This window comes from Planobispora rosea, from assembly GCF_014648175.1.
Lineage (GTDB): Bacteria > Actinomycetota > Actinomycetes > Streptosporangiales > Streptosporangiaceae > Planobispora > Planobispora rosea.
Window position 1 is genome coordinate 1 of record NZ_BMQP01000033.1, and the last position, 56197, is coordinate 56197.

General features: G+C 71.3%; 50 protein-coding genes and 1 tRNA gene (1 of these 51 cut by a window edge). 23 read left to right on the forward strand and 28 right to left on the reverse strand.

Annotated features, from left to right (window positions below; all coding sequences use genetic code 11):
- The first annotated feature begins 757 nt into the window (after nt 1-757).
- A complete protein-coding gene (locus IEZ08_RS27520) occupies nt 758-1177 on the forward strand; it encodes an SgcJ/EcaC family oxidoreductase (protein ID WP_189243283.1) in 420 nt (139 codons plus the stop codon).
- Nucleotides 1178-1450: 273 nt separating this feature from the next.
- On the opposite strand, the gene IEZ08_RS27525 is transcribed toward IEZ08_RS27520, so the two are convergent.
- Together IEZ08_RS27525 and IEZ08_RS27530 are read right to left on the reverse strand one after the other, a co-directional pair.
- Entirely contained in the window at nt 1451-3625 is a 2175-nt protein-coding gene (locus IEZ08_RS27525; RefSeq protein WP_068927217.1) for a transglycosylase domain-containing protein, read from the reverse strand.
- Between the two features lie 105 nt (nt 3626-3730).
- Nucleotides 3731-4210 carry an Lrp/AsnC family transcriptional regulator gene (locus tag IEZ08_RS27530; RefSeq protein ID WP_189243284.1) on the reverse strand — a complete coding sequence of 160 codons (480 nt, stop codon included), beginning with the start codon at nt 4208-4210 and terminating at the stop codon, nt 3731-3733.
- A 102-nt stretch (nt 4211-4312) separates the two neighbouring features.
- On the opposite strand from IEZ08_RS27530, the gene hppD reads away from it, so the two are divergent.
- Nucleotides 4313-5422 (forward strand): 4-hydroxyphenylpyruvate dioxygenase, encoded by a 1110-nt coding sequence (gene hppD / locus IEZ08_RS27535; protein ID WP_068927221.1) that lies wholly within the window; start codon nt 4313-4315, stop codon nt 5420-5422.
- A 152-nt stretch (nt 5423-5574) separates the two neighbouring features.
- Complete coding sequence (locus IEZ08_RS27540; RefSeq protein WP_068927223.1) at nt 5575-7080, forward strand: M1 family metallopeptidase; 1506 nt, start codon at nt 5575-5577, stop codon at nt 7078-7080.
- Nucleotides 7081-7128: 48 nt separating this feature from the next.
- Here the strand turns inward: IEZ08_RS27540 and IEZ08_RS27545 are convergent, their stop codons facing one another.
- Nucleotides 7129-8238, reverse strand: a complete 1110-nt coding sequence (locus IEZ08_RS27545) for an ROK family protein (protein WP_189243285.1) — start codon at nt 8236-8238, stop codon at nt 7129-7131.
- Nucleotides 8239-9438 carry an FIST signal transduction protein gene (locus IEZ08_RS27550; RefSeq protein WP_229803552.1) on the reverse strand — a complete coding sequence of 400 codons (1200 nt, stop codon included), beginning with the start codon at nt 9436-9438 and terminating at the stop codon, nt 8239-8241.
- A gap of 204 nt (nt 9439-9642) precedes the next feature.
- Here IEZ08_RS27550 and IEZ08_RS27555 point away from each other — a divergent pair, with 204 nt between their 5' ends.
- The 3 genes from IEZ08_RS27555 to IEZ08_RS27565 all read left to right on the forward strand — a co-directional run bounded on the left by IEZ08_RS27555 (nt 9643) and on the right by IEZ08_RS27565 (nt 14849).
- Nucleotides 9643-11049 carry a sigma 54-interacting transcriptional regulator gene (locus IEZ08_RS27555; protein ID WP_068929194.1) on the forward strand — a complete coding sequence of 469 codons (1407 nt, stop codon included), beginning with the start codon at nt 9643-9645 and terminating at the stop codon, nt 11047-11049.
- Between the two features lie 100 nt (nt 11050-11149).
- Nucleotides 11150-13099, forward strand: coding sequence for a vWA domain-containing protein (locus IEZ08_RS27560; RefSeq protein WP_068927227.1), 1950 nt, complete (start codon nt 11150-11152; stop codon nt 13097-13099).
- Nucleotides 13100-13433: 334 nt separating this feature from the next.
- The gene (locus IEZ08_RS27565) at nt 13434-14849 is read left to right on the forward strand and encodes a serine hydrolase domain-containing protein (RefSeq protein ID WP_189243286.1); all 1416 of its coding nucleotides are present in this window, start codon (nt 13434-13436) and stop codon (nt 14847-14849) included.
- A gap of 147 nt (nt 14850-14996) precedes the next feature.
- On the opposite strand, the gene IEZ08_RS27570 is transcribed toward IEZ08_RS27565, so the two are convergent.
- Nucleotides 14997-15413, reverse strand: a complete 417-nt coding sequence (locus tag IEZ08_RS27570; RefSeq protein ID WP_189243287.1) for a DUF6292 family protein — start codon at nt 15411-15413, stop codon at nt 14997-14999.
- Nucleotides 15414-15707: 294 nt separating this feature from the next.
- Here IEZ08_RS27570 and IEZ08_RS40355 point away from each other — a divergent pair, with 294 nt between their 5' ends.
- Genes IEZ08_RS40355 through IEZ08_RS27580 form a run of 3 tightly spaced genes read left to right on the forward strand, consistent with a single transcriptional unit; the run spans nt 15708 to nt 16639 of the window.
- Nucleotides 15708-15836: a hypothetical protein gene (locus IEZ08_RS40355; protein WP_268249368.1), complete on the forward strand. Its 129-nt coding sequence runs from the start codon at nt 15708-15710 to the stop codon at nt 15834-15836.
- Between the two features lie 52 nt (nt 15837-15888).
- Entirely contained in the window at nt 15889-16194 is a 306-nt protein-coding gene (locus IEZ08_RS27575) for a hypothetical protein (RefSeq protein ID WP_068927231.1), read from the forward strand.
- 10 nt (nt 16195-16204) lie between these two features.
- Complete coding sequence (locus IEZ08_RS27580; protein ID WP_068927233.1) at nt 16205-16639, forward strand: hypothetical protein; 435 nt, start codon at nt 16205-16207, stop codon at nt 16637-16639.
- 259 nt (nt 16640-16898) lie between these two features.
- On the opposite strand, the gene IEZ08_RS27585 is transcribed toward IEZ08_RS27580, so the two are convergent.
- Together IEZ08_RS27585 and IEZ08_RS27590 are read right to left on the reverse strand one after the other, a co-directional pair.
- The gene (locus IEZ08_RS27585) at nt 16899-18038 is read right to left on the reverse strand and encodes a cystathionine gamma-synthase (RefSeq protein WP_068927235.1); all 1140 of its coding nucleotides are present in this window, start codon (nt 18036-18038) and stop codon (nt 16899-16901) included.
- 136 nt (nt 18039-18174) lie between these two features.
- Nucleotides 18175-18390 carry a hypothetical protein gene (locus IEZ08_RS27590; protein ID WP_068927237.1) on the reverse strand — a complete coding sequence of 72 codons (216 nt, stop codon included), beginning with the start codon at nt 18388-18390 and terminating at the stop codon, nt 18175-18177.
- A 138-nt stretch (nt 18391-18528) separates the two neighbouring features.
- Here IEZ08_RS27590 and IEZ08_RS27595 point away from each other — a divergent pair, with 138 nt between their 5' ends.
- A complete protein-coding gene (locus tag IEZ08_RS27595) occupies nt 18529-19704 on the forward strand; it encodes a sensor histidine kinase (RefSeq protein ID WP_068927238.1) in 1176 nt (391 codons plus the stop codon).
- A 111-nt stretch (nt 19705-19815) separates the two neighbouring features.
- On the opposite strand, the gene IEZ08_RS27600 is transcribed toward IEZ08_RS27595, so the two are convergent.
- Nucleotides 19816-21186, reverse strand: a complete 1371-nt coding sequence (locus IEZ08_RS27600) for a cystathionine beta-synthase (protein WP_068927240.1) — start codon at nt 21184-21186, stop codon at nt 19816-19818.
- Nucleotides 21187-21373: 187 nt separating this feature from the next.
- Here IEZ08_RS27600 and IEZ08_RS27605 point away from each other — a divergent pair, with 187 nt between their 5' ends.
- From IEZ08_RS27605 to IEZ08_RS27615, 3 genes are all read left to right on the forward strand, one after another.
- Nucleotides 21374-22348 (forward strand): SGNH/GDSL hydrolase family protein, encoded by a 975-nt coding sequence (locus tag IEZ08_RS27605; protein WP_068927242.1) that lies wholly within the window; start codon nt 21374-21376, stop codon nt 22346-22348.
- Between the two features lie 85 nt (nt 22349-22433).
- The gene (locus tag IEZ08_RS27610) at nt 22434-23750 is read left to right on the forward strand and encodes a PQQ-binding-like beta-propeller repeat protein (RefSeq protein WP_229803554.1); all 1317 of its coding nucleotides are present in this window, start codon (nt 22434-22436) and stop codon (nt 23748-23750) included.
- Between the two features lie 290 nt (nt 23751-24040).
- Nucleotides 24041-25258, forward strand: coding sequence for an acetyl-CoA C-acetyltransferase (locus tag IEZ08_RS27615; RefSeq protein ID WP_068927245.1), 1218 nt, complete (start codon nt 24041-24043; stop codon nt 25256-25258).
- A gap of 4 nt (nt 25259-25262) precedes the next feature.
- On the opposite strand, the gene IEZ08_RS27620 is transcribed toward IEZ08_RS27615, so the two are convergent.
- From IEZ08_RS27620 to IEZ08_RS27630, 3 genes are all read right to left on the reverse strand, one after another.
- Nucleotides 25263-25673 carry a PPOX class F420-dependent oxidoreductase gene (locus tag IEZ08_RS27620; RefSeq protein ID WP_068929196.1) on the reverse strand — a complete coding sequence of 137 codons (411 nt, stop codon included), beginning with the start codon at nt 25671-25673 and terminating at the stop codon, nt 25263-25265.
- Between the two features lie 219 nt (nt 25674-25892).
- Nucleotides 25893-26117, reverse strand: coding sequence for a DUF4287 domain-containing protein (locus IEZ08_RS27625; protein WP_068929197.1), 225 nt, complete (start codon nt 26115-26117; stop codon nt 25893-25895).
- A gap of 232 nt (nt 26118-26349) precedes the next feature.
- A complete protein-coding gene (locus IEZ08_RS27630) occupies nt 26350-27132 on the reverse strand; it encodes a Bax inhibitor-1/YccA family protein (RefSeq protein WP_189243288.1) in 783 nt (260 codons plus the stop codon).
- 289 nt (nt 27133-27421) lie between these two features.
- On the opposite strand from IEZ08_RS27630, the gene IEZ08_RS27635 reads away from it, so the two are divergent.
- On the forward strand, nt 27422-28093 hold the full coding sequence (locus tag IEZ08_RS27635) for a protein kinase domain-containing protein (RefSeq protein ID WP_189243289.1): 672 nt from the start codon (nt 27422-27424) through the stop codon (nt 28091-28093).
- Nucleotides 28094-28244: 151 nt separating this feature from the next.
- On the opposite strand, the gene IEZ08_RS27640 is transcribed toward IEZ08_RS27635, so the two are convergent.
- The 13 genes from IEZ08_RS27640 to mfd all read right to left on the reverse strand — a co-directional run bounded on the left by IEZ08_RS27640 (nt 28245) and on the right by mfd (nt 42091).
- Nucleotides 28245-28317, reverse strand: a tRNA-Leu gene (locus tag IEZ08_RS27640).
- Between the two features lie 39 nt (nt 28318-28356).
- Entirely contained in the window at nt 28357-28908 is a 552-nt protein-coding gene (def, locus tag IEZ08_RS27645) for a peptide deformylase (protein WP_068927250.1), read from the reverse strand.
- Entirely contained in the window at nt 28908-29402 is a 495-nt protein-coding gene (locus tag IEZ08_RS27650; protein ID WP_068927252.1) for a glycine cleavage system transcriptional repressor, read from the reverse strand. The genes def and IEZ08_RS27650 overlap by 1 nt, the downstream gene beginning before the upstream one ends.
- 91 nt (nt 29403-29493) lie before the next feature.
- Nucleotides 29494-30810 carry an NAD(P)/FAD-dependent oxidoreductase gene (locus IEZ08_RS27655; protein ID WP_068927254.1) on the reverse strand — a complete coding sequence of 439 codons (1317 nt, stop codon included), beginning with the start codon at nt 30808-30810 and terminating at the stop codon, nt 29494-29496.
- Between the two features lie 171 nt (nt 30811-30981).
- Nucleotides 30982-31788, reverse strand: coding sequence for a uracil-DNA glycosylase (locus tag IEZ08_RS27660; RefSeq protein WP_189243290.1), 807 nt, complete (start codon nt 31786-31788; stop codon nt 30982-30984).
- 162 nt (nt 31789-31950) lie between these two features.
- Entirely contained in the window at nt 31951-33300 is a 1350-nt protein-coding gene (locus IEZ08_RS27665) for a hypothetical protein (RefSeq protein ID WP_189243291.1), read from the reverse strand.
- Nucleotides 33301-33521: 221 nt separating this feature from the next.
- Nucleotides 33522-34481, reverse strand: coding sequence for a Ppx/GppA phosphatase family protein (locus IEZ08_RS27670; protein ID WP_068927260.1), 960 nt, complete (start codon nt 34479-34481; stop codon nt 33522-33524).
- Nucleotides 34478-34999, reverse strand: coding sequence for a DUF501 domain-containing protein (locus tag IEZ08_RS27675; protein ID WP_084780710.1), 522 nt, complete (start codon nt 34997-34999; stop codon nt 34478-34480). Before IEZ08_RS27675 ends, IEZ08_RS27670 begins: the two co-directional genes overlap by 4 nt.
- A gap of 39 nt (nt 35000-35038) precedes the next feature.
- Nucleotides 35039-35470 carry a septum formation initiator family protein gene (locus IEZ08_RS27680; RefSeq protein WP_176728612.1) on the reverse strand — a complete coding sequence of 144 codons (432 nt, stop codon included), beginning with the start codon at nt 35468-35470 and terminating at the stop codon, nt 35039-35041.
- A gap of 74 nt (nt 35471-35544) precedes the next feature.
- Nucleotides 35545-36822: a phosphopyruvate hydratase gene (eno, locus tag IEZ08_RS27685; protein ID WP_068927266.1), complete on the reverse strand. Its 1278-nt coding sequence runs from the start codon at nt 36820-36822 to the stop codon at nt 35545-35547.
- Nucleotides 36823-36888: 66 nt separating this feature from the next.
- Nucleotides 36889-37863, reverse strand: coding sequence for a nucleoside triphosphate pyrophosphohydrolase (locus tag IEZ08_RS27690; RefSeq protein ID WP_068927267.1), 975 nt, complete (start codon nt 37861-37863; stop codon nt 36889-36891).
- 54 nt (nt 37864-37917) lie between these two features.
- Nucleotides 37918-38529, reverse strand: coding sequence for a SurA N-terminal domain-containing protein (locus IEZ08_RS27695; protein ID WP_176728613.1), 612 nt, complete (start codon nt 38527-38529; stop codon nt 37918-37920).
- A 28-nt stretch (nt 38530-38557) separates the two neighbouring features.
- Nucleotides 38558-42091 carry a transcription-repair coupling factor gene (gene mfd / locus IEZ08_RS27700; protein ID WP_068927271.1) on the reverse strand — a complete coding sequence of 1178 codons (3534 nt, stop codon included), beginning with the start codon at nt 42089-42091 and terminating at the stop codon, nt 38558-38560.
- 154 nt (nt 42092-42245) lie between these two features.
- Between mfd and IEZ08_RS27705 the strand changes: the two genes are divergently transcribed.
- The 3 genes from IEZ08_RS27705 to IEZ08_RS27715 all read left to right on the forward strand — a co-directional run bounded on the left by IEZ08_RS27705 (nt 42246) and on the right by IEZ08_RS27715 (nt 45267).
- Complete coding sequence (locus tag IEZ08_RS27705) at nt 42246-42965, forward strand: class I SAM-dependent methyltransferase (RefSeq protein WP_068927273.1); 720 nt, start codon at nt 42246-42248, stop codon at nt 42963-42965.
- 78 nt (nt 42966-43043) lie between these two features.
- Complete coding sequence (gene cysC, locus IEZ08_RS27710) at nt 43044-44273, forward strand: adenylyl-sulfate kinase (protein WP_068927274.1); 1230 nt, start codon at nt 43044-43046, stop codon at nt 44271-44273.
- Nucleotides 44274-44313: 40 nt separating this feature from the next.
- Nucleotides 44314-45267 carry a sulfite exporter TauE/SafE family protein gene (locus tag IEZ08_RS27715; RefSeq protein ID WP_084780711.1) on the forward strand — a complete coding sequence of 318 codons (954 nt, stop codon included), beginning with the start codon at nt 44314-44316 and terminating at the stop codon, nt 45265-45267.
- Here IEZ08_RS27715 and IEZ08_RS27720 read toward each other — a convergent pair.
- A complete protein-coding gene (locus IEZ08_RS27720) occupies nt 45151-46089 on the reverse strand; it encodes a glycoside hydrolase family 26 protein (protein ID WP_229803556.1) in 939 nt (312 codons plus the stop codon). The genes IEZ08_RS27715 and IEZ08_RS27720 overlap by 117 nt on opposite strands.
- A 468-nt stretch (nt 46090-46557) precedes the next feature.
- Here IEZ08_RS27720 and IEZ08_RS27725 point away from each other — a divergent pair, with 468 nt between their 5' ends.
- Genes IEZ08_RS27725 through IEZ08_RS27750 form a run of 6 tightly spaced genes read left to right on the forward strand, consistent with a single transcriptional unit; the run spans nt 46558 to nt 53569 of the window.
- Nucleotides 46558-48228, forward strand: a complete 1671-nt coding sequence (locus IEZ08_RS27725; protein WP_189243292.1) for a YveK family protein — start codon at nt 46558-46560, stop codon at nt 48226-48228.
- Entirely contained in the window at nt 48225-49517 is a 1293-nt protein-coding gene (locus tag IEZ08_RS27730) for an O-antigen ligase family protein (RefSeq protein ID WP_068927278.1), read from the forward strand. The genes IEZ08_RS27725 and IEZ08_RS27730 overlap by 4 nt, the downstream gene beginning before the upstream one ends.
- On the forward strand, nt 49514-50434 hold the full coding sequence (locus IEZ08_RS27735; protein ID WP_189243293.1) for a protein kinase family protein: 921 nt from the start codon (nt 49514-49516) through the stop codon (nt 50432-50434). The genes IEZ08_RS27730 and IEZ08_RS27735 overlap by 4 nt, the downstream gene beginning before the upstream one ends.
- Nucleotides 50434-51288 (forward strand): sulfotransferase domain-containing protein, encoded by an 855-nt coding sequence (locus IEZ08_RS27740; RefSeq protein ID WP_068927282.1) that lies wholly within the window; start codon nt 50434-50436, stop codon nt 51286-51288. Before IEZ08_RS27735 ends, IEZ08_RS27740 begins: the two co-directional genes overlap by 1 nt.
- Nucleotides 51276-52670 (forward strand): lipopolysaccharide biosynthesis protein, encoded by a 1395-nt coding sequence (locus IEZ08_RS27745; RefSeq protein WP_229803558.1) that lies wholly within the window; start codon nt 51276-51278, stop codon nt 52668-52670. The genes IEZ08_RS27740 and IEZ08_RS27745 overlap by 13 nt, the downstream gene beginning before the upstream one ends.
- Complete coding sequence (locus IEZ08_RS27750; protein ID WP_068927285.1) at nt 52667-53569, forward strand: sulfotransferase; 903 nt, start codon at nt 52667-52669, stop codon at nt 53567-53569. Before IEZ08_RS27745 ends, IEZ08_RS27750 begins: the two co-directional genes overlap by 4 nt.
- Nucleotides 53570-53592: 23 nt before the next feature.
- Here the strand turns inward: IEZ08_RS27750 and IEZ08_RS27755 are convergent, their stop codons facing one another.
- The 3 genes in view from IEZ08_RS27755 to IEZ08_RS27765 are tightly spaced (each overlapping or abutting the next) and all read right to left on the reverse strand, a layout consistent with a single transcriptional unit that may run on beyond the window.
- Nucleotides 53593-54447 carry a WecB/TagA/CpsF family glycosyltransferase gene (locus tag IEZ08_RS27755; RefSeq protein WP_084780713.1) on the reverse strand — a complete coding sequence of 285 codons (855 nt, stop codon included), beginning with the start codon at nt 54445-54447 and terminating at the stop codon, nt 53593-53595.
- On the reverse strand, nt 54444-55385 hold the full coding sequence (locus IEZ08_RS27760) for a glycosyltransferase family 2 protein (protein ID WP_068927287.1): 942 nt from the start codon (nt 55383-55385) through the stop codon (nt 54444-54446). The genes IEZ08_RS27755 and IEZ08_RS27760 overlap by 4 nt, the downstream gene beginning before the upstream one ends.
- Nucleotides 55382-56197, reverse strand: partial view of a sulfotransferase family protein gene (locus IEZ08_RS27765; protein ID WP_189243294.1) — the 3' portion only. 153 nt of this gene lie beyond the right edge of the window; the window shows 816 of its 969 coding nt (coding positions 154-969); its start codon lies off the right edge, out of view; it ends in the stop codon at nt 55382-55384. The genes IEZ08_RS27760 and IEZ08_RS27765 overlap by 4 nt, the downstream gene beginning before the upstream one ends.

A 56197-nucleotide genomic window follows, 5' to 3' on the forward strand; every position in this document is an offset into this window, starting at 1 on the left:
GGCGGCTTGCTGAAGACGAGCGCCGCGATACCGCCTGACCGGTTTCGCAACAGTCACTTACACGGTACGGCGTGGGTTGCGCGGGTACGGCGTGGGTTGCGCGGGTGCGGCGTGGGTTGCGCCGGTACGGCGTGTACCCAAGCCGAGGAGTCGGCGCCGGTACGGCGAGGGGCGGCACGGTGGTGGCCGGCGCCGCCGTACGGCGCGCAACCCGGGTCCCGGGAGGTGGAATGCCGAGTCCCGTGCTGCGGTGGGGCCGTCTGTGGACGGACATGGTCGTGCTGTGCGGGCGGGTTGTCCGGCCGGCCGTCGGGGCCGGGCTCTGGTGGGTCCAGGCCTTCGGCCTGCGCGGGCGCGCGGGGTTGCTGGCACGGTCTTTACGCCGGCCGGACAACCCGCCCGCGCCGCACTCCTCGTGATATCGCCGTCGCGGGTGCGGACCGCAGGTGAGTGGCTCTCCGGCCGCCAGTGATCTCGCCGCCGCTGAAGCGAAGACGCGGGGCCGTTCAGGGCCGGGCGCCGTCGCCTGCGGCCATCGGTGGCGGGAAGGAGCTCAGGGCCGGGCACCGCAGCTGCGCCCCGGCTTGAGGCGGGCAGGGCGGAACTCAAGCTCAGGGCGCTGCGTCGGTGGCGAACGGAGCAGGCCCCGAGCGCTGAAGTCGGTACCGGCGCGCCATTCGGAGGAGGCGGAAACCCGGTGGCGGCGATCTCGCGCACACTTGACCTCAATCATGCTTGAGGTAACAGGCTGAGCAGCATGAGTACGACAGCGATCGATGAGCAGACCCGTACGGCCGAGATTGAGGCGATCAAGCAGGTGGTCGCCACGGTTGAGCACTCTCAGCAGAACGAACTGCCCGACGAGTTCGTCAGCCTGTTCCGATCCGATGCCATCTGGACCACCGGCCATGGCAAGCGCCTGATCGGCCGGGAGGAGATCGCGGCCTTCACACACCGGGTTCTTCCTGGCGCGATGCAGGATGCGACGGCCTCCTATGAGGTGGAGCATGTGCTTTTCATCCGTCCCGACGTCGCCGCCGTCAAAGTCCGTCAGCGGTATCTGACGCTTGGTGGCCAGACGATCGGCAATGAGGGGAGTCCTCTTTATGTGATGGCCAAAGAGGGCGGCCACTGGCGCCTGGTCGCCTGCCAGAACACCGAGGTGCTCGACCTCTGACCATCGAGTATCACGCGCCCTGTGGAGACGGCCGTACAACCCGCCCGCACAGCACGACCATGACCGTCCGCAGACGGCCCCACCGCAGCACGGGCTCCGGCATCCCGCCCGTGCCGGGCCCCGGGTGGCGCACCGTACGGCGGCGCCGACCACCACCGTGCCGCCCCTCGCCGTACCGGCGCCTCGCTTTGGGTGCGCGCCATATCGGCACAACCCACACCGTACCCGCGCAACCCACGCCGGACCGGCGTGAGCCCGTGATTGCCCGGTTTCTCAGCCGGCGACCCGGAACTCGGCCGCCCGGCCCGTGCGGTCGGCGGGGATGTCGGTGTCGACGTTACCGCCGTTGCCACCGCCTCCGCCGTTGCCGCCGTCGTCGACCTCGATGTCTCCGTCACCCGGGTCGTCGGGAGTGGGAATGACCGTCACGTCCGGGGTGGGGACGACGGTTACCTCGGGGACCGGCTCCTCTGTCGCCTCCGGGGAGGGGACGGGCGTCGGCTCCGGGTCCGGGGTCGGTGCGATGTACTCGTCGCCGCCGTAGTCGCCGTTCTGGTCGGGGAAGGGGTCGTACCCGTGGGGGGGTGGCGAGTAGCCGCGGGTGGAGGGCTCGGGGAACTGCTCGACGGGCTTGCCCGCCATCGCCTCGGCCATGAAAGCGCGCCAGATCTGGGCGGGGTACTGCCCGCCGTACTGGACGCTGCCGCCGACCACCACCGGCTTGTTGTCGTCGCGGAACATGTTCACCGCGACGGAGAGCTGCGGGGTGTACCCGGTGAACCAGGCGGCGGCCGACTTGTCGGTGGTGCCGGTCTTGCCGGCCGCCGGGCGGTCGTAGAGGCGGGCGGCGGTACCGGTGCCACCGTTGACGACCTTGGTCAGCGTGTAGGTGACGTCGGCGGCGGTCTGCTTGGAGAAGGCCTGGACTCCCTTGTCGGTCATCTTGTCGGTGCCGTCGGCGTCCTTGACCGAGCGGATCACGTGCGGCTTGCGGTAGACGCCCTCCGCGGCGAAGGTGGCGTAGCCGGAGGCGTTCTGCACGGCGCTCACCGAGGCCACGCCCAGGGGCAGGGTGGCCGCTCCCTGGTGCGGCGTGAGCTGGGCGGCCGGGATGCCCGCGGACTCGGCGGCCCTGGCGACCCTGTCGAGGCCGACCTGCTGGCCGAGGTCCACGAACGCGGTGTTCACCGAGTGCCGCATGGCCTTGATCAGATTGACCTGGCCGTAGGACACCCCGCCGGAGTTGGGGATGCCCTTCGGGGCGGAGGCGACCCGCATGGGCGAGTTGCCCTCGACCCGCGTGTCGAGGGTGAAGCGGCCGTCCTCCAGGGCCGCCGCCAGGGCGTACGCCTTGAAGGTGGAGCCCGCCTGGACCTTGGCGGAGAAGGCGTTGTCGTATTTGTTGGCGGCGTAGCTCCGCCCGCCGTAGAAGGCCAGGACCTCGCCGGTGTCGGGGGCGACCGCGGCCAGGCCGGTACGGACCTTCTTGGGGGCGTCCTCCGGCAGGACCGAGTCGACGGCCTGCTCGGCCGCCGCCATGAGCTTCCGGTCGAAGGTCGTGACGATCTTCAGGCCGCCCTGGTTGACGATCTCGCGGGTGTATCCCATCTGGGCCAGCTCGGTCATGACCTGGTCGAGCATGTAGCCTTCCTGCCCCTTGGGCGTGAAGACCTCCCTGGGTTCCTTCAGCTTCGGGAACCGTACCTCGGCGGCCTCGTCCGCCGACAGCGCGCCGGTCTGCACCATGCCGTCGATCACCCACTGCCAGCGGGCCCTGACCGCGTCCAGGTCGGCGCCCTTCGGCTCGGCGAACCGGGTCGGCTGCTGGATCACCGAGGCGAGGTAGGCGCTCTCGGCGAGGGTCAGTTTGGAGACGTCCTTGCGGAAGTAGGCGTCGGCGGCGGCCTGGACGCCGTGGGCCCCCCGGCCGAAGTAGATCGTGTTGAGGTACTGCTCCAGGACCCAGTCCTTGGACTGGGACCGGTCGACCTTCAGGGAGATCATGATCTCCTTGAGCTTGCGTACGGCCGACCGCTCCTGGCTGAGGCCGCTGTAGTAGTTGCGGACCATCTGCTGGGTGATCGTGGAGCCGCCCTGGAGCTGCTTGCCGGTGACGGTGGACCACACGGCCCGCGCGGTCCCTCGGAGGGACACGCCGCTGTCGGTGTAGAACGAGCGGTTCTCGGCGGCGATGACCGCGTTCCGCAGGCTTTCGGGGACCTTCTCCAGGCTCACGGTCCTGCGGTTGACCCCCTGCTTGGCGAGGACGGTCTTGCCGTCGCGGTAGTAGATCACCGATCCCTGCGCGGTCGCGCCGTCCTGCGTGCTGTCCGGGATCGGAGTCATCGCCCAGGCCATCGCGAACAGACCCAGAGCCGCGACGAAACCGACGCCGAGGACGACGAGCCCGGCCCGCAGCAGCCTTTTCCCGCGACTGCCCTTCCCCACCTGTTCAACACCCCCCGTTCGAGGCCGCGCCGCCCCCCTCAGCTGCGCGAACCGTTAAGGGTAAACGATGGATAACGAGATCTGATTCCTTCTCGGATGGTACGGCTATCGGTTCCCCCGGTGAGGGACATCATTCACCAAAGGCAGGATCCGGTATGGCACGGGTGTGTCGAGGGCGATCACCGAAGAGGTCCTGACCACCCCGCGGACATCGACGATCAGGTCGATGACCCGTTGCAGGTCGGCGTTGCTGCGTGCCACCACCCGGCAGTGCATGTCGTCCCCGCCGGTGATCGTGTGGACCTCCAGCACCTCCGGGATCTCCGCGAGCTGGTCGGCGACCGGATCGTGCCCGCTCACCTGACGGATCTGCAGGGTGACGAAGGCGGTCACGTCGTAGCCGAGCGCGGCGGGGGCGATGTCGGGGCCGAACCCGGTGATCACCCCCCGCTCGGCCAGCCGGTCGAGGCGGGCCTGTACGGTCCCCCGCGCCACTCCGAGCCGCCGGGAGCACTCCAGCACGCCCAGCTTCGGTTCCTCGGTCAGCAGGGAGATGAGCCGGGCGTCGAGCCGATCAATCGTCATGGTGTACAGAACCTCCGCGCTGACTGGTCAGTAGCTATACAAATTGTCCACCCAAACAAGTAACTGTTGCACAACCAGCCCAGCGAAACAGACAGTGGGGACATGAGTGACGCCTTTCCCGTGAACGGTATGGACGCCGTGGTCTTCGCCGTGGGCAACGCCAAGCAGGCCGCCCACTACTACTCCACCGCGTTCGGCATGCGGCTCGTGGCCTACAAGGGCCCGGAGACCGGCAGCCGCGACGAGGTCGCCTATGTCCTCACCTCCGGCAGCGCCCGGTTCGAGCTGCGCGGCTCGCTGCGCCCGGGCACCGACCTCGCCCGGCACGTGGCCGAGCACAGCGACGGCGTGATCGACCTGGCCATCGAGGTTCCGGACGTGGAGGCCGCCTACACCCACGCCCTGGCCCAGGGGGCCAAGGGCCTGGTGGAGCCGTACACCCTGGAGGACGACCACGGCAAGGTCGTCCTCGCCGCGATCGCCACCTACGGCGAGACCCGGCACACGCTGGTCGACCGCTCCAACTACAGCGGGCCGTACCTGCCCGGCTACGTCGCCGCCGAGCCGATGGTCGCCCCGCCGGACGTGAAGAACAACCGGGTGTTCCAGGCCGTCGACCACTGCGTCGGCAATGTGGAGCTCGGCAAGATGGACGAGTGGGTGGAGTTCTACAAGCGGGTCATGGGCTTCACCAACATGGCGGAGTTCATCGGCGACGACATCGCCACCGAGTACTCCGCGCTGATGTCCAAGGTCGTCGCGGACGGCACCCGGAAGGTGAAGTTCCCGCTCAACGAGCCGGCGATCGCCAAGAAGAGGTCGCAGATCGACGAGTACCTGGACTTCTACGGCGGTCCGGGCGTGCAGCACATCGCGCTGGCCACCAACGACATCCTGACCGCCGTCGACCACATGCGCGCGGCCGGGGTGCAGTTCCTGGACACGCCCGACTCCTACTACGACGATCCCGAGCTGCGCGCCCGCATCGGCGAGGTCCGCGCCCCGATCGAGGAGCTGAAGAAGCGCAAGATCCTGGTCGACCGCGACGAGGACGGCTACCTGCTGCAGATCTTCACCAAGCCGGTCCAGGACCGGCCGACGGTGTTCTTCGAGCTCATCGAGCGGCACGGCTCGCTCGGCTTCGGCAAGGGCAACTTCAAGGCCCTGTTCGAGGCCATCGAGCGCGAGCAGGAGCGCCGCGGCAACCTGTGACCCCCTGTGACCCGCACGCCGCCGTGCGCCGGCACGGCGGCCCGGCCACACTTTCCAGCCCGTCACGCTAAGTGAGTGCCCGGAAACGCGAGCTCGCGTAGGCTTGCGAGCCTGCACCCGGCAGCGTCCGGGCTGGAAAGGGGACTCTCGACATGAGGTCGGGCCGGCCGGTCGTCGCGGCAACCACCGTCCTGCTGTCCGTACTGGCCTGTTCCGGGCCCGGCGGGAGCGCCCCCGCCCCCGTCACGGGAGGGGCCACCGCGGGAGACGGCACAGCCCCGACAGCCGTCACGCCACCGGGCGTGGCCCCGTACGTGACCGCGTCACCGGCCGCCGGAGACACAGGCGCGCCCGGGATCGGCGACCCCGACTTCCCCACCGACGGCAACGGCGGCTACGACGTCGAGCACTACAGATTGAAGATCGACTACAACCCGGAGACCAGGCACCTGTCCGGCGTGGCCACGATCACGGCGAGGGCGCTCCAGGAGCTGTCCCGCTTCAACCTCGACCTGTCCGGGCTCACGGTGAAGCGGGTCTCCGTGGACGACGGCATCACCACATTCGAAGAGGTCACCACGGCCGAGCACGCCGGGGACGAGCTGACCGTGACCACCGGTGATCCGATCCCCGCGGGGAAGGCCTTCACCGTCGAGGTCGCCTACGCGGGAGAGCCCAAGCCGGTACGGAACTCCTCCAACCTCGGCACCTACGGGTTCATCCCGACCCGCGACGGGGCCTTCGTCACCTGCGAGCCGAACGGCGCCAAGACCTGGTTCCCGGGCAACGACCACCCGGCCGACAAGGCCCTGTTCGACTTCGAGATCACCGTCCCCGCCGGGCTGACCGCGCTGGCCAACGGCGAGTTGGACGGCGAGCCGGTGACCCGCGAGGGCAGGACGACCTACGTCTGGCGGGAGAGGCACCCGATGGTGACCTACCTGGCCACCATGACGCTGGGGCGGTTCGAGCTGCGCCAGGGCCGCACGGCCGCGGGCATCAAGAACCTGGCCGCCGTGGACCCGCGCTACCGCGACTCACTGGACGACCTCTACACGCTCTCGGGGAAGATCACCGACCACTGGGCCACGGTGTTCGGCCCCTACCCGTTCTCCTCGACCGGCGGCGTGGTGGACGACTTCTCCGCGGGTTACGCCCTGGAGAACCAGACCAAGCCCATGTACGGCGGGTTCGACCCCGGCGAGGACATCATCGCCCACGAGCTGGCCCACCAGTGGTTCGGCAACAGCCTGAGCATCACCCGGTGGAAGGACCTGTGGCTCAACGAGGGCTTCGCCACCTACGCCGAGTGGATCTGGTCGGAGCACCGGGGCGACTCCACCGCCGAGCAGATCTTCCGGCGGCACTACTCGGCCGACGACGACGCGATGTGGGCGTACGCGCCGGGTCGCGCCAGGCCCGACGACCTGTTCAACAACTCGGTCTACATCCGCGGCGGGATGACCCTGCACGCCCTCCGGCAGCGCGTCGGCGACCGGGTCTTCTTCGAGCTGCTGAAGACGTGGGCCGCCGAGCACAAGTACGGATACGTCACCACCGAGGGGTTCGTCGCCCTGGCCGAACGGCTCTCCGGCAAGCAGCTCGACGCCCTCTTCGACGCCTGGCTTTTCCAGGAGCGCAAGCCCGCCACCTGGTGAGCCGCCCCGTGGAGCGGACCGCTCCACGGGGCGCGGAGCGCGGCGCCCTCAGTCTCCGGGAGACCAGTAGCGGTCGGCGGCCAGGATGAGGGCGGCGGCGCCGACGAGGCCGGCGTCCTGGCCGAGGGAGGCCGGAACCACGCGGACGCGCCGGGCGAAGTCCAGCCGGGCGTGAGCGCGGAGGGTCTCCTCCAGCGGGTCGAACAGCAGGGAACCGGCCTGGGAGAGGCCCCCGCCGATGGTGACCACGTCGAGGTCGCACAGGTGGGTGGCGGAGGCGATGGCCAGGCCGAGCGCCCGCCCGGCCCGGTTCATGGCGGACAGGGCGATCGTGTCCCCGGCGGCGGCGTCCAGCGCGAGCTGCCGCCCGGTGGCGGTCGCCGCCTCGACGTAGGACGGCGCGTGAGCCTCCGCGGTAGGTGCCCCCGCGGTAGGTGCCCCCGCGGTAGGTGCCCCCGAGGTAGGTGACGCCGTGATGGGCGGCCCGGCGGCCGGTGACGCCGCGGTGGACGGCCCGGCGGGTACGGCGGCCGTCGCGGGCCCCGCACCCCCGGCCCGGCCCGGAGTCCAGCCCTGCCCGACCGCCCAGGCCGCCAGGCCGGGGCCGCGGGCGACGGCCTCCAGGCAGCCGCGGCCGCCGCACTCGCAGACGGGGCCGTCCGGGTCGACCACGACGTGCCCGATGTGGCCGGCGTTGCCGCTGCCGCCGTCGATCAGCCGGCCGCCGAGGATCAGCCCGCCGCCCACGCCCGTGGACACGACCATCCCGAGCATGTTGGCGCTGCCCCGCCCGGCGCCCCGCCAGTGCTCGGCGGCGGCCACGCAGACGGCGTCGTTGTGGATGCGGACCGGCACGCCGGGAAAGCGCGCGGCCAGCCGGTCCCGGAGCGGGAAGGCCCGCCAGCCCGGCATGTTCAGCGGGGAGACCGCCCCCTCCGGCCAGGTCATCGGCCCGCCGCAGCCGATCCCCACCCCGGCGACCGGGGTGTCGCCCGTGACACTGGAGATCAGCCCGTCGAGCGCCTTCCACAGGGTGCGCGCGTCACCGCCGGGCGGTGTCGCGACCCGCTCGGCCACCTGGACGTCTCCGCCGGAGCCGATCAGGGCGGCGGCGAGCTTCGTCCCGCCGATGTCGACGGCGAGCACAGATCGGGGCATTCACCGATCATAAAGCTGATCACCGGATGGGTGGGAGGAGAAGGCCAGCAGGCACGCGGTGAACCCGTGCACGTGGTTCTGGTCGCCGACCGGGCCGATCTCCCCGGCCGCGAAGAAACCGGCCACGCCGATGGGCCCAAGGGTGTCGCTGACCGCCATCGTGTCGTGGTCGGCGGTGCCGAACATGGCCGAGCCCCGGCCGTTGCACGAGAACAGCAACGCGCCGTCCACCCGGCCGAACTGCTCGCGGTGGGTGTCGAGCAGCTCGTAGAGGTCCTCGTCGGCGGTCGCGGCGTCGCGGACCTGGAAGCGGACCGTGCGGCCGACCTCGACGACGTCGCCGATCGCCACGGCCTCCCGGTCGGGGTCGATCCCGAGCACCCCTCTGATCAGGAAGTCACCGTGCTCGTGCCGCTCGGCGTACTCGTTCATCGCGATGCCGATCTGCAGGCCGGCGGCGACCAGGTCGCGGTCCTCCTCGTCCAGCGCGCTGACGATCTCCTCCAGCCGGGCCAGGGCGGGTTGCCCGGCGAGTTCGAGCAGCAGGTTGTCCTCGACGCGGGTGACCGTCATCGATGGGCCGATCGGACGGCAGCCCTGGCTGACCACGGTGCCGACGTGGATCGCGCCGCCGATGATCACGCCGACGGCGCCCTCGGTGTACACCTCTCCGTCGGCGAAGAGCCGCACCGCGTCCCGCCCCTGGAAGGCGTTGGCCAGGCCGCCGACCAGCGGAAGGTTGCCGAGGACCTCGTCCGAGCGCTCGACGAAGCCGTCGGCCGGGAAGGTGTAGGGGTCGGCGAGCAGGATGGCCACCCGGTCGTCGGCGCGGCGCTCGGGGAGGCCGACGACGACGAACCGGTCTTCGGCGCGCAGGCTGTCCAGCGCGAAGGTGGTCAGCCGGGCGCCGTCGAGGGTGGCGGCCCACGCGCTGACCGACGGCACGACCTCGACGCCCTGTCCCGCGCCGATCACCCCGGTCGCGCTGCAGCCGATCACCGTGGCGCCCGAGGCCAGGCTCATCGCGCGCCGGCCGGCCCGGGAGACCTCGTCGGGATCGTCACCGCAGACGAAGAAACAGACGAGGTCCGGCGGTCCGCTCAGCCCGCGCAGGGCCTGGCCCACCGCCGACTCGGCCGCCGCGACCAGGTCGGAGTCCACGGCGAGACCATCGGAGAAGCGACTTGTCAACAGTGCCACCCGTCTCGCCTCCCCTCTTGTCCGAAGCCTTCACGTCCGGAGTGACTTCCCTGACTCCTGAAGCTTTCCTGGAGCGATTCTCCCCACTGCGAGGAAGAGCACGCATGCCAACCGTCACACAATGGTCAAGATCCGAAATCGGGAGGAGGGTGATGAGGCTGCCGGTTTCGACTCAGGGGACGTAGTCTCGTTCCCGTGCCTGACATTCCAGAGCCACGGAACACCCCAGAGCCCCGGACTCTGCGCGAACTTCGCGCGAGCGGCCATATCCACCGCACCGTCAAAGCCGAGATCCGCGACAACCTCCTGGCCCGCCTCCGGTCGGGGCAGCCCCGGTTCCCGGGCATCGTCGGTTTCGATGACACCGTCCTGCCCCAGCTGGAGCGGGCCCTGCTCGCCGGGCACGACCTCGTCCTGCTGGGCGAGCGCGGCCAGGGCAAGACCCGGCTCATCCGCACCGTCTCCGGACTGCTCGACGAGTGGACCCCGGTGGTGGACGGCTGTGAGATCAACGACCACCCCTACGCCCCCTCCTGTGCGCGCTGCCGCCGCCTGGCGGAGTCGGCGGGCGAGGACCTGCCGATCTCCTGGCGGCACCGCGACGAGCGCTACGGGGAGAAGCTCGCCACCCCCGACACCTCCGTGGGCGACCTGATCGGTGACATCGACCCGGTCAGGATCGCCGAGGGGCGCTCCCTCGGCGACCCCGAGACCGTGCACTACGGCCTGGTCCCCCGGAGCAACCGGGGCGTCTTCTCCGTCAACGAGCTGCCCGACCTGGCCGAGCGCATCCAGGTGTCGCTGCTCAACGTGCTGGAGGAGCGCGACATCCAGGTCCGGGGCTACAACCTGCGCCTGCCCCTGGACCTCCTGCTGATCGCCAGCGCCAACCCGGAGGACTACACCAACCGCGGCCGGATCATCACCCCGCTGAAGGACCGCTTCGGCGCCGAGATCCGCACCCACTACCCGCTCTCGGTCGAGGCCGAGCTCACGCTCATCCGCCAGGAGGCCGCGCTCGACCACGTGGGCGCCGACCTCCCCGACCACCTGATCGAGGTGATCGCCCGCTTCACCCGGCTGGTCCGCGAGTCCACCGCGGTCGACTCGCGTTCCGGCGTCTCGGCCCGCTTCTCCATCGCCGCCGCCGAGACCGCCGCCGCCTCCGCCGTACGGCGGGCCGCGCTGACCGGCGAGGAGCGCGCGGTGACCCGGGTGGCCGACCTGGCCGGCATCGTGCACACGCTGCGGGGCAAGGTGGAGTTCGAGGTCAGCGAGGAGGGCCGGGAGACCGACGTCCTGGCGCACCTGCTCCGCCGTGCCACGGCCGAGACCTTCCGCGGGACGCTCGGCGGCATGGACCTGGCGCCGCTGCTGGAGAGGTTCTCCGAGGGTGTGCAGGTGGAGTCGGGACCCATGGTCTCCGCCGCCGAGCTGCTGCGCGCGATCGGCCCGGTGGCAGGCCTGGCCAAGATCATGTCGCGGCTCGGCATCGGCGACGAGTCCCCCGGGCACGCGGCGGCCGCTCTGGAGTTCACCCTGGAGGGGCTCTATCTCCTGCGCCGCCTGTCCAAGGACGAGGTGGACGGCGCGTCGGTCTACCGTACGTGAGCTTGCGAAGGCAGGGCGGCATGAGTGCGCGGGACGGGCGAGCCGACGGGAACGGCGCGTTCGCGAACGCGACCTCCGGGCCGCCGGGCGAGGAGATCGTATGAGCTACCGCTATGGCGAGTACCGCGACGGGCCCGACCCGCTCGCCCCGCCGTACGACGTGCGTTCGGCACTCGACCGGATGGGCGACTCCATCCTGTCCGGGTCCAATCCCGGTCACGCCCTGCGCGACCTGCTCCGGCAGGGTCTGCCCGGCACGGACAACCGGCGCGGCCTCGACGAGCTGCTCCGCGACGTACGGCGCCGCCGCCGCGAGCTGCGTGAGCGCGGCCGGCTGGACGGGACCCTGGAGCGGGCCAGGGCCCTGCTGGACAAGGCGATCGGCCAGGAGCGGGCGGAGCTGTTCCCCGACCCCTCGGACGACGCCCGCCTCCGCGAGGCCCGGCTCGATGCCGTACCGGACGACCCGGCCGGGGCGATCCAGGAGCTGAGCACCTACGAGTGGCGCTCGCAGGCCGCTCGGCGGACCTTCGACGAGCTGCGCGACCTGCTGCGCAGGGAGGTGCTGGACAGCCAGTTCCGCGGCATGCGGCAGGCGCTGGCCGACCCCGACCCGGCGGCCATGGAACGGGTCCGGCAGATGATGTCGGATCTGAACGACATGCTCGACCGGGACGCCCGGGGTGAGCACACTCAAGATGATTTCGACCGCTTCATGTCGAAATATGAGGACATGTTCCCGGAGTCCCCGCGGAACCTGGAGGAGCTGGTCGACAGCCTCGCCCGCCGGGCCGCCGCGACCCAGCGCCTGCTGGCCTCGCTCACCCCGCAGCAGCGGGAGGAGCTCGCCGGCCTGATCAACCAGACGCTGGAGCAGACGGGGCTGGCCGAGCAGATGCGGCGGCTGGGCGAGTCCCTCCACGCCCGCCGCCCCGACCTGGCCTGGCACACCCCCGAGCGCCTCACCGGTGATCAGCCGCTGGGCATGGGCGACGCGGTGACCGCGCTGGACGAGCTCGCCGACCTGACCCAGCTGGAGGCCGCGCTCCGCCAGGACTACCCGGGCGCCAGCATCGAGGACATCGACGAGGCGGCGGTACGGCGCGCGCTCGGCCGCTCCGCCGTCGACGACCTGAACGCGCTCAAGCAGATCGAGCGCGAGCTGGAGCAGCAGGGTTACCTCCGCCGCCACCGCGGCAGGCTCGAACTGACCCCCAAGGCCGTCCGCCGCCTCGGTGAGACCGCTCTGCGCCGTGTCTTCTCCGCCCTCGACGCCGGCCGCCGCGGCGACCACGACCAGACGGACGCGGGCGCCGCCGGGGAGCTCACCGGTTCCACCCGCCCCTGGCGGTTCGGCGACGAGCAGCCCATCGACGTCGTCCGCACGGTCGTCAACGGCGTACGGCGCGGCGCGGGCCGGGGCGGCGCGGTGACCCTGTCGGTGGACGACTTCGAGGTGGCCGAGACCGAGCGGCGCACGGCCGCGGCGGTCTGCCTGCTGGTGGACCTGTCCTACTCGATGGCCCTGCGCGGCACCTGGGCGGCCGCCAAGCAGACCGCGATGGCGCTGCAGGCGCTGGTCAGCTCCAAGTTCCCGCAGGACTCGGTGCAGATCATCGGCTTCTCCAACTACGCCCGGGTCCTTGCGCCCGACGAGCTGGCCGGGCTGGAGTGGGACATGGTCCAGGGCACCAACCTGCACCACGCCCTGCTGATCGCGGGCCGCCACCTGGACCGCCACCCCGACTTCGAGCCGGTCGTGCTCGTGGTCACCGACGGCGAGCCCACCTCGCACCTGCGCCGCAACGGCTCCTACGCCTTCGAGTGGCCGCCCACCCCGGAGACCCTGGAGCTGACGCTCGCCGAGGTGGACAAGATGACCCGGCGCAGGGCGACGCTCAACGTGTTCATGCTCGCCGAGGACGAGCGGCTGAAGGAGTTCGTGGACGAGGTCGCCCGGCGCAACGGCGGCCGGGTCTTCTCCCCCAGCCCCGAGCGGCTCGGGGAGTATGTCGTCAGCGACTTCCTGCGCACCCGCCGCGCCCGCTGAAAGCGCCGGCGGATCCCTTCCCAGGTCCGCCGGCCGCGCTTTTCGCCCCGCCATCCGCCCGGCGCCTCTCCCCACCTGTCCGGCCGGCTCCTCGCCGCGTGTCAGTGGCGGCGTCAGGCCGGTGACGGCCCGATATCAGCGCGACCGGCGACGGTGGATGCCATGGACGGTTCAGCGAAGACGCCCTTGGGCCGCGAAGGGGCTGCGAAGCGGTCCGCGCCGAGCTCACATCCGGCCCTCGTGCGTCGCTGACGGCTGTCCGTGAGCCCACGCCGAGACGGGGCTCACGAGATCGAACACTGTGGATCGAACACTGTGGGTGAGGACATTCATGATGGGACGAGGCAACCACGGCTTCTCCGCAGCAGGGCTGCGCGGACTGCGCGAGGTGCTGACGCGGCATGTCGGGTCCGGGCGGGTTCCGGGGCTGGTCGCCCTGATCGGCCGGAGCGGCGCGACGCACGCCGAAGCGTTCGGGACGGTGCGCCGTGACGGTGGCGCGCCGGAGCGCCGGCGCACCGTCTTCCGGCCGGTGGCGGTCACAGCGCTGGCGGCCGGGCTGCTGGCCGGGACGATCGCACCCGCGGCGGCCACGGCGGGTGCGGCCGCCGCGGACGGCAGCGCGGTCATGTCGGAGGACGCTGCCGGGCAGGATCGTCCGGAGCTGCAGAAGGCCGTCCAGGCGTTCATCGACGCCGGTTTCCTCGGTGTGCAGGTGCGCGTGCACGATGAGCGGGGCGAGCGGGGCGAGTGGACCGGCAGCACCGGGCGGCGCAAGCTGGGCGCGAGCGCGAAGCCGCCGACGAACGGGCATTTCTGGGTGGGCAGCGTCACCAAGACCTTCGTCGCGACCGTGGTGCTGCAGCTGGTGGCCGAGGGCGAGATCGGACTGGACGCCCCGGTGGCCGGTTACCTGCCCGAGTTCGGGCTGGACCGGCGGATCACGGTGCGGATGCTGCTGCAGCACACCAGCGGCCTGTTCAACTACACCGGCGACCTCGACCCCGACGGGACGTGGGTGCCCGGTCTCCCCGCGACGGGAAAGGAGTGGCTGGACAACCGGTTCCGCTCCTACCGGCCGCAGGAGCTGGTGCGGTTCGCGCTGTCCAGGCCGGTGAAGTTCGCGCCGGGGGAGGACTGGAGCTACTCCAACACCAACTACACGCTGGCCAGGCTGCTGATCGAGAAGGTCACCGGTCACTCGTTCGACGCGGAGCTGAAGCGGCGGATCATGGGACCGCTCGGGCTGAAGGGCACCGTGGTGCCGGGCGACCGGACACGGCTGCCCAGGCCGTACGCCCACGGCTACTTCCGCCACCAGGACGCCGGCCAGTGGAAGGTGACCGACGTCTCCCGCCAGAACCCCTCCCTGCTGGCGGGCGCCGGTGACATGATCTCGACCACCAGGGATCTCCAGACGTTCTTCTCCGCGCTGAACGGCGGCAAGCTCCTGCCGGACGAACTGCTGGCCGAGATGCGCGAGCCGCACCCGAAGAGCGACCCCCTCTACGGCCGCTACGGCCTGGGGATGTTCGTCAAGGACCTGGGTCCGGCCTGCGGCACCGTGCTCAACCACAACGGCAGCCCTCCGGCGGGCTACGCGGCGCTGATGTACAGCTCGCCCGACGGCAGCAGGACCCTGACCGCCTCGCTGACGGTCGGCGACGCCGCATTCGACCTCGCCGCTTATCCGAAGCTGCTGGACGGGCTCGTCAAGGCGGCGTTCTGCGACGGGCAGACCGCAAGCTGACCAGGCCGCGCCGACGGCGGCGGCCGTCGGCGCGATGCCGGTGACAGCCCCGACGCGCGCCACGACATGGCCACCGTCCGGCCGCCAGGCCCGGCGAGCACCCCGAACTTCGCTTCGGGACTCACTCGTCTCGACCGGGCACGGGGGTCAGGCGGGGGCCGTGTAGCCGTTGAGCGCGAGGTCGAAGCCGTCACGGTAGTGCCGGTAGGAGCGGTAGCAGGGCCGCCAGGCCGTGCTGTTGCCGACCCCGGCCCTGGCCTCGGCGACGGCCGCCGGGACCCGCTCGGGGCGGAGCAGCAGGCCGCCGCCGAGATAGCGGGACCCGGCCAGGACGGTGCAGGCATCCGGGCCTCCGGAGACGAACCGCCCCCAGCGCCAGCCGCTCTCCTCATCCCACACCAGCGCTTCCCCGCCGGTCAGGCGGATGGTGCCGGCCCGCGGATCGCATGGGCCGTCCCACCAGGTCTCGGCCTCGGCGCCCAGTGCCTCCGCGACCCGGCGCAGGTAGAAAGCGGGCTGGTGCCGCCATTCGGCGGTGTACGGCTCGATGTGCTTCACGGCCATAGCGGGCACTCCTTTGTGCCTCATGAACGGTGTCTTCAACGATCTCTCATCCGGTACCCGCCCGGCACGGCCTCGGTCGCGGTCGGCGACGGCCCCGGCACGGGGAGACGGGCACCTCCGTGATCCTACTCACACCTCCGCACTGCTCTGAGCAGAACGGACAAGGTACCGGCAAAGCGGCCGAATCCATTTGTCACCCGAAACGTAATCCTCCGGTGACAACGAATTCCCCGTTTCTCCCGTCCTTGTTATCGAGGACGTTTTTCCGCCGACCGCCCGGAGGGAGGGAGTTAGATGATCGCGATTATTCTCATCATGCTGATGGTCGTCGCCGTCGTGGGATTCGAGCTGATCATGGGTTCGCGCCCGCACGCCCGGCAGGACACTCCCGACCGTGAGGGAGAAAGGTCCAGCCTGTCTTGAAATACGGGGATATCCGGGAAAGGCTGGTCTCCAGCCTTCCCCGGAGGGGCACATGTGGATCGCGGCTTCAATAGTGGCCGGCGTCGTGCTCGTCATTTTCGTCGCCGTTCTCACCCTCGTCGTGATCAGCATCCACGTCGAGGACAACCGCTCCTCGATCACCGGCCGGGCCCCCGGGGCCACGACGGCGGGAGCCCGCCGCCTCCTCGGCGTGAAGGTCGACCACAGCCTCTGCATGGCGAGACCCAGGGACGCGTGCCCGCTCTGCAGGCGTCTCCTCCTGAAAGAGGGGATGGACGACACTCCCGGCCGGCCCGGGTCCGCCAAGCCGTACCCGGATGAGATCACCGGAAGCTAGTGTCTGGCGCATGAACGCCCTGCTGCTCTGGCTGCACATCGGTTTCGCGATCTTCGCCCTGGGGCCGGTCACCGCCGCGACCGTCTCCACACCACGGTTCATCCGTGCCCGCAACGTCGACGTCCTGCGCTATCTGAACAGGACGACACGCGCCTACGCCATCGCCTCCGTCGGCGTCTTCCTGTTCGGCGCGCTGCTCGGCCGGGAGTTCCTCGGCAGGCCGTACCTGTCGGTCTCCATGACGCTGTTCATCGTCGCCGCCGTGCTCCTGTTCATCGTGGAGCGGGACCAGCGGACCGCCATCCGGGTCCTCGGCGACGAGAACCCGGACGACGACGCCAAGGCGCAGACCGCCCGGATCGCCATGCTCTCCGGGCTGGTCTCGGTGATCTGGCTGGTCATCCTCGTGCTGATGGTCTGGGGCGACCCCAGCCCCACTCCCTGACCGCGGTGCGGAGCATCGCCCAGGACCCGCGAGGAGGCGCCGGTGCACTGGACCGAGGAGGACGTCGGAGCGCAGCGACGTGAGTCCGACGAGGGAAGGCACCGGTTACCAGCCCCCGAGCCGCGGTGCGGAGCATCGCCCAGGACCCGCGAGGGGGCGCCGGTGCACTGGACCGAGGAGGACGTCGGAGCGCAGCGACGTGAGTCCGACGAGGGAAGGCACCGGTTACCAGCCCCCGAGCCGCGGTGCGGAGCATCGCCTAGGACAGCGCCTGGGTGAGGTCGGCCAGGAGGTCGTCGACGGTCTCGATGCCGACCGAGAGACGGACCAGGTCGCCGGGGACCTCCAGCGGAGAACCCGCCGCGGAGGCGTGGGTCATCCGGCCGGGGTGCTCGATCAGCGACTCCACTCCGCCGAGCGACTCGCCCAGGGTGAACAGCTTGGCCCGGTTGCAGATCTCCACCGCCTCGGCCTCGCCCCCGGCGACCCGGAAGGAGACCATGCCGCCGAAACGCCGCATCTGCTTGGCCGCCACCTCGTGACCGGGGTGCTCGGGCATGCCCGGATAGAGCACCGAGATCACCTTGGGGTGGGCGAGCAGGAGGTCGACCACCCGCTCGGCGTTGTCGCAGTGGCGCTCCATCCGCACCGCGAGCGTCTTCAGGCCGCGCAGCGTCAGCCAGGCGTCGAACGGGCCGGCCACCGCGCCCATCGCGTTCTGGTGGTAGGCGAGCTGCTCGCCCAGCTCGGGATCCCGGGCGACGAGCGCGCCGCCGACCACGTCGGAGTGGCCGCCGACGTACTTCGTGGTGGAGTGGACCACGATGTCGGCGCCCAGCGCCAGCGGCTGCTGCAGGTACGGCGAGGCGAAGGTGTTGTCCACCACCAGCAGCGCGCCGCAGTCGTGGGCGAGCTCGGCCAGGGCCGCGATGTCGGAGATGCCGAGCAGCGGGTTGGTGGGCGTCTCCACCCAAATGATCTTCGTCTTCGGCGTGATGGCGGCGCCCACCGCGTTCATGTTGTCCAGCGCCACGGGGTCGTAGTGCAGTCCCCACCGCTCGTGCACCTTGGCGAAGAGCCGGTAGGTGCCGCCGTAGGCGTCATTCGGGATGATCACATGGTCACCCGGCTTGCAGACCGTGCGCAGCAGCGTGTCCTCGGCCGCCAGACCCGAGGCGAAGGCCAGGCCGCGGGCGCCGCCCTCGACGGCCGCCATGGCCTCCTCCAGGGCGGTCCTGGTCGGGTTGGCCGACCGGCTGTACTCGTATCCGGAGCGCAGCCCGCCGACGCCGTCCTGCTTGTAGGTGGACACCGCGTAGATCGGCGGCACGACGGCCCCGGTCTGGGGGTCGGCCTCTTGACCGGCGTGGATGGCCAGAGTCTCGAATCCTTCACTCATACGGCCCACGCTACTCCGCTCCCGGACCCGAACGGTGTACAGAGCCCGGGCCGGGTACCGGTCCCGGGAGGTGTGCCAGCCCCGGGCCGGGTACCGGTCCCGGGACGTGCACCGGGCCGGGCGCGGTATGGAAGGACTACGCGGCCCGGGACTCCCGGCCGTCCACCTGGCGCCGCCGGAGTGAGACCACCTCGGCGTCTTCGCCGGTGATACGCGGTGCCCTGATGTGACGGCCGCTGCCACCCTCGGCAGGCTCCCCGTTGATCCGAGAGAGCAGGACAGGGTCGGCGAGCGTCAGCGACGCCACGACGACGAGCCCGATGGCCAGCAGCACGATCCCGATGACGGTCATTTCCTCTTCCCCCTTCGACGTCTCAAGCATCCGTCGCGGGGGTTCGCCGCACCTCCGCTGAAGGACCGGTTCGCCGGGGCGGGGCTCGGTCAAACGGCCGATATGTCCCATCGTCCACCGGGATTAGGCTCGGGTGCCGTGGGGGAGAACAACCGGCTTGTCTACTGGATCCAGCGGCTCAGCGAGATCGCGCTGCTGTGCTGGCTCGGGCTGCTGCTCCTGTTCGACATCGCGATCGCGGCGACGGGGCCGTACGGGCTCCAGTTCCTCTCCCCCATCTGCGGCGCCTACGGGATCTACGCGGTGTGGCGGCGGCAGCGGAGCCGGGTGCGGCCCTTCGTGATCCTGCTGGTGCTGTCGTTCACCGCCACCCTCGTCATGGGGATCGTCAAGGAGGGCGGCATCCCCGGGCTCGCCGAGACGGGATCGCTGCTCATCCTCACCATCGGCGGACTGCGCTGGATCGAGCCGATCAGGAACGCCGTGGTGTTCGCGCTGGCCTCGATGATGGTGCTGGAGGTGTCGGCGGGCCGGACCGGACAGGACGACGCCTCCCTGGCCGGGGGCTTCCTGCTGTTCGTCGGCTGGTCCGTCGCGGCGGGCGTCGGCGCCTACCTGCGCTTCCAGCTGGAGCGCCGCAAGGAGGCCGTGCACTCCGTACGACGGGCCGAACGCCTGGAGCTCGCCAGGGAGCTGCACGACCTGGTCGCCCACCACATCACCGGGATCGTCGTGCAGGCCCAGGCCGCCCGGGTCGTCGCCGAGCAGAAGCCCGACGCCGTCCTGCCCGCGCTCGACGCCATCGCCGGGGCCGGGGCGGACGCGCTGACCTCGATGCGCCGCCTGGTCAGCGTCCTGCGCGCGGAGGACGAGGCCGCCCGCTCCCCCGGCACCCGCCTGACGGACATGCGCGCGCTCGTGGAACGGTTCTCGGCCGGCGGCCCGAAGGTGGCCTTCGAGATCGGCCAGGGCATCGCCGACGACACCCTGGCCCCCGAGGTGATGACCACCCTCCACCGGGTTCTGCAGGAGTCCCTGACGAACGTGCGCCGCCACGCCCCCGGCACCGCCTGGGTGGAGGCCGACCTGCGGCTGGCGGGACCGTGCGTACGGCTAGGCGTGCGCAACTACGGCTCGGCCGCCGACTCCAGGATCTCCGGCCTCGGCGGCGGCTTCGGCCTGGTCGGCATGGCCGAGCGCGTCGAAGCGCTCGGCGGCCGTCTCTACGCCGGGTTCACCCCGCAGGGCGCCTGGGAGGTCCTCGCCGAACTGCCTGCCCATGGCGACGCTGACGCGTCGCGGCTCGGGGGCTGATAACCGGCTCCCGCCGTCGTCACGTCCTCGCTCGTCCCTCGCTGCGGGCGCTCCTCCGTTGCTTCACCGGCGCCCCCTCACGGGCCCATGGCGACGCTGACGCGTCGCGGCTCAGCGGTTCGCCAGGAAGGCCAGCAGGTCCTGGCGGGTGAGCAGGCCCACGGGCTTGCCGTCGTCGAGGACCACGGCGGCGTCGGCCTTCTCCAGGGCCTCGACCGCGTGCGAGATGGGCTCGCCGGAGCCGATCATGGGCAGCGGCTGGGACATGTGGTCGGCCAGCGGGTCCTGGGGGCGCACACGGCCGCGGTAGAGGGCGTCGAGCAGGTCCCGCTCCACGATCGACCCGACCACCTCGGCGGCCATGACCGGCGGCTCCTCCTTCATCACCGGAAGCTGCGAGACGCCGTACTCCCGCATGATGGAGATCGCGGTCTCCACCGACTCGTGCGGGTGGGTGTGCACGAACTCCGGCATGCCGGATCCCTTGCCGCTCAGCACGTCCTTGACCAGGCCCTCCTCGGAGGAGGTCGTCAGGAAGCCGTAGTCGGCCATCCACTCGTCGTTGAAGATCTTCGACAGGTAGCCGCGGCCGCCGTCGGGCAGCAGGACCACGACCACGTCGTCCGGCCCGGCCTGCTGCGCCACGCGCAGGGCGGCGACCGTGGCCATGCCGCAGGAGCCGCCCACCAGCAGGGCCTCCTCGCGGGCCAGCCGCCGGGTCATGCCGAAGGAGTCCTTGTCGGAGACCGCGATGATCTCGTCGCAGATCGTGGTGTCGTAGGTGGCGGGCCAGATGTCCTCGCCGACGCCCTCGACCAGGTACGGCCGGCCGGTGCCGCCGGAGTAGACCGACCCCTCGGGGTCGGCGCCGATGACCTTCACCCGGCCGCCGGAGACCTCCTTGAGATAGCGGCCGGCACCGCTGATCGTGCCGCCGGTGCCGACGCCCGCGACGAAGTGGGTGACCCGTCCCCCGGTCTGCTCCCAGATCTCCGGCCCGGTGGAGTGGTAGTGGCTCTCGGGGTTGTTCGGGTTGGAGTACTGGTCCGGCTTCCAGGCGTTGGGGACCTCCCTGGCGAGCCGGTCGGAGACCGAGTAGTAGGAGTTCGGGTGGTCGGGCGAGACGGCGGTCGGGCAGACCACGACCTCCGCGCCGTAGGCCCGCAACACCGCGATCTTGTCCTGGGCCACCTTGTCGGGCACCACGAACAGGCACCTGTATCCGCGCTGCTGGGCCACTATCGCCAGGCCCACGCCGGTGTTGCCCGAGGTGGGCTCCACGATCGTGCCCCCGGGCCGGAGCTCGCCGGACTTCTCCGCGGCGTCGATCATGCGCACCGCGATCCGGTCCTTCACCGAGCCTCCGGGGTTGAAGTACTCGACCTTGGCGAGCACCTGGGCGGGCAGACCCGCCGTCACCTTGTGCAGCCGTACGAGCGGGGTGTTGCCCATCAGCTCCACGAGCGAGTCGTACACGCGCATCGTGTTGATCACCTCGAATTGCCAAAGCCGGGTCGGCTTGTCGTGTCGGAGACCGGTCCCCAGGGGGTCGGCGGGACGCGGCCGGTTTCCCCACAAAGCTACCGCCGAGCCGTACCACGTGACCTCCGGGCCGCACCGCCGCAGGCAGGCAGGTGAATCCGCGGACGGTCAGGGAAAGAAATGCCGTGTGATCTGGACACCCGGGGTGGCGCGGGCCGCCCGGCGCATCGCCGCGACCGCGGCGGTGGGAGGAGGCGGTCTGACCGCGCTCGGCGTGGCGACCTACGGGCTCCTGTACGCCCAGGGTGTCCTGGCCCGCCGTGTCATCGGCCGCCCGCACGGCCTGGACGGCCCGCCCTCCGACGGGGTCTACGGCGACTTCGAGGGCGAACCGATCCGCCTGGTCATGATGGGCGACTCCACCTCGGTCGGCCTGGGCATGACCGACCCGGCCGACACTCCCGGCGTCCTCATCGCGTGCGGTCTGGCGGCCGTGGCCGAACGGCCCGTCCGGCTCACCGTGACCGGCGTGTCGGGGGCGGCCTCCGCCGACCTCGGTGATCAGGTGGACCGGGCGCTCAACGCGAACCCCGACGTCGCGGTCATCTTCGTCGGCAGCAACGACATCAGCACGCAGACGCTCCCGGCGCAGGCCGTACGGCACCTGCAGAAAGCCGTGCGGCGGCTGCGCGAGGCCGGCGCCGAGGTGGTCGTGGGCACCTGCCCGGACCTCGGTACGGTCCGGCCGCTCGCGCAGCCTTTGCGCTGGGTGGCCCGGCGCTGGAGCCGGGAGCTCGCCGCCGCGCAGACCGTCGGGGTCGTCGAGGCGGGCGGGCGGACGGTGGCGTTCGCGGACCTCCTCGGGCCAGAATTCGAGACAAATCCCGGCGAAATGTTCGGACCCGACCGTTACCACCCATCTCGCCGAGGTTACCTACAAGCCGCTTACGCAGTGCTACCGTCTGTGTGCACCGCGCTGGAGCTGTGGCCCGAGCCCCGGCCTGCGCGCGGTGAGTCGATCTACCTCGCGGCGGCCAGAGCCGCGGAGGAGCCCGGCGCCGAGGTGTCCGCGACCCGCGTCGCCGGCCGAGCGACAGGTCCCCACGGACGGTGGGTGACACGGCTCCGTCGGCGGCCTGGAGCGCTGCCTCACGACGCCTGAGCTCGGCTACGCTCCGCGGCGATGTCGTTACGTCTCGCCTCATTGGAGTGGAATGCCCGTGATCCGGCCTCATGCGAAACCGGCTGTGGCGCTCATCGGAGCCCTGACCCTGGCCGGCTGCTCCGGCAGCGAAGCGGCCACGCAGGAGTACCCCACCTGGCACAACACCGAGCTGAACACGGTGAGCCGCACGGTCGTCGTCGGGGACGTCGCCATGGCGACGTCCATGAAGCCCGACGGGACGCTGGAGAGCGTGGCTCTCGACCTCGCCTCGGGCAAGCGGCTGTGGGCCTCCCCCGCGACCGTGACGGGCCGCCTGCCGGGGATGGGCGTGCCGCCTCCGGCGGTCGTCGAGACCGGCGAGAAGCAGACCATGGCGGTGACCCTGGACCCGTTCCGCAGGGGACGCTGGTACGCCCGGCTCGTCGGCCGCGACGCGAGGACCGGCGCCCAGAAGTGGGTCCGTCCGGTGCACTCGACCTTCGGTCCGCAACGGTGCGGGCCGTTCGTCTGCGTGCCGGAGCACACCGCGCTCTCGGCGGCCCGGGTCGTCGTGCTCGACCCGGCCACCGGCGCGCCGGTGTGGAAGATCCCCGGAATCGCCGAGGTGCAGTGGTCCGACGCCACCCGCGTGGTGTTCCTGCGCCTGGCCCGCAACCCCACTCTTGAGGCCTACGACCTGCGGACCGGCAAGCCCATCTGGCGCCAGCCGGTCGAACGGGCCCTCGGCCCCGGAGTGGACCTGTCGGGCGGCTGGTCCTTCGGCGCGACCTCGGACGACCTCGTCGGCTACATCGCTCCCTACACCAATCCCAGGACCAAGAGGGCCTCCACCTTCGGGATCTTCTCCGTACGGCTCTCCGACGGCGCGGTCAACTGGATGCGCCCCTCGGTGGTGCGCGTCTACCCCAGCGGCAATCCCGGCTACGCGCCGGTGGTCCGCCCGGTCGACCAGCGGGGCCAGTACGGCGGGTTCGCCCGGCTGGACGCCGAGAGCGGCCGGGTCCTCGGTCAGATCCCGGCGAGCCAGGTCCCCGGCGCGGGCTGGTGGCTGGCCTTCCCCGCCCGGATGGACAAGATCGGTTTCCTCCGCCACGGCAGGCCCGGGACCGCGTTCGACCTGGCCACCGGCAGGGACATGGAGGACAGGGAGCCGAAGGGCTGGTCCTTCTGCGTCACCGATCCCAAGCCGCTCCCCCTGAAGGATCAGCACCCCGGGTTCTACTCGGTGGCCTCGCTGTGCGAGTTCGACCTGGCCACCGGGAAACGTACGGCCAACGCCGGTCCCCCGCCCGGCTGGTTCACCGGGAGCCAGGGCGGCTGGCGGATCTGGCGGGACGAGCGGGGCGGACTGCACGCGGTCAACGACGCCACCGTCACCTCGCCCGGCATGTACGGATGATCTCTCCGGCCCCGATCGCGCCGCGGCATTGTACGGATGACCTCCGAACAACACACCCCTTTGGCATCACGTAACAAAGTTCTGTTTCTTCCACCCCCGGGTCATGATGGCCGGACTACCGGGGGGTAATCTCCGCAGGAGGAGCGATTAGCGAACACACCCGCGAGGGGGCTCCGGTGCATCAGCCGAGGCACGTCCGCAGCCGTGCTGCGGACACGACGAGGGTGAGAGCCGGTCTTTGAGCCTCCGAGCCGCGACGCGTCAGCGTTGCCATGACCACAGGAGAGCACATGCCCGAGGCAGTCATCGTCGCGACCGCGCGCTCGCCCATCGGACGGGCCTTCAAGGGGTCACTGAAGGACATCCGTCCCGACGACCTGACCGTACAGATGATCAAGGCCGCGCTGGCCAAGGTCCCCCAGCTCGACCCGGCCACCGTCGACGACCTGATGCTGGGCTGCGGCCTGCCCGGCGGCGAGCAGGGCTTCAACATGGCCCGCGTGGTCTCCACCCTGCTGGGGCTCGACACCGTGCCGGGCACCACCGTCACCCGCTACTGCTCGTCCTCGCTGCAGACCACCCGGATGGCGTTCCACGCGATCAAGGCCGGCGAGGGTGACGTGTTCATCTCGGCGGGCGTGGAGACCGTCTCCCGCTTCGTCAAGGGCAACTCCGACTCGCTGCCCGACACGCAGAACCCGCTGTTCGCCGAGGCGCAGGGCCGTACGGCCAAGGCCGCCGAGGGCGGCCAGACCTGGCGCGACCCCCGTGAGGACGGCGCGCTGCCCGACATCTACATCGCGATGGGCCAGACGGCGGAGAACCTCGCCGGGATCAAGGGCGTCTCCCGCCAGGAGCAGGACGAGTTCGGCGTCCGCTCCCAGAACCTGGCCGAGAAGGCCCTCTCCAACGGCTTCTGGGAGAAGGACATCACCCCGGTGACCCTGCCGGACGGGACCGTGGTCAGCAAGGACGACGGACCCCGCGCCGGCACCACCTACGAGGCCGTCTCCCAGCTCAAGCCGGTCTTCCGCCCCGACGGCACGGTCACCGCGGGCAACTGCTGCCCGCTGAACGACGGCGCCGCCGCGGTCATCGTGATGAGCGACACCAAGGCCGCCGAGCTGGGCATCACCCCGCTGGCCCGGATCGTCTCCACCGGCGTGACCGGCCTGTCCCCCGAGATCATGGGGCTGGGCCCGGTCGAGGCCAGCAAGCAGGCCCTGGCCCGGGCGGGCATGTCCATCGGCGACGTGGACCTCGTCGAGATCAACGAGGCGTTCGCCGCCCAGGTCATCCCGTCCTACAAGGACCTGGGCATCGACCTCGACCGGCTCAACGTCAACGGCGGCGCCATCGCGGTGGGCCACCCGTTCGGCATGACCGGCGCCCGGATCACCTCCACTCTGATCAACAGCCTCCAGTTCCACGACAAGTCGATCGGCCTGGAGACCATGTGCGTGGGCGGCGGCCAGGGCATGGCCATGGTCCTGGAGCGCCTGAGCTAGTCCGTCAGCCGTGGACGTCGGGACCGGCCCGGGTGATGTCGAAGCGCACGATCACCCGCCGGTCCCGTTCCATGGCCGCCCGGTAGTCGTCCCAGTCGGGGTGCTCTCCGGAGATGTCGCGGTAGTAGCTCACCAGGAGGTCCATCGCCTCCGGCAGCGAGACGATCTCCGCCGTCCCCTCGATCTGGATCCACTCGCCGAAGAAGGCGTCCGTGGTCACGCAGAGCGCCACCCGGGAGTCCCGGCGGAGGTTGCGGACCTTCGCCGCGGTCTCCCGGGTGCTGATGATCGCGCGCCCTTCGGCGTCGAGCCCCACGGTGACCGGAGAGAGCTGAGGTCTCCCGTCGACGTGCCAGGTCAGCATGACCGCGCGGTGGTTGGAGCGGAGGAATTCGCGTGCCTTGTCGAGATCCATGATCCCCATCATCCTCGGACAGGCGGGAGAGCGCAGCACCGGGTGAGCACGGGATCCACGCCGTGAGCTCCGTCCCGTGGGACGCACGCCACGGGATCCGCCCCACGGGATCTGCCCCATGAGATCCACGCCGTGGATCCACGTCCCCGGAGGTGCGCAGGTACGCGAAAGCCCGCACCACCCGGTGGCGGCACGGGCCCTCGGAGAGAAGACGGCTGCTTACAGGTGGTGGCGGCGCTGCCGCTCGTGCTCGTGCACGATGGCGGCGGCGTAGCCGTGGGTCAGCCCGTGCTCGTCTGCGAGCCAGTTGGCGCGTTCGTCACAGCGGAGGAACGACGGGCCGTTGTCGATGGCTTGAAACCACTCTGGGAGTGCGCGTCCCGTGATGTCTGGGACTCTTGCGATCAGCTTGCTCTGCGTCTCCGGTGAGTGGTTCAAGGACATGGGCACCTCCACGGATAGGGCTCCTTGGATTGACAGTGCATCACGGAACCGCAGATAGCAAGACCCGGCGACACGCTCCTGTCACGCTTCGGTTGGCTTCGGTCGCGTTTCGTTCACAGATGTCCCGAGTTCACGGCAGAAAAGAACCCCGCCGGAGCGGCTCCGGCGGGGTTCCCGATTTCGATGGTGATCGGCTGTCGGCCGCCGGTCACCCGGTCCGGCCGACCACCGGTCAGTCGTCGCCCGAGAAGTAGCTCAGCAGGCGCAGGACCTCCAGGTAGATCCAGACCAGGGTCATGGTCAGGCCGAAGGCCATCAGCCAGGAGTACTTCGCCGGGGCGCCGTACTTCACGCCCTGCTCGACCTGGTCGAAGTCGAGGAGCAGGAAGAAGCAGCCGACGAGGATCGCGGCGATGCTGAAGACGATGGCCAGCGGGCCGCCCGAGCGGATGCCGATGCCGTCCTCGATGAAGAAGCCCGACACCAGGTTGACGAGCATCAGGCCCATCAGGGCCAGACCCGCCGCCACGACGAACTTGGTGAACTTCGGCGTGACCCGGATGATCCGGAGCGAGTACACCGTCAGCATCGCGGCGAAGGCCAGGGCCGTGCCGACCACCGCCTGGAAGACGATGCCGTTGTAGAAGTTGTTGTACAGGTGGCTGATCACACCCACGGCGACGCCGTAGGACACCGAGTAGCCGAGGATCAGAGCCGGGTTGGTGCTCTGCTTGAAGGTGATGACCAGGGCCAGGATGAGCCCGACGATCACACCGGCGAGCGCCGCGCCCATGCCCAGGTTGAGGATCCAGGCCACGGCGGCCGAGGCGACCAGCGTGCCCAGGGTGATGAATCCGCGCACGACCACGTCGTCGATGGTCATGGTCCGCTGCGCGGGCGGTGCGTACGACGGGCTGTCGTACATCCCCTGAAGCTGCTCAGGGGTCGGGGTCGGATATCCCCCGGGCTGCTGGCCCTGGGGTATCCGGTTGAATACGGGGTTCTTGCTTTCCATCGCTGCCTCCACGCTGCGACCTACGCGATCAGCGTATTAGATCGGTTGTCACACGGCCGTATCGTGCCTGTATCTATATTTTCGTGTGCGCGGCCGTACGGCTACCGCCGACATCCTCAACGCGTGGCCTGCGCTGCTAGTTCCCGGCTTCCCCATCCTCCTCATCGATCTCCCGCCGGAGTGGCACCGTACCCTCCCCCCGTCACGGATCACGCCCTCTTTCCCGCAACTTCTCCGGCGCTCCGCGCATCCAATGCTGCGGAGGAAACCGCGCACGGCAGGGGGACGGATGGCGGCGGGGCCGATCGGCGACGACTTACCTCGATCGGGGGCGGGCCACCCGGACGCGGGAGGTGTCGGCCGGGCCGGGCCGTCCACCGCCGTCGCGGGCGGGACGAGCCTGAACGTGGCCGTCGCGGGCGGGACGAGCCTGCGCGCGGCCGTCGCGGGCGGCCGTGTGATCACCGGGGACGGCCTGCTCCGGCTGGGGACGGCGATCGCCGCGGCACTGGCCGTGGTCCATGACGCCGGCGTCGCCCACCGGGGCGTGAAGCCGGACAACGTGCTTCTCGGCCCGGACGGCCCGCGGCTGGTCGGCCTGGGCACCGCCCGGACGATGGAGACGGCGGGGACGACCGTGACCGGGCCGGTGACGGGCGTGCGGACCTCCATGCCGCCGGAGGTGTTCACCGGTCAGCGGGCCGGAACCGCGGCGGACGTGTTCGGCTGGGGCTGCGTCATGGTGTTCGCCGCGACCGGCGAGGACCCGTTCCACGCCGAGAGCCTGGGCTGCCTCATGCACCGGGTGCTCTCCGTCGACCCCGACCTGAGCGCGATCCCCGCTCCGCTCCACGACCTGGTCGCCGCCGCGCTGGCCAAGCAGCCCCACGCCAGGCCCACCGCCCGGCATCTGCTGGCGGCCCTGACAGGCGGCGGGTCGCGGAGGCATTCCGGGGGATGATCACAGTTGGGTAACCCTCAGGTCCTCGTATCCGCATTCCGCCGGAGGAGCCGCGGAGGGCCGGCGCCGGTCGTGGACAGCCGGACGTCCGGAAGCGATCCCCGGTGGCGTGTCCGCTGGTCAGAGGCATTCTCCTGGCAAAAGGCATGAGTGCCCCCGGCGGGACTCGAACCCGCACTACGACCCTTTTAAGGGGTATGCCTCTGCCATTGGGCTACGGGGGCGCCGCAATCATACGTAACGGAACACTCGGACGTAACTACTCATGTCACCTGTCTCACCGCCTTCTGGGCAACACGGTAGACGGCCCGGGTGCCGGTGACACGGTCGAGAAAGAGAACTCCGTCGAGATGGTCCAGCTGGTGCTGGATGCAGCGGGCCTCGAAGGCGTCGGCGTGGACGGTCAGGGGGGCACCGCTGCCCGGGTGCTCGCCCTGGATCGTGATGCGGGTGGCGCGGGGGACGCCGCCGGTGAGGCCCGGCACGGACAGGCAGCCTTCCCGGGCCGTCTCCCAGTGGGAGGCGGACACGAGGCGGGGGTTGGCGACGACGAACTCCCCGGCGCAGGAGCGGGTTGCGGGGTGCCGCCCGGCGTCGACGGAGAACAGCCGCCAGCCCAGACCGATCTGGGGCGCGGCCAGGCCCGTGCAGCGCGACCGCCGCATGGTGGCGAGCAGGTCGGCCGCCGCGGCGACGACCTGCGGGTCGGTGGGGTCGACGGGCAGGGCCTTCGCGGTCAGGACGGGGTGGGGGGCGCCGATCAGCTCGCGGCAGACACCGCCCGGCAGCGCCTCCCGGGGGGCGCCGGCGGCCATCAGAGCACCTCCGCCTCGGCGGGGCGGAAGGTGATCTCACAGCCGAGACCTGCGCCCACGGCGGACAGATGGCGCATCAGGGCGGCCACGTCCACCTTCTCGGGCAGCCTCACGTCCGCGATCAGGACGTACAGCCGTCCGCACAGGTGAGTGGTCATGCCGGTGACGACCCCGGAGGCGCCGGCGAGCGCGCCGCTGATCTCCGAGACGATGCCGGGCCGGTCCGGGCCGTGGACCGTGAGGACGTAACCGAGGCCGGCCGTGTCCCCGGCAGAGCGGCGAGGGGTCACCTCGGTGGCGGTCACGGTCAGCCCGGGGAAGGCGGAGGCCGGCGGGACCTCGCCGGAGACCAGCAGCATCATCGCGACGTGGCCGCCGAGCAACGTCATCGCCGAGTCCTCGATGTTCGCGCCGGACCGGGTGATCGCCGAGGTCACCTCGGCGATCACCCCCGGCCTGTCGGCCCCCAGCACGGTGACCGCCGACCAGCTCATCCGCGACTCCCTCCGGCCCGGGCTGGGGCTCGGCGAGAGTCAGCGACGCATCCCGAGGCGACCCAGCGGCTCCTCCCTCGGGTGCCCGGACTCAGGCCGTGGCCGCCGCGCGGAACTCCGCCCGCGGCTCTTCGATCTCTCCGAGCGAGACGGTCTCCCGCTTGAAGAACAGCGCCAGAGTCCAGTCGGCCATGACGCGGACCTTGCGGTTCACGGTGGGCACCCGCGACAGATGGTAGGTGCGGTGCATGAACCACGCAGGCAATCCACGAAGCTTGACCCCGTAGACGTTGGCGACGCCCTTGTGCAGGCCCAGCCCCGCGACCGATCCGACGTACTTGTGTCGGTAATCGACCAGTTCCTTCCCGTGCAGGTGCCGGGTGATGTTGTCGGCGAGCACCTTGGCCTGCCGGACCGCGTGCTGGGCGTTGGGCGCGCAGTACTGGCCCGGGTTGGTCACGTCGGGGACACCGGCCACGTCTCCCGCGGCGAAGGCGTCCTTGGCCCCCACCACGGTCAGCCGGGTGCTCGTCTTGATCCGGCCGCGCTCGTCCAGCGGCAGGTCACCCGCGTTCGCGACCGGGCTGGGCTTCACGCCCGCGGTCCACACGATGGTGGCCGCCTCGAACTCCTCGCCGTCGGAGAGCTTGACCAGGCCTCCCTCGCAGGACTCCAGGCGGGTGTTCATCTTGACCTCGATGCCGCGCTCGCGCAGCTGCTCGGCGGTCCACCGGCCCATCTCCGGACCGACCTCCGGCAGGATCCGGTCGGTCGCCTCGACCAGGACCCAGCGCATGTCCTCGCGCTTGATGTTGTGGTAGTAGCGGACCGCGTCGAGCGCCATGTCCTCCAGCTCGGCGAGGGCCTCGATGCCCGCGAACCCGCCGCCGACCACGACGAACGTCAGCGCCCTGCGGCGCACGGCCTCGTCCTCGTTCGTCTCGGCCCGGTCGAGCAGCCCGAGCACCCTGTTGCGCAGGGCGATCGCCTCGCCGACCGTCTTGAAGCCGATCGCGGCGTCGGCCAGGCCGGGGATCGGCAGGGTGCGGGAGACCGAGCCGGCGGCCATCACCACGAGGTCGTAGGAGATCTCGTGGGGGGTGCCGACGTTCGGCTCGAACGTCACGGTCTTGCCGGCGTGGTTCACCTTGGTGACCTTGCCGTTGAGGATCGTCGCCTTCTTCAGGACCCGGCGGAGCGGAACCACCACGTGCCGCGGAGAGAGGTTGCCCGCAGCCGCCTCGGGCAGGAAGGGCTGGTAGGTCATGTGGGATTCGGGAGTGAGAACGGTGATGCGCACGCTGCCGTCGCGCAGCTCCCTGCGGAGCGTGCGCTGGAGCCGTAGCACCGTGTAGAGGCCGACATAGCCGCCACCGACGACCACGATGTGCTTGGAGTTGCGGTTCACTTCGGCGCCCCTTAGGTCCGAGACTTTGTGAAAGCTTTCACAAGCATACGTCCCCGCCTTCCGGCGACGCCAGGCCACCCCGTGATAACTGCGTCACTATTTTCCAGAAACGGGAGAATGACTCTATATTTCAGAGGAAAGTTCGGGAAAAATTCCCTCTTGTGATGGACTTCACATTTCCCGGAGGGCGTTTGCCCTGATGAAGACCTGGTCCAGCATCTCGGCGGTCACCCGGCCGGTGAACGTGTTCTGCTGGCTCGGGTGGTAGCACCCGAGAAGATGGGCGGAACTTCCGCCGGCCCCGCCGCGGGAGAGCCCCACCTCGACGCCGTGCCCGAAGGCGGGCCGGGGACGGGGAAGGACGTATCCGGCGTCCTTCAGCGCGGGCCACACGGCCTGCCACGCGAAGCCCCCGAGCGCGACCACCACCCGAACACTTTCGGCCACCAACGCGATCTCCCTGGCCAGCCAGGGGAAACACGTGCTCCGCTCCTCGGGGAGCGGCTTGTTGTCCGGCGGCGCGCACCTGACCGCGGCCATCATCCGCGCGCCGACGAGCCGCTGCCCGTCACCCGCGTGGACGCTCGTCTCCTGTACGGCCAGGCCCGTCCGGTACAGCGAGGCGAACAGCCAGTCCCCGCTCCGGTCCCCGGTGAAGATCCGCCCGGTCCGGTTGCCGCCGTGCGCGGCCGGCGCCAGCCCCACGATCAGGACCTCCGGCCTCTCCTCCCCCCATCCGGCGATGGGCCTGCCCCAGTAGGTCTCCTCGGCGAACGCCCTGCGCTTGACCGTGGCGACCTCCTCCCGCCACTCCACCAGACGGGGGCACGCGCGGCAGACCGACTGCCGGGCGGTGAGGTCGGCGAGGGCCGCGCTGGCGGATGCGAGTTCCCGCACCTCCGCGGGATCGTGCGCGACGGGCGTGTCCGGCTGGGCGGGGTCGCCCGGCCACCCGGACCCCGGAGGAACGAAGGCCATACCCCCGATCGTGCCAGCCCTCCGGCCGGTCCACGACGAGGACCTCCCGGCTGAGCCCCGTACGCGGGCGGGGTGGGCACGGAAAAGCGGCGCCCGCATGGAGCGGGCGCCGCCTCCGCCTCAGTTCAGAGGAGAATCAGACGTACCTCGGTTCAGAGGGAATCAGACGTCGCCGTCCTTCTTCTCCTCCTGCGGGGCCGGGGCCGGGCAGAGCACGCCGTACTGGACCGAGTAGCTCTGGCCCTCGACGGTGACGCTGATCGAACCGGCCTTCGTCAGGTCGATCCCCTCGACGGAACCCGAGAAGTCCACCGTCTTCGACAGGTTGCCGGCGGTCAGCTCCACGGTCCGCTCGCCCAGCGACTTGCCGCCCGCACGCGGGGTGAACTTCACGGTGGTCGGGCCCGTGGCGGTGACCAGCACCGAGCCGCTGACCGTGACGGTCTTCGTGGCGCAGTTGGCCTCGACCTTCGCGGTCAGGTTGGAGTAGCTGACGGTCACCGGAGCCGCGCAGGTGACCTTGCCGGTCACGGTGCCGGTGGTCGGGCCGCGGTACAGCTCGATCGCGCGGGTGGCCGTACCGGACTCGGTGGCCTTCCACGGGTCGAACACGACGCGGGAGCCGTGGACGTAGGTGGTCTCCCAGTCACCCGCGACACCGTTGCGGATCCAGCGGTACGTCACCTTGCCGCGGCCGTGCGAGACGCTGAGGGTGCCGCTGAAGTTGCGCTCGACCGGGCAGGCGCCCGTGTAGTCGGCGGGGGCGCTGACCGACGCGCTCACCTTGGGCGACCAGTCCTTGCACCAGATCTTGAAGCCGACCCGGTTGGACTCGGCGTGACGCGGCCCCACGATCTCCAGAACCGCCCAGCCACGCAGGCTCTTGTGCGGGCGGATCTTGTGGTAGACCTTGCGGGAGTCGTAGACCTTGACCGAGTCACGCTCGACCACGTGGCCGTTGACGACCCAGCGGTAGTGCACCCAGCGGGGGCTGGAGACGCTGATCCGGCCGATCAGGGTGGCCTCACACCTGCCCTCGTCCACCCACGCGTCGGCGTCGACGTGCCAGTGGCGCTTCTCGGGCTCGACGACCTCGGGCTTCTCCCCCTCGCAGGAGACCTTGAAGTAGGCCTTCTTCGAGGTCGCCTTGCGCGGCGACAGGACCTGAAGCGCCTGCCAGCCCTTCACGTCACCCTTGAAGGTGGTCGACTCCTTCACCGTGACGCTCTTGACGCCCTTGCCGACGGTGAAGGTCTTGACCTTGCTCTTGGACCCGTCGCCGTGCAGCCAGCGGTAGGCCACGACGGTCTTGCCCTTGACGGCCTTCACCTTGATCTTCGAGGAGAAGGTGACCCGTACCGGGCACTCGCCCTTCTCACCCGAGAACGACACCTTGGGGGTGCCGGCGAAGACGGCGGGCTTGGCGGAGGAGGCCGTCTTCCCCGCCTGGGCGGATCCGGTGGCCGCCGCTGCGGGGGTGGCCAGCAGACCCGCGGCCATGGTCGCCAGCATGGCCGCGCTGGCTCCTATGGCGGCTAACCTACGTGCTAATCCGGACTTCATGAGGGGATGCTCCGTTTCGTTAGGAAGCGAAAGTCCGCTCAGGAGACGGTTGCCGCCCCGACAACAGCTGTGCCGGGCCCCACGGCAAAGCCTCGCTAAAGCTTCTTTACCTAACCATAAAACGGAACGATCTCCAATACTCCTGCTAAGGGTAGTTTGTCCAGATGTCGTTACGACTTAGCTATCGACCACGCGATTCCATCGAGAATGTCGCGTTCGCTGACGACGACCTCCGTGAAACCGTACCGCCGCATGACCCGGTCCAGGATGAGCGCGCCGGCCCCGATGACGTCGACCCGGCCGGGGTGCATGACGCCTATCGCCGCCCGCTCCGCGTGGGGGATCTCCAGCAGGCGCCGGGAAACGGCGTGCACGTCATCCGCCGCGATCCTCGAGTGGTGAATTTTGTGCGGGTCGTATTCATCCAGCTCAAGAGCCATTCCGGCGACGGTCGTCACCGAACCCGCGAGCCCGACCAGAGTCAGCGCCCGCTCCACCGGGACGTCCTGCGCCACCCGGTCGAGCGCGTCGTCGATGTCGGCGGTCATCGCCTCGACGGCCGCGGCGCCCGGCGGGTCTCCCGCGCCGCGCAGGTGCCGCTCGGTCAGCCGGACGCAACCGATGTCCACCGAGACGCCCGCGTCCACGTGCGTCGACCCCACCACGAACTCGGTGGAGCCGCCGCCGATGTCCACCACGAGGTACGGCGGGCGCGTGCCGTCGGGGGCGGGCAGGCCGGTCTCCGGCGACATGCGTCCCAGCTCCCGCGTCGCCCCGGTGAACGACAACTCGGCCTCCTCGGCGCCCGAGACCACCTCCGGCTCGACTCCGAAGATCTCCCGCACGCCGTCCACGAAGTCCTGGCGGTTGGCGGCGTCCCTGGTGGCGCTGGTCGCCACCACCCGGACCCCGGCGGCCCGGTGCCGCTCGATCAGCGCGGCGTAGTCCCGCATCGCGCCGAAGGTGCGCTCCAGAGCCTCGGGGGCCAGCCTGCCGGTCTCGTCCACGCCCTGGCCGAGCCGGACGATCTCCATGCGCCGCTCGACGTCGTGCAGGGAGCCGTGGGCGATGTCCGCGACGAGCAGCCGCACGGAGTTGGTACCGCAGTCGATCGCGGCGACACGCTTCACTGGTCGTCCTCCTCAACAGGCGTCACGGAACAGCACGGCCCGTCGGCCCACCACTCGCCGAGCGCGTCGAGGGCCTCCCGGCCGAAGGGGTTGGTCCCGGGCGCCGCCAGCTCGTGCGCGACCAGCGCGTGCAGGCACTTGACCCGGTCCGGCATGCCGCCGCTGCTCTGCATGCCCCTCGGCAGCGGCTCCAGGCCCTCCTCGGCGGCGGCTTTGTCGCGGCGGGCGATGTAGTCGTCGTGGGCGGCCCGGTAGGCCGCGGCGAGCTCCGGGTCCTCGGCGAGCCTGGCCCGCATGTCCTTCATCGTCCCCGTGCTCTCCAGGGTGCCGATGGCGGAGTTGACCCGCGGGCACGTCAGGTAGAACAGCGTCGGGAAGGGCGAGCCGTCCGGCAGCCGCGGCGCGGTCTCCACCACGTCGGGCAGCCCGCACGGGCAACGGTGCGCCACCGCCCGCAGTCCCCGCGGCGTCCGGCCGAGCTGCCGCTGCACCGCCGCCACGTCGCGGTCATCCACCATCGTCGGCACCCTCCTGAAGAACGGCCTCCAGGGTATCGGTCACCGGCTGCCGATCGCCTTCCTGCCCTTGCCCGTGTCCGCGGCCTCGACCGACTCCCAGAGCGTCAGGTACCACGGCGGCGCGGCGGCCTTCCGTTCCGGGGCGGCCTCCGTCTCCCGCACGGGTTTCTCGCCCATGACGACGTGACACGTCTTGCCCGGCTCGCAGTAGAAGAGCCGCTCCCGGGCGATCCGGTCCTTGTAGGCGGGGTCCGCGAGCTGCCTGCGCCGGTCGTCCAGCACCTTGATGTCCGCCAGCAGCCGGGCCCGCTGCTGTTCGAGCTCGGCGATGTTGCGGCGCTGCGTGATGTACTCCCGGACGGGATAGGCCAGGCTCACCGCGATGGCGCACACCACGACCGCGAGCACCGCGGCCCGCCCCGTCAACTGCGGCCTCTTCCTGGCCCCTCCTGCTGGTGGTGCTGCGCTCATGGGCATGGGTTCCTTCGGTTCATCGGTACGGCGTGTGCCCGCCCGGCCGGCGGGCACACGCCGTACCCGCGAAACTACCGCTGGAAGCGCGGGAACGCGGAGCGTCCCGCGTAGCGGGCGGCGTCGTCGAGGAGCTCCTCGATGCGCAGCAGCTGGTTGTACTTGGCCACGCGGTCGGAACGGGCCGGGGCGCCGGTCTTGATCTGACCGCAGTTCACGGCCACCGCCAGGTCGGCGATCGTGGTGTCCTCGGTCTCACCGGAGCGGTGGCTCATCATGCAGCGGTAGCCGCTGCGGTGGGCCAGGTCCACGGCGTCGAGGGTCTCGGTCAGGGTGCCGATCTGGTTGACCTTGACCAGCAGCGCGTTGGCGGTGCCCTCGGCGATGCCGCGGGCCAGGCGCTCGGGGTTGGTCACGAACAGGTCGTCGCCGACCAGCTGGACCTTGTCGCCGAGGGCCCTGGTGATGGCGTTCCAGCCCTCCCAGTCGTCCTCGTTCAGCGGGTCCTCGATGGAGACCAGCGGGTAGTTCGCGACCAGGTCCTCGTAGAAGGCGATCAGCTCGGCGGCGGACAGGCCCTTGCCGTCGATCGTGTAGACGCCGTCCTTGTGGAACTCGGAGGCGGCCACGTCGAGGGCGAGGGCGACGTCCTCACCCGGCGTGTAGCCGGCCTTCTCGATGGCGACGAGGATCAGGTCCAGGGCGTCGCGGTTGGACGGCAGGTTCGGCGCGAAGCCGCCCTCGTCGCCCAGGCCGGTCGCGTAGCCCTTCTCCTTCAGCACGGCCTTGAGCGCGTGGTAGACCTCGGTCCCCATGCGCACGGCCTCGCGGAACGACTCGGCGCCGATGGGCGCGATCATGAACTCCTGGATGTCCACGTTCGTGTCGGCGTGCGCGCCGCCGTTGAGGATGTTCATCATCGGCACCGGCAGCACGTGCGCGTTCGGCCCGCCGAGGTAGCGGAAGAGCGGCAGCCCGGCGCTCTCCGCGGCGGCCTTGGCCACGGCCAGGGAGACGCCGAGGATGGCGTTGGCGCCCAGGCGCGCCTTGTTCGGCGTGCCGTCCAGGTCGATCATCACCTGGTCGATGCTGCGCTGTTCCTCCGCGTCGAAGCCGATGATCTCGTCGGCGATCTCGTCGCTCACGCCGAGGACGGCCTTCTCCACGCCCTTCCCGGCGTACCGCTCGTCACCGTCGCGCAGTTCGACGGCCTCGAACTGGCCGGTGGAGGCCCCGCTCGGCACCGCCGCGCGGCCCTCGCTGCCGTCGTCCAGAAGGATGTCGACCTCGACCGTCGGGTTGCCCCGGGAGTCAAGGATCTCGCGGGCCTGTACGCCCTCGATGGAAGCCACGAAGCGCTCCTAAAGTCGCAGGACAGTTTGCCGTAAAACCCTATCGAGACCTACTTCTCAGTACGGCTACGCCCCGGCGTTTCCCCGGGCGGCGTCCGACTCGCGGGCGCGGACCCGGTCCCGGTAGGCACGGGCCGCGGCGCGCAGCTCCGCCTCCGGGTCGAGACCTTCCGCGTGCGCCTGCCGTACCAGCTCGAACAGGCGCCCGCCCAGCCCCTCGGCGGGCGGCTCCGCCGTGACGCCCGCCCGCTCGGCGCGGCGCAGGAGCTGGGCGGCCAGGGAGAGGGCGGGCTGGCCCATCGGCACGCCGTCCACGACGGAGCCCGCGTCACCGCCGTTCTTGGCCGCGCGCTCGGCGGCCTTGATCGTCTCCCAGTTGTCGCTGACCTCCTCGGCGCCGTCCACCCGCACCGCGGCGAACACGTGCGGGTGGCGGCGGACCAGCTTGTCGACGATCCCGGCGGCCACGTCGTCGATGTCGAAGGCGCCCCCGCCCGGCTCCCCGGCGCGGTCCTGGGCGACCCGGGCGTGGAAGGCCACCTGCAGCAGCAGGTCGCCCAGCTCCTCGCGGAGCGCGCCGTGGTCGCCCTCCTCGATGGTCTCCAGGACCTCGTACGCCTCTTCGATGAGGTACGGCGCCAGCGACTCGTGCGTCTGCTCGGCGTCCCACGGGCAGGAGGTGCGCAGCCGGTCCATCACGGCGACGAGGTCGAGCAGCCGCGCCCCCGGCAGGTCGTAGGAGCCCGGCACGACCTCGATCACCGGCGGCTCCTCCAGGGCCACCGCGGCGTGGCCGATCGCGCGCATCAGCGCCTCGTCGGCCTCCAGCCACACCACCGTCCCGGTCTGGGCCTGCCGGACCAGCGCGGCCGGGTCGGGCGTCACGACCTCGACGGCGACGCCCGCCTCGGCGAGGTAGGGCAGGTGCGGGTGGTCCGGCACGGCGGTGCGCACCGGCCCCTCGGACAGGACCTGCCAGGCGCGGTGGCTGAGCAGCCCCGGGGCGACCCGGGGCGAGGTGGTGACGACGATCAGCGGCATGGTCCGAGGCTACCGGGAGGCGGTCCGACGTCCCGGCGGCCCGGAACCGGGGTCCTACTGCGACGCCCCGGGCAGCGCGCCGAAACGGTTGCTCTCGACGAGACCGCCGCCCTGGGGGTTGGGCTCGCCGTAACGGGGGCTGCGGGTGACCGGGACGGCCTTCTGCGCCTCCTGGGCCAGCTTCTGGTTCGCCGCCTGCTGGGACGCCTGGTCCTGGCCGGCCCCGAACTTGGCCATCAGCTTCTGCTGGATGACGCTGGCGCGCACCAGTTCGCGCAGCTCCGACGGGGCCACCGTGGCCGAGACCGCGAGCTGGTCCAGCGTCATGCCCTGCTGCTGCTGGAGGGCCTGCGCGAGGAGCGCCTCGATCTCCGCGGGCGTCACCGTGATGCCGTTGCGCGCGCCGAGCTGGTTCAGCTGGCTGATGAAGACCTTGCTCTCCAGGAGAGCCTGGGGAACCGACCCGGGGAGCTGCAGCTGCGCCGCGGAGATGCCGGCCTTGTCCATGGCCGCTTCGTACTCCTTGGCGTCGGCGCTCAGCTCGCTGACGCTGATGCGCTGGTCACCGACGATGGCGGCGGCGCCGGCCTGCGACGGAGAGCAGGCGGTCAGCGCGACACCCGCGGCCACGACCGCCAGGGTGACACGCACTCGAGTCGACTTCACTTGCGATCCCTTCACGACAGAGGCCGTCCTACTTTACCGGCATGTTCTCGAGGAACATCGCCTCGACGAGATCACCGCACCATTTGAGGAGGTCGAGGTCGCGCAGCGGCTGCCCGCCGAGCGGCTTCGTCTTGGGGACGGGCACCAGCAGCACGTCGGTGGCCTGCTTGAGCAGCGACTTCGGGTAGAGCCGCTGGAGCCTGACCTGCTGGGAGTCCCTCAGGCTCACCGGGGCGAACCTGATGTGCTGGCCCTGCAGGGTGATGTCGGTGAGCCCGGCCTTGCGCGCCCTGATCCGGAAGCGGGCGACGGCCAGCAGGTTCTCCACCGCCTGGGGCGGCCTGCCGTACCGGTCGGTGAGCTCGTCGCGCACGGCGGCGATGTCGTCGTCGGTGCAGATCGCCGCGATGCGCTTGTAGGCCTCCAGGCGGAGCCGCTCGGAGGTCACGTAGTCGTGCGGGATGTGCGCGTTGACCGGCAGCTCGACCTTGACGTCGGGCCGCTCCTCCTGCGCCGCGGCCCCGGTCAGCTTGCTCTTCTGCTCCTGTACGGCCTCCGCCATCATCCGCACGTACAGGTCGAAGCCGACCCCCGCGATGAACCCGGACTGCTCGGCGCCCAGGATGTTGCCCGCGCCGCGGATCTCCAGGTCCTTCATCGCGACGTACATGCCCGCGCCCATCTCGGTGTGCTGGGAGATGGTGGCCAGGCGTTCGTGGGCGGTCTCGGTGAGCGGCTTCTCCGGCGGGTACAGGAAGTAGGCGTATCCGCGCTCGCGGCCCCGGCCGACGCGTCCGCGCAGCTGGTGCAGCTGGGACAGGCCGTAGTTGTCGGCCCGGTCCACGATGAGCGTGTTGGCGTTGGGGACGTCGAGGCCGGACTCGACGATCGTGGTGGAGACCAGGACGTCGAACTCGCGCTCCCAGAACCCCACCATGATCTTCTCAAGCTGCTGCTCGTTCATCTGGCCGTGGGCGACGGCGACGCGCGCCTCGGGGACCAGCTCGCGCAGGCGGGCCGCGACCTTGTTGATGCTGGCGACCCGGTTGTGCACGAAGAAGATCTGGCCGTCGCGCATCAGCTCGCGCCGGACGGCCGCGGCGATCTGCTTCTCGTCGTAGGGCCCGACGAAGGTGAGGATCGGGTGGCGCTCCTCCGGCGGGGTGAGGATCGTGGACATCTCGCGGATGCCGGTCAGGCCCATCTCCAGCGTGCGCGGGATCGGCGTGGCGGACATGGCCAGCACGTCGACCTGGGTACGCAGGTGCTTCATGGCCTCCTTGTGCTCGACACCGAAACGCTGCTCCTCGTCGACGATGATCAGCCCGAGGTTCTTGAAGCGGACCTCCGGGGAGAGCAGCCGGTGGGTGCCGATCACCACGTCCACCGTGCCGTCGCGCATGCCCTCCATCGTCGCCTTGACCTCGGCATCGGTCTGGAAGCGCGACATCGGCCGCACGTTCAGCGGGAAGCCGGAGAAGCGCTCGGTGAAGGTGGACAGGTGCTGCTGGACCAGGAGCGTGGTCGGGACCAGCACCGCCACCTGCTTGCCGTCCTGCACGGCCTTGAAGGCGGCGCGCACCGCGATCTCGGTCTTGCCGTAGCCGACGTCGCCGCAGATCAGCCGGTCCATCGGGATCGGGCGCTCCATGTCGCGCTTGACCTCGTCGATGGCCTCCAGCTGGTCGCCCGTCTCGGCGTAGGGGAAGGCGTCCTCCATCTCCCGCTGCCAGGGGGTGTCCGGCCCGAAGGCGTGGCCCGGCGAGGCCATCCGCGCGCTGTAGAGCCGGATGAGCTCCCCGGCGATCTCCTTGACCGCCTTGCGCGCCTTGGTCTTGGCCTTGGCCCAGTCGGCGCCGCCCATCCGGTTGAGGGTGGGGGACTCGCCGCCGACGTAGCGGGTGACCTCGTCGAGCTGGTCGGTCGGCACGTAGAGCCGGTCGCCCTTGGCGTACTCGATCACGAGGTACTCGCGGGTGGCGCCCTGCACGGTCCGCTGCACCATCTCGACGTAGCGGCCCACGCCGTGCTGCTCGTGCACCACGTGGTCGCCGACCTTGAGCTGGAGCGGGTCCACCATGTTCCGGCGGCGGCTGGGCAGCCGGCGCATGTCCTTGGTGGAGGCCTTCTGGCCGACCAGGTCCAGGTGGGTCAGGACGGCCAGGGACGGGGTGACGAAGCCGTGGTCGACCAGGCCGGTGGTGACGTGCACGACCTTCGGGTCCGGGGCCCGGTCGAGGCCCGGCTCCAGCCTCGCCGGCAGGTCGACGCCCTTGAGCAGCTCGACCATCCGCTCGGCCGGGCCGTGGCCCTCGCTGAGCAGCACGACGACCTTCCCGGCGGTCAGCCAGCCCTTGATGTCGCCCAGCGCCCGCTGGGTGTCGCCGCGGTAGGCCTCGGACTCCTGGGCGTCCAGGATCAGCGCCTCGCCCAGGTCGTCCCCGCCGAACGGGGCGATCGACCACCACGGCTGGCCGAGCTCCCGCGCGTGGTCGTGCACCTCCTCCAGCGACCGGAACGCCGCGGCCCCCAGGTCGATCGGGGCCTCGCCGCCGGCGGCGGCGTTGATCCAGGAGGCCTCCAGGAACTCCTGGCTGGTGCGCACGAGCTCGTCGGCCCGGCTCCGGATGCGCTCGGGGTCGCAGACGAACACCGCCGCCCGCGGGGGCAGGTGGTCGAGCAGCAGGTCCATCCCCCCGGCGAGGACCGGCGCGAACGCCTCCATGCCCTCCACCGGCACGCCCTCGGCCAGCTGGTCGAGGATCTCGGCGAGCGCGGGATGCTCGGCGGCCAGCGCCGCGGCGTTGTCCCGCACGTCCTTGGTCAGCAGCAGTTCGCGGCAGGGGGCGGCGAACAGCCCGTCCTCGGCGACTTCCAGCGAGCGCTGGTCGGCCACCTTGAACCAGCGGATCTCCTCGACCGTGTCGCCCCAGAACTCCAGCCGGAGCGGGTGTTCCTCGGTCGGCGGGAAGACGTCGAGCAGCCCGCCCCGGACCGCCACCTCACCGCGCTTCTCCACCATGTCCACGCGGTGGTATCCGTTCTCCACCAGCAGGTGGACCACGGCGTCCAGGTCGGCGTCGTCGCCCGCGCGCAGCCGTACCGGCGCCAGGTCTCCCAGGCCGCGCACGATCGGCTGGAGCACGGCGCGGACCGGGGCCACCACCACCCGCAGCGGCCCGGCCGCCGCGTCGCCCTCCACCGGGTGCGCCAGGCGGCGCAGCACGGCCAGGCGCTGGCCGACGGTGTCGCTGCGCGGCGACAGGCGTTCGTGCGGCAGGGTCTCCCAGGCGGGGAAGACGGCGACCTCGTTCTCGCCGAGCAGGCTGGACAGGGCCGCGGCCAGGTCCTCGGCCTCGCGCCCGGTCGCCGTCACCGCGAGCACGGCCCGCCCCCCGGCGCCGTCACCCCCGTCCCTGGCCAGCGCGGCCACCGCGAACGGGCGCAGCGCCGGCGGCGCCACGAGGGAGACGCCGGAGGAGACCCCCGCGCGCACATCCTCGAGGGCGGATGCCAGCTTCGGCTCGCCAACGACAAGGTCAAGCAATCCGGAAAGGCTCATCAGATCCGCCCTTAGGCCCCATGACGGCAACACAAGTGGCCCCCGGCCGACGGGGCACGGGGGTTGTCGTCTCCAGGGTACTTCGCCCGTCCGACGGATCCGGAAGCAGAAGGGGGACGTGACGTATTGTTATAGCTCGACTACTATAGGTGATATGACTGAAGTGCGAATGCCGATCACGCAGAGCGAGCTGTTCAACCAGCGGATCAAGGAACAGCGGGCCGACGTGGGTGACCGGCGGCTCGACGTCCTGATCGCCGGGTGCGGCGCGCCCAGCCTCATCCACCTCGGGCGGGAGGACGCCCGCATCGTCGGGGTCGACGAGGACCTCCCCCGGATCCGGGCGAGCATGCCGGGACGCACGGACCTGCACTCCTGGGCCCTGGGCGACCTGCGGACCGTGCCGGTGCCGCCGCGGTCCTTCGACGTCGTCTACGTCTCGTTCCTGCTGGAGCGCGTCCGCCACCCCGAGCTCGTGCTCGACCGGCTGCTCGCCGGGCTGCGGCCGGGCGGGCTGGCGCTGCTGCGGATGCGCGACCGCTCCTCGGCCTACGGGGTGTGCCAGCGGCTGACCCCCTCGCTGGTGCGCCGGATGTTCTGGCGCCACCTCGTCCCGGCGGGCACGGTCGGCCCGCTGCCCGTGGTGTACCACCCGTCCGTCTCGCGGGAGGGCCTGCACGCGTTCTGCCTGACCCGGGGCCTGATGGTCAGCGACGAGATCCTGGACTCCAGCGGGCCCGCGGCGGCCCGGGCGCTGGGGCGCCTGGCGTGCGCGGCGGTGGAGAACGTCTCCAGCGGCCGGTTCCCCGCCACGCACGACGAGATCGGCATGGTCATCCGCAAGCCGCACAACCACTTCGCTCGACTGGTCTGACGTCACTCGGTTGATGTGGGACAACAGGTATCGCTAAAGTGTGGATATCCGACTAAGTCGATCGGAAATGTGGAACAGATGACGTCCCCCCTGGAGTGGACCCCCGACGCCCGCGAGCTCGGCGACCTGGAGCTGCTGCTCTGCGGCGCCTACCGGCCTCTGACGGGCTTCATGAGCGCGGCGGACGCGCACGCGGTCGAGGAGCACGGCACGCTGGCCGACGGCACGCCCTGGCCCGCGCCCGTCACGCTCACGCTGCCCGAGGACCACCCGGCCGCCCCCGGAGACCGGATCACACTCCGCGATCCCGAGGGCGCCCCGCTGGCCGTCCTGACCGTCGCCGAGCGTTCCGGCGGGCTGACCGCCGGGCCGGTGGAGGCCCTGGGCGCCGCCGAGCACGGGCCGTTCGCCCGGCTCCGCCGCACCCCCGCGGAGATCCGGGAGGAGCTGGCCGGCCGTGAGGCCCTGGCCGTCACCATGCGCGGCCCGCTGGACGACCTGGAGGAGATCACCGCGACCGCCGAGGAGCTGGACGCGGTGGTCCTGCTGCTCCCGCTGGCGTTCGGGGAGGGCGGGCCCGCCGTGGTCCGCGCCGCGCTGAAGGCCCGCGAGAAGCTCGGCGGGGACACGCTCCTGGCCGTGGTGCCGCTCGCCCCCCGCGACGACCACGCCGTCGACCTGGAGCTGCGCGACCGCGTGGCCGAGGCGTACGGCGCCGCCGAGCACCTGCCCGGCCCCGAGCCCGTCACCCTCCCCGGCCCGCCGCACCGGCGCGGCCTGGTCGTCTTCTTCACCGGCCTGTCCGGCTCCGGCAAGTCGACCGTCGCGCGCGGGCTCCGGGACGCGCTGCTGGAGCGCGGCACCCGTACGGTCACCCACCTGGACGGCGACGTGGTCCGCCACCTGCTCTCGGCGGGACTGGGCTTCTCCCGCGAGGACCGCGACCTCAACATCCGGCGGATCGGCTTCGTCGCCGCCGAGGCGGCCCGGCACGGCGGGCTGGCGATCTGCGCGCCCATCGCGCCGTTCGCCGCCACCCGGGCGGAGGTCCGGGAGATGGCCGAGGCCGTGGGCGCCGACTTCCTGCTGGTCCACGTGGCCACCCCGCTGGCCGAGTGCGAGCGCCGCGACCGCAAGGGGCTCTACGCCAGGGCGCGCGCCGGACTGATCCCCGAATTCACGGGCATCTCCTCCCCCTATGAGGAGCCCGAGGACGCCGACATCGTCATCGACACCACCGGCATCCCCATCGGGGAGGCCGTGGACTCCGTCCTGAACCCGCTGATCCAAGGAGGCTGGGTACGGTGAGGAACGACTCCCCCGGCAGAGCGGCACCGGTGGTCGCCTGATGGAATTCGATCTCCCCCTGATCGCCGGATCCTTCTTCGTCGCGATCATCGTCGGACTGACCGGCATGGGCGGCGGCGCGCTGATGACGCCGATGATGATGCTGTTCTTCAACGTGCCGCCGCTCGCCGCGGTCTCCAGCGACCTGGTCGCCTCGGCCGTGATGAAGCCGGTCGGCGGGGTCGTCCACATGCGCCGCGGGACGGTCAACCTGAAGCTGGTCGGCTGGTTGTGCGCGGGCTCGGTGCCGGCGGCGTTCTGCGGGGTGCTGCTGATCCGGGCGTTCGGCGAGGGCGAGCAGGTCCAGCAGGCCGTCAAGTACGCCCTGGGCATCGCCCTGCTGCTGGCCGTCGCGGGCATGGTCGCCAAGGCCTACCTCGCCCGGAACGAGGGAGCCGCCTCCGGGGACATCGAGGAGATCACCGTCCGCCCGATTCCGACCGTACTGGTCGGTATAGTCGGGGGGGTCGTCGTGGGCATCTCCTCCGTGGGATCGGGCTCCCTGATCATCGTGGCGCTGCTCGCGCTCTATCCCATGCTGAAGGCCAACCAGCTCGTCGGCACCGACCTGGTCCAGGCGGTCCCGCTGGTCACCTCGGCCGCCATCGGGCACCTGTTCTTCGGCGACTTCCAGCTGGACGTCACCGCCTCCCTGCTCGTCGGCTCGATCCCCGGCGTCTACCTCGGCGCGCGGATCTCCTCCCGGGCGCGCGGCGGGATCATCCGCGCGCTGCTCGTGGTGGTCCTGCTGGCCTCGGCGCTCAAGCTCCTCGGCGTGGGCAACACGGCCACGCTGTGGATCCTGGGCGGCGCGGTGCTCGCCGGGGCGGCCGCCTGGTCACTTCTGCGGAACCGGAGTGGAGCTCAGGTAGGGGTCGCGGGCCAGGACGGCGAAAGCCTCACGTCCGCCGGGAGTGGTGTCGAAACGGGTGTCCCCCCGCGGGGCACGCGGTGAGTCGAAGTAGACCAGTGCCTTGATCTGCGGGTAGCGCCGCATCTCCTGGCGGACCGAGGTGAAGAACGACTCCTTGAACCGCGGCTGCCCGGGCCGCTCGAAGACCCCCCACTCGGCCAGCATGATCGGCTTGCCCGGGAAGCGCCACTGCATCCAGCGGTAGAAGCCCGGCCACTGGGCGAAGTCGTCGCGAGTCTTGTTGATCAGTCCGTCGAAGGTCTGGACCCGATCGTCGGCGTAGGGGTCCATGGCCACCCAGTCGACCACGTCGTCACCCGGGTAGAGCTGCTCGAACCAGGGCTCGGCCGCCCAGTTCGGAGCGCCCATGTAGGTCATCACGGTGACCGCGTTCCGTACGCCCTTCTCCCGTAGCCGGAGCACGACGTGGCGGAACATCGCCGCGTAGTCCCGGGCGGTCATCCCCGACCCCCGGGCGGCCCGGACGTCGTCCTCCGGCTCGTGGTACACGGTCAGGAAGAACCGCTCGGGGAAGGTCCTGGTGATGTGCCGGGCCAGCCGGTCGATCCTGCGGTCCACCGCGCCGCGGGCGATCTCCGCCCAGGTGTGGTCGAAGGACGGCTTCCAGTTGACCAGCAGGAGCCTGTGTCCGCCGGGATCGCGGGCGATCGACCGCTCCTCCCGGGTCGGGAAGAGCTCGGACCCCCGGTGGTAGACGTGCATGATGTCGGCCGTACGGCCCATGCGCCGCTCGGCCCGGTGCAGCGCCTGCGCCGGGCGCCGGCCCGTGAAGACCTCCGGCGTCATCCCCCACCACGCCCCGCAGGACGGGATCAGCTTGGCGCTGACCTCGCAGCCCGGCATCGGCGAACGCGGCCCGTGGACGAGGAGTCCGTCACTCCGCCCGCCGCCTTCCCGCGCCGTCTCCGCGCGGCCTGACGTCTGATTGCACGCGCTCAACCCGAGCATCAGCACGACAGCGGCTCCGGCGATTGTTTTCGCGGTAAAAGCTGGCCTTAAATCGTCATTTGTCCGATACAACGGTTCCTCGCAGACGATTCGCTCGCACGTTTCCCACTTTCGGCGGACCACACCCTGCCACCTCGATGACGTGGCGTGTCGTACACTTTGCCGCTCCCTTCCGGACCATCGGGACGACGGCGGGGAAATATCGGATAAACATGCGTTATCTTATCGTGATCACCGATGATTCCATGGCGAAATCTTGCATATTCAATCGGGAAAACGACGGCCCCGCCTATAGTTCATGAGGTCCGTTTCCCGGATCTCTGCCTCATTCCGCATGACGCCAGCCGAGAGGGCCAACACTCCATGAGCCTGTCGCCGGACACCGCCGTCCGCCGCTCCGGCGGGGACCTGGCTGACTACGCGGCCCTGCTCGGCCGCCGCTGGCCCATCCTGCTGGTCTGCCTCATCGCGGGGACCGGAGGCGGGTTCCTCCTGCTGCGCGCCACCCCGCCCGCCTACACCGCCTCCGCCCACGTCCTGGTGACCGCGACCGGCGTGCAGGAACCGACCAACCAGGTGACCAGCCGGCAGCGGGAGGCCCTCAACCTGGACACCGAGGCGCAGATCGCCCGGTCGGCCGTGGTCTCCAGGAAGGCCGAGCAGGTGTTCAAGGGCCCCCTCGACCCCGTCGAGGTCTCCGTACCGCCCAACACCTCGGTCCTGGAGATCTCCTACACCGCCGCCGACCCCGGCAGCGCCGCCGCGGGAGCCGGTGCGTACGCCCAGGCCTACCTCGCCCACCGCGGCGAGGCCGCCACCAGGGCGCAGACCGTCCAGCTGGAAACGCTCCTGGCCAAGCTCAAGCAGGTCAACACGGGCCTGGCCAGGGTGGTGGCCGAGCTTCCCGGGCTGGCCAAGGGCAGCGCCGAGCGCACCATCGCGCTGCAGCGGCGCAGCGTGCTCAGCCGCCAGGTCTACAACCTCACCGTCAAGTACGACAGCCTCAAAACCGTCGCGATCACCCCCGGCTCGGTGATCAGCGAGGCGGTCGCGCCGACCGCGCCCAGCGCGCCCCGGCCGCCCCTCTATCTCGGCAGCGGTCTCATGCTCGGCCTGCTCGCCGGGGTCTGCCTCGCCTGGCTCCGCGACCGCCTCGGCACGCGCTGCCGTACGGCCTCCGACGTCACCCGGCTCACCGGGCTCGACATCGTCACCGGCGAGCGGATCCACGACCTCGCGTCCGCGGCGGGCACCCGCGGCGCCGTGGTGCTGGTTCCCCTGCCCGGAACGTCGTCCCGGGCGGTGGCACGGGCCGTACGGGAGCTCCGCGGAAACCACGTGCCCGTGATCGGCGCGGCCGTGACCGCCCGCGACGCGGACCCCGGCGAAGACGGGCTCCCGGGATCGCACACCGACCCCGCCAGGGAGCCGGTGCGGGAGAACGGGCCCGGCGCCAAGCCCGCCTGGGGAGACCGGGCCGACGCGAGACCCGAACGGGGTGACCGGACCGACCCGAAGCCCGCCTGGGGAGACCGGACCGGCCCGGGCCCGCGGGACGGGACCGTCTCGGCCGCCTCCGCCGACGCGCGGATCGCCGCAGCCATCAAGGCCGCGGCCATCAATTCCGCGGCCATCAATTCCGCGGCCACGAGGAGCCCGGCCCCCGCCGGCACCGGCGACGCCGACACCGCCGCCACCACCGAGATCTCCACCACCGAGGTGCGAGCCGCCATGCGGGAGGGCACCGCGGCCCAGTCCTCCGCCGCGCCCGCCGCCGCAGCCCCCACCGTGCTTCTCCCGGCCGGGCGCACCGGACCGGGCGAGCCGCACGAACCGGCCGGACCGGGCGAGCCCTCCGGGCCGGCCAGGCCGGGTGAGCCGCGCGAGACAGCCGGACCGGGAGGGCTCCCGGGGTTCTCCGGACTGGCCGGCCTGGCCGTCCCCGCCGAGCGGAGCGAGCCCGTGGACAACTCCCCGGAGACCGTCCCGCTGACCCCGTTCCCGACGCTCGGCAAGAAGGTCTTCCCGACGTGAGACTCCCGCACCGGGCGGCCTGGCCGATCGCCGCCTTCCTCGTGGGCTACCCCGTGTGGTGGGCGCTGGGCTTCGGCGGCCTCTCGGTGGTCGTGCTGGCCCCGGCGATGGCGGCCGTGCTGTGGCGGCGGCGGCCGATCCGGGTTCCGCGCGGGTTCGGCCTCTGGCTGCTGCTGCTCGCGGGCTACCTGGTCAGCGCGGTCATGCTCGCCGAGATGCCGCCGGGCACCTACGGCGTGTTCGGCGCGGGTCGGCTGGTCGGCTACGCGATGCGCCTGGCCCTCTACGCCTCACTGACGATCATGATGCTCTACCTGGGCAACCTGACCGAGCACGAACTGCCGCAGCTCACCCTCGTGCGCATGCTGGGCGCGCTGTTCCTCACCACCGTCGCGGGCGGACTGCTCGGCGTCTTCGCCCCGCACCTCCAGTTCACCTCGCCCGTGGAACGGCTCCTGCCCGGGTGGATCAGCGGCAACTCCTTCGTCCAGAACCTGATCCACCCCACCACCGCCCAGATCCAGAAAGTCCTCGGGCACGCCTCCCCCCGACCCGAGGCGCCCTTCGAGTGGGCCAACGCCTGGGGCAGCAACCTGTCGGTCCTGCTCATCTGGTTCGTGGTCGGCTGGTGGGTGTACGGCGGGCCGCGCAGCCGCCTGGCCGTGGCCCCTCTGCTCGCCCTCGCCGCCATCCCGGTCGTCTACTCGCTCAACCGCGGGCTCTGGATCGGCCTCGGCGTCGCCGTCGCCTACCTGATGCTGCGCCTGGGCTTCCGGGGCCGCGTTCTCGCCTGCGCCGCGGTCACGGCCGGGGTGCTGGTGTTCTTCCTGAGCCCGCTGCAGGCCATGGTGACCCAGCGGCTGGACAGCCCGCACAGCAACGACATCCGCGCCTTCACCGTGACCGCCACCATCGCCGCCGCGCGGTCCTCGCCCGTCATCGGCTACGGCAACACCCGTAACGCGACGGGCAACCACAAGACGATCACCACCGGCAAGAGCGACTGGTGCGAGACCTGCGGCCACCCTCCGCTGGGCAGCGACGGCCAGCTCTGGCACCTGATGATCACTCAGGGGTTCGTCGGGGCCGTGCTCTACGTCGCCTTCTTCGCCGGAGCCATCCGCCGCCACTGGGCCGACCGCTCGCCGATCGGCATGGCCGGGGTCCTGGTGATGATCCTCACGCTTCTCTACATGTTCGTCTACGACGGGCTGGTCACGCCGCTCAGCCTCTACCTGATCTCTTTCGCACTGCTCTGGAGAAACTCGATGAAGGACGGGCCTCGATGAACGACGCGCGAGTCCGGCTGCGCTACCTGCGCCAGACGATCAGTCTGCTCTTCCCCGGGCCCGGCGAGGCGCGGCCGTACAGCCTGCTCCCGCACCCCCTGGTCCCCCGCAGGCTCGCTCCGCGCGCGTGGTGGCATCCCTACGGGAAGGTGATGGTCCCCTCCGGGGAGGACACCATCGAGACCTACCTCAGCCAGGCGCTGGGCGTCCCGGTCCGGGTGGTGTTCCACGTCCGCCCGGCCCGGCGGGCCAACCGCAAACCCATCCTGGAGGCGCACGGGCCCGGCGGGCCGGTCGCCTTCGTGAAGATCGGCGACACCGTCCGCACCCACGAGCTCATCACCAACGAGGCGCGGGCGCTCACCACGCTCGCCGGGTTCCCGCTCAAGACCGTGGTCCCACCGACCGTGCTCCATCACGGCTCCTGGCACGGCCTGGCGGTGCTCGCGCTGTCCCCGCTGCCCGTACCGGACCGGACCGCCCGCCTGCGGCGCGGCGCGATCCCCCGTGACCTGCTCACCGAGGCCGTCCGCGAGATCAGCACGGTCTGCGAGGAGAAATACGCCTCGCACGGCGACTTCTGCCCGTGGAACATCGCGCGCGGCCCGGACGGACGGCTCCTGGTGTGGGACTGGGAGCGGTTCGCCACCGGGGTGCCGCTCGGCTTCGACGCCCTGCACCACTTCTTCCAGTCCGCCCTGCGCCGGATGAAACCCGCCGTCGCCGCCCGGGCCTGCCTGGCCCAGGCTCTGCCGATCCTGGCCCCGTTCGGGCTCTCGGCCGCCGAGGCCCGGCTGACCGCGGTCCACTACCTGATCGCGCTGGCCGAGCGGCACGCCGCCGACGGCCACGAGCCGCTCGGCCCGCCCGCGCGCTGGCTCAACCCCGTCGTCGACGCCCAGGAGGTCTTGGTGTGATGCCCACGCTGAAGCGCTCCGCCCACGCCGCGTCCCGGGCCGCGGGACGTCTCACCTCCGGAAGCCGGGTCCTGCCCGCCTTCCTGATCATCGGCGCGCAGCGCTCCGGCACGACCTCGCTCTACCGGGCGCTCACCCAGCACCCGCTGGCGCTCAAACCGGTCCTGCACAAGGGCGTGCACTACTTCGACATGGCCTACGACCGGGGCCTGCCGTGGTACCGGGCGCACTTCCCGTTACGGGCGGCGGCCTCCCGCCTGGCCCGCCGGTACGGCTACCGGGCCCAGGCCTTCGAGTCCTCGCCGTACTACCTGTTCCACCCGCTGGCCCCCGCCCGCATCGCCGAGGACCTGCCAGGGGTCAAGCTGATCGTGCTGGTCCGCGACCCGGTCGAGCGGGCGTTCTCCGCCCACGCCCACGAGCTGGCCCGGGGATTCGAGACCGAGGCCTCATTCGCCAGAGCCGTGGAGCTGGAGGAGCAACGGCTGGCGGGAGCGGCCGACGCCCTGACCGCCGCCCCCCACTCCGCCAGCCACGCCCACCGCCACCACGCCTACCTGGCCAGGGGCCGCTACGCCGAACAGCTCGACCGGCTGGAACGGCTGGTCGGCCGGGACCGCATGCTTGTGCTGGACAGCGGATGCTTCTTCACCCGGCCGGAGGTCGTCTACGACCGGGTGCTGGCGTTCCTCGGGCTGCCGCACCTCGGCGACCCGGTGTTCGAACGGCACAACGCCCGCCCCCGGCCCGCGCCGATGCCCTCCTCGCTCCGCCGGGAGCTGAGCGAGCACTTCGCGGAGTCCGACGCCCGGTTGGCCCGGTGGCTCGGCGCGGACCCCTCGTGGCGGCGCTGAACGACCCCGCGCTCGGCGGTCTGGCCAGGCACGGACTGGCCGGGCTGGCCGGGGCCGGAGTCAGCGCCGCCACGCAGCTCCTCACGGTGGTGCTGCTCACCCGCTCCACCACGCAGGAGACGGCGGGCACGTTCTTCACGGCGACCGCGCTCTGCCTGATGACCGCCGGGATCCTCCGGCTGGACGCGGGCAACGGGCTGGTCCACTTCCTCGCCCGCACCCGCCGGGACGGCTCCGGGCTCGCCACCGCCTACCTCCGCGCGGCCCTCGTCCCGGTCCTCCTCCTCTCCGCTGCCGTCGCGACCGCCACCGTGATCATCATCGTGGCCGCCGCCGGAGGCACCGTCCCGCCCGGAGAGGTCGTCCCGGCGGGAGCGCCCGGCGCCGTCCTCGTGGCGGCACTCGCGCTCCCCGCCATCGTGTGCTTCGACGTTCTGGTCGCGGCCACCAGAGGGCTGCGCACGATGCGGCTCACGGCGCTCCTGGACGGCCTCCTCCGCCCGCTGGGTCAGCTGACCCTCATCGCCCTGGTGCTCCCGGTCCTCCCCGGGGAGCCCGGCGTCCCCGGCCTGGCCCTCCTGCTCGCGGCGTGGGCGCTGCCGTACCCGCCGGCGGTCCTGCTGGCCGCGCTCTGGCTGCGCCGGAGGCTGCCCCGCGCACCGCGTTCCCGGGACGCCGCCCGCGAGCTGTGGCGGCACACCTGGCCGAGGTCGGCGGCGGCGGCCGTACAGGCGGTGTTCCAGCGGTTCGACATCGTGATCGTGGCGGCGCTCGCCGGACCGGTCGAGGCGGCTGTCTACACCGCCGCCACCCGATTCAAGGTCGTGGGCCAGCTCGCCGGGCAGGGCCTGGCGCAGGCGGCGCAGCCCCGGCTGGTCCGCGCGCTGGCCGAGGGCGACCTGCCCCGCGCCCGCCGGCTCTACCAGACCACCACCGCCTGGCTGACCCTGCTGACCTGGCCGATCTGGCTCGCCTACGCCGCACTCGCCCCGTGGCTGCTCGGCCTGTTCGGCGAGAACGGCGCCTACGTCTCCGGCGTCCCGGTCGCGCTCGTGCTCGCCGCCACCATGATGATCGCCACTGCCTGCGGCATGGCCGACGTGGCACTGACCGCCGCCGGGCACACCCGCACCAGCCTCGTGAACCTGCTCACCGCCCTGGCCGTGACCGTGGCGCTGGACGTGGCGCTGATCCCCGCACTCGGCGCGCTCGGAGCGGCCCTCGGCTGGTCCGCAGGCGTGCTGACCAAGAACCTGCTGCCGCTGTGGCGGCTGCACCGCCACTACGGCCTGCGTCCGTTCGGACCCCACACCCTGCCCGCATGTACGCCCTGGCGGGAGCGCACCGGCACGCCCGCCCTCGCATCCAGGAGGTGCCGATGACCCCCGTACTGGTGACCGGACTGCCCAGGAGCGGCACGAGCTGGACGGGCCGGATGCTCGCGGCGGGCGGCGAGCTGGTCTACGTCAACGAACCGCTCAACCCGCTGCCCCGCCCCGGCCGCTCCCCCGGCGTGCTCAACGCCGACGTCACCCACCGCTTCCAGTACATCAGCGCGGACGACGACGAGGTGTGGCTGCGGGCCTTCACCGACACGGTGACGCTGCGCTACCGGTTCCTGGCCGAGCTGCGCCGCAACCGCGCGCCGTACGACCTGGCCCGGATGCTCCGGTACGGCACCGCGTTCACCTTCGGCCGCCTGACCGGCCGCCGGGCACTGCTCGACGACCCGTTCGCGCTGCTGTCGGCGGGCTGGTTCGCCGAACGGCTGGGCTGCCGGGTGATCGTCCTGATCCGCGACCCGGTGGCCTTCACCGGCAGCTGGCAGCGGCTCGGCTGGACGGTGTACTTCCACGAACTGCTGGAACAGCCCTCACTGGTCCGCGACCACCCCCGGGTGGAGGAACTGCGCCCGCTGGTGGGTTCCCAGGACCGCCTGGCCAAGGCCGCCGCGCTCTGGCGGGTCTCCACCGCCGTCGTCACCGACCTGGCCGCCCGCCACTCGGAGATCCTCCTGGTCTCCTACGAGGAACTGGCCGCCGACCCGCTCCGGGGCTTCCGCCGACTGTACGAGTGGGCGGACCTGGCCTGGAGCCCCCGCGCCGAGTCCCGCATCTCCCGCGCCTGCACGGCCCCCACCTCCCCCACCCGCGACTTCACCTGGCACGGCCTGTCCCGCACGGCCTTCCGCCCGATGGACTCCCGCCGCGCCCTGTCCGAGGCGAGGTCCCGCCTGTCCCCCGACGAGGCCCGCCGCGTCCTGGACCTGGCCTACAGCTGACTCCCGCTGCCACCCGTACCGGGTCAGGAGAACAGACGCTTCACCAGGGAGACGGTCAGGAGGCGGAGCGCGAAGGGCAGGTCGTTGGCGAGGTAGCGGCGGGCCAGGCGGCCGGGTTCGCTGTACAGCCGGAACAGCCATTCCAGGCCGGCCCGCTGCATCCATCTGGGAGCCCGGCGGACCGCGCCCGCGGTGAAGGAGATGGCCGCCCCGCATCCGACGAACCAGGTGGTGGGCAGATCCTCGCGGAGCGCCGCGATGAGGCGGTCCTGCTTGGGGAAGCCGAGTCCGACGAAGACCAGCCGGGGCGCGGCGGCCAGCACCGCCTCCCGCACCCTGGCGTAGCTCTCCGGGCACTGCTCGAACCCGTACGGCGGTGCGTCCACTCCGGCGACGGTCAGCGCCGGGTAGTGGCCGATGAGCCTGGCAGCGGCCTGCCTGGCCACGCCCGGTGGGCCGCCCAGCAGGTAGATCGGGTAGCGGTAGAAGGCCGCGGCCTCCGACAGGGACCAGATCAGGTCGGCTCCGGTGACCCGGGCGGGAACCGGGGTGCGCAGCAGCCGTGCCGCCCACACCAGCGGCATGCCGTCGGCCACCGCGAGGTCGGCGCCCTCGATGAGCGCGCGCAGGTCGGGGTCGCGGGAGACGGCCCGGCTGATGTCGATGTTCGGGGTGACGATGTGGCCGCCCTCGCCGCGTTTGAGCGCGGCGATCACGTGGTCGACCACCTCGCCCTCGGTCATCGGGTCGAGTGCGAGCCCCGCCACGTGCACGCGGCGGCGTAGCCGTTTGCGGGTCGCCTTGTCCGGCCGGGGTCGCTGCCGGGGAATCGCCGCCTTGGTCCTCGTGTGACCGTGGGCGGTGACGGTCCGCGTCATATGCCGTGTCCGTGGTGGTGCAGCCTGCTCAGGACGGCCCGTGCCGAGATCAGGCCCAGGGCCACGGCGAGCGCGATCGGCACCCGGGGCTCGCCGTGCCGGGAGGCGAACGCCCGCCAGGCCCAGCGGCCGGCTTCCCTCCGGCGGCCGAGCGCCGCGTGGTGGAAGGCGAGCTGCCCGTAGATCCGGGCCGCGCCACGCGGGTCCCGGACCAGTTCGGGGTGGCGGGCGATCATCCATTCGAGCCCGGCGATCCGGTCGGCCCAGTGGGTGGCGTACGTCGAGCCGCCCCAGCACACCCGCACCAGGGGACGGTCGACGTGCACGATGGGGTGCCGCCCGGCGGCACGCAGGGCCAGGTCCCAGTCCTCGTTCTGGCCGCCGGGGGCGCTTTCGTCCACCCAGAGCGCTCCCCGCCGGAACAGGAACGTGGAGGAGTGGACCATCGCCATGCGGGAGCGCACGAGGTGCCGGTGGGTCACCCGGCGGGTGCCGGCCCGGCGCGGGATCCGGCGGGAGCCGTACTCGACCTCGATGGCGCAGCTCGCGAACTCCGCCGCGGGTTCCGCCGATAACGCCGCGACCTGGGCGGCCAGTTTGCCCGACAGCCACTGGTCGTCGTCGTCGCAGAAGGCCACCAGGTCGGTGCCGAGGGCCGCGATGCCGGTGTTGCGGGCACCGGGCAGGCCGGGGGCGAGCCGGTTTCCGAGCACTCGGACGCCGCGTTCGGGCGTGGCGGTGCTGCGCAGCGCCATGGCCCGGCCGGCGAGGAGGTCGGCCACCTGCTCGATGACCGGCGCCGGGTCGGCGCCGTCGACGACGACGACGATCTCGACGGGGCCCGGGTAGTCCTGCGCCAGGGCGGCGCGTACGGCCGCGCGTAACTGGCGGGGCCGGTGTCCCCGGGTGGGGATGACCACACCCACCGATGGACTCATCGGAACCTCCAGGAATAGTCGTATCGGATCATGAGTGGCCAGGTCAGTGCGGTGACCAGGCGCAGGTGCCGGGCTGCGGCCGCGGTGCGCCAGCGGTCGTCCCGGGTGAGCTCGACGCGGCCCACCGTGAAACGCATGGGGTTGCCCGAGACGGTGTGTGCGGGTGAGAGCTCGGCCACGCCGCCGTCGAGGAAGCCGAGCGGCGGTGGTCCCAGGCCGAGTCCCGTGACCAGGTGCCCGAGGGTCCGGGCGGGGTCGGCCAGCAGGTCCTCGTAGCGGACCCGGGTGACCGGCACGCCCCGGCGGGCCAGGAGTTCGAGACCGAGGTTCTGGGCCAGCCAGTGCAGCGAGGTCCGGGCGGGCGGCCAGCGGGTCATGGGTGCGCCGTCCTCGGGCCGGGGAACCTGCCGGTACCAGGAGTGGGCGACCGCGCGGGGGTCGCGCACGACGTGCACGACGTGCACGTCGGCCCCGGCCACGGCCAGGCAGAAGGCCAGGGAGGCGTGTTTGCTGGAGTCGACGACGACGGAGCAGCCGGCGGTCTCGCCCGCCGCGTCGTAGAGGCGGCGGTAGACGGCGGCGTACTCCTCCAGTTCGGTGGGCTCCTCCAGAGACCACCCGGTGGCGCCCGCGCCGACGTTCTCACCGGCGAGGAGGGCGGCCAGAGCGGGGATCCGCCGGGTGCGGTCGACCCGCCACCGGAGCGCGAGCATGCGCTCGGCCCGCTCCGGGGACCACCCGCCGAACGCCGTGTCGCCGACCCGGAGCCAGAACGGGCACGTGCCGAACGGCTCGCCGCACCCGCAGGCCTC

What these genes read in the sequence shown, in the direction of transcription:
- IEZ08_RS27585 (WP_068927235.1), bottom strand. Translation starts at nt 18,038, where the DNA reads ATGAGTGAAGGATTCGAGACTCTGGCCATCCACGCCGGTCAAGAGGCC.
- IEZ08_RS27580 (WP_068927233.1), top strand. Translation starts at nt 16,205, where the DNA reads ATGAACGCCCTGCTGCTCTGGCTGCACATCGGTTTCGCGATCTTCGCC.
- IEZ08_RS27660 (WP_189243290.1), bottom strand. Translation starts at nt 31,788, where the DNA reads ATGGCCTTCGTTCCTCCGGGGTCCGGGTGGCCGGGCGACCCCGCCCAG.
- IEZ08_RS27615 (WP_068927245.1), top strand. Translation starts at nt 24,041, where the DNA reads ATGCCCGAGGCAGTCATCGTCGCGACCGCGCGCTCGCCCATCGGACGG.
- mfd (WP_068927271.1), bottom strand. Translation starts at nt 42,091, where the DNA reads ATGAGCCTTTCCGGATTGCTTGACCTTGTCGTTGGCGAGCCGAAGCTG.
- IEZ08_RS27650 (WP_068927252.1), bottom strand. Translation starts at nt 29,402, where the DNA reads ATGAGCTGGTCGGCGGTCACCGTGCTGGGGGCCGACAGGCCGGGGGTG.
- IEZ08_RS27725 (WP_189243292.1), top strand. Translation starts at nt 46,558, where the DNA reads ATGAGCCTGTCGCCGGACACCGCCGTCCGCCGCTCCGGCGGGGACCTG.
- IEZ08_RS27750 (WP_068927285.1), top strand. Translation starts at nt 52,667, where the DNA reads ATGACCCCCGTACTGGTGACCGGACTGCCCAGGAGCGGCACGAGCTGG.
- IEZ08_RS27665 (WP_189243291.1), bottom strand. Translation starts at nt 33,300, where the DNA reads ATGCTGGCGACCATGGCCGCGGGTCTGCTGGCCACCCCCGCAGCGGCG.
- IEZ08_RS27630 (WP_189243288.1), bottom strand. Translation starts at nt 27,132, where the DNA reads ATGGAAAGCAAGAACCCCGTATTCAACCGGATACCCCAGGGCCAGCAG.
- def (WP_068927250.1), bottom strand. Translation starts at nt 28,908, where the DNA reads ATGGCCGCCGGCGCCCCCCGGGAGGCGCTGCCGGGCGGTGTCTGCCGC.
- IEZ08_RS27570 (WP_189243287.1), bottom strand. Translation starts at nt 15,413, where the DNA reads ATGGCCGTGAAGCACATCGAGCCGTACACCGCCGAATGGCGGCACCAG.
- IEZ08_RS27620 (WP_068929196.1), bottom strand. Translation starts at nt 25,673, where the DNA reads ATGGATCTCGACAAGGCACGCGAATTCCTCCGCTCCAACCACCGCGCG.
- IEZ08_RS27720 (WP_229803556.1), bottom strand. Translation starts at nt 46,089, where the DNA reads ATGCCGGGCTGCGAGGTCAGCGCCAAGCTGATCCCGTCCTGCGGGGCG.
- IEZ08_RS27625 (WP_068929197.1), bottom strand. Translation starts at nt 26,117, where the DNA reads ATGTCCTTGAACCACTCACCGGAGACGCAGAGCAAGCTGATCGCAAGA.
- IEZ08_RS27590 (WP_068927237.1), bottom strand. Translation starts at nt 18,390, where the DNA reads ATGACCGTCATCGGGATCGTGCTGCTGGCCATCGGGCTCGTCGTCGTG.
- IEZ08_RS27520 (WP_189243283.1), top strand. Translation starts at nt 758, where the DNA reads ATGAGTACGACAGCGATCGATGAGCAGACCCGTACGGCCGAGATTGAG.
- IEZ08_RS27530 (WP_189243284.1), bottom strand. Translation starts at nt 4,210, where the DNA reads ATGACGATTGATCGGCTCGACGCCCGGCTCATCTCCCTGCTGACCGAG.
- IEZ08_RS27680 (WP_176728612.1), bottom strand. Translation starts at nt 35,470, where the DNA reads ATGAGCGCAGCACCACCAGCAGGAGGGGCCAGGAAGAGGCCGCAGTTG.
- IEZ08_RS27690 (WP_068927267.1), bottom strand. Translation starts at nt 37,863, where the DNA reads ATGCCGCTGATCGTCGTCACCACCTCGCCCCGGGTCGCCCCGGGGCTG.
- IEZ08_RS40355 (WP_268249368.1), top strand. Translation starts at nt 15,708, where the DNA reads ATGATCGCGATTATTCTCATCATGCTGATGGTCGTCGCCGTCGTGGGA.
- IEZ08_RS27600 (WP_068927240.1), bottom strand. Translation starts at nt 21,186, where the DNA reads ATGCGCGTGTACGACTCGCTCGTGGAGCTGATGGGCAACACCCCGCTC.
- IEZ08_RS27565 (WP_189243286.1), top strand. Translation starts at nt 13,434, where the DNA reads ATGGGACGAGGCAACCACGGCTTCTCCGCAGCAGGGCTGCGCGGACTG.
- IEZ08_RS27705 (WP_068927273.1), top strand. Translation starts at nt 42,246, where the DNA reads ATGACTGAAGTGCGAATGCCGATCACGCAGAGCGAGCTGTTCAACCAG.
- IEZ08_RS27755 (WP_084780713.1), bottom strand. Translation starts at nt 54,447, where the DNA reads ATGACGCGGACCGTCACCGCCCACGGTCACACGAGGACCAAGGCGGCG.
- IEZ08_RS27675 (WP_084780710.1), bottom strand. Translation starts at nt 34,999, where the DNA reads ATGGTGGATGACCGCGACGTGGCGGCGGTGCAGCGGCAGCTCGGCCGG.
- IEZ08_RS27735 (WP_189243293.1), top strand. Translation starts at nt 49,514, where the DNA reads ATGAACGACGCGCGAGTCCGGCTGCGCTACCTGCGCCAGACGATCAGT.
- IEZ08_RS27635 (WP_189243289.1), top strand. Translation starts at nt 27,422, where the DNA reads ATGGCGGCGGGGCCGATCGGCGACGACTTACCTCGATCGGGGGCGGGC.
- IEZ08_RS27560 (WP_068927227.1), top strand. Translation starts at nt 11,150, where the DNA reads ATGAGCTACCGCTATGGCGAGTACCGCGACGGGCCCGACCCGCTCGCC.
- IEZ08_RS27540 (WP_068927223.1), top strand. Translation starts at nt 5,575, where the DNA reads ATGAGGTCGGGCCGGCCGGTCGTCGCGGCAACCACCGTCCTGCTGTCC.
- IEZ08_RS27575 (WP_068927231.1), top strand. Translation starts at nt 15,889, where the DNA reads ATGTGGATCGCGGCTTCAATAGTGGCCGGCGTCGTGCTCGTCATTTTC.
- IEZ08_RS27545 (WP_189243285.1), bottom strand. Translation starts at nt 8,238, where the DNA reads ATGCCCCGATCTGTGCTCGCCGTCGACATCGGCGGGACGAAGCTCGCC.
- IEZ08_RS27760 (WP_068927287.1), bottom strand. Translation starts at nt 55,385, where the DNA reads ATGAGTCCATCGGTGGGTGTGGTCATCCCCACCCGGGGACACCGGCCC.
- IEZ08_RS27715 (WP_084780711.1), top strand. Translation starts at nt 44,314, where the DNA reads ATGGAATTCGATCTCCCCCTGATCGCCGGATCCTTCTTCGTCGCGATC.
- IEZ08_RS27740 (WP_068927282.1), top strand. Translation starts at nt 50,434, where the DNA reads ATGCCCACGCTGAAGCGCTCCGCCCACGCCGCGTCCCGGGCCGCGGGA.
- hppD (WP_068927221.1), top strand. Translation starts at nt 4,313, where the DNA reads ATGAGTGACGCCTTTCCCGTGAACGGTATGGACGCCGTGGTCTTCGCC.
- cysC (WP_068927274.1), top strand. Translation starts at nt 43,044, where the DNA reads ATGACGTCCCCCCTGGAGTGGACCCCCGACGCCCGCGAGCTCGGCGAC.